The organism is Collinsella aerofaciens (genome assembly GCF_015548375.1).
Lineage (GTDB): Bacteria > Actinomycetota > Coriobacteriia > Coriobacteriales > Coriobacteriaceae > Collinsella > Collinsella aerofaciens_AB.
The window spans coordinates 57,672-115,342 of record NZ_JADMWW010000003.1; the positions used below are offsets into that span (position 1 = coordinate 57,672).

Here is a 57,671-nt window from a genome sequence, read left to right on the forward strand (position 1 = left end):
GTCCAGGAAGAACAGCGGCTCGGCGCCCGAAGCCAAAATGTCGTTGACGCACATGGCGACCAGGTCCTGGCCCACCGTCTCGTGACGGTCCATGATCTGAGCGAGCACGAGCTTGGTGCCCACGCCGTCGGTACCGCTAATCAGAATCGGGTCTTCCATATCCTTAAGCGCGGCGGCCGAGAACAGGCCACCGAAGCCACCGACGCCGCCGATGACCTCGGGACGGTTGGTGTCCTTAACCATTTGCTTAATAGCGTCGACGGCGCGGCCGCCCTCAGCGGTATCGACGCCGGCATCCTCATACGTCACATGCTTGCTGTCGCTCATCTGAGCCTTCCTCTCCCACTACCGTCCGCCGCGCGGGCGCCAAACGGTGCTCATAGTTGCGTTCATTTCGGCGTGTGCCATAACAGCACACGCCGTCATATCAACAAAACAGCAGGTAAAACCTACCAGAATAAACCTGTCCCTACATGGCAGGCTTTAGGCCTCGCCGTGCTCCTCTTCCCAGCTGCGGTCGTCGTATTTCTCGACCACGGCGTCGTCGTCAAAGTGCAGCGGCTTATCCAGGTTGCGGGGCTTAAAGCCCTCCATAAACTTATCGCGGCCAAAGCTCTCGGGAATCGCCACGGGGTAGCGGCCGGTAAAGCACGCATCGCAGTAACCGCCCTTGGGCATGACCTTAAGCAGGCCCTCGACCGAAAGGAAGGCCAGCGAATCGGCGCCGATATACTCGCAAATCTCGTCGACCGTCTTGTTGGCGCTGATAAGCTGCGACTGCACGTCGGTATCGATACCGTAGAAGCACGGCCAGATGACCTCGGGCGAGTTGATGCGGATATGAATCTCCTTGGCGCCGGCGTTGCGCAGCATCTTGACGAGCTGCACCATAGTGGTGCCACGCACGATGGAGTCGTCGATCACGACGAGGCGCTTGCCCTCGATGTTGTCGCGCAGCGGGTTAAGCTTCATGCGCACGCCCATGGCGCGCAACTCCTGCGTAGGCTCGATAAACGTACGGCCCACGTAGCGGTTCTTGATAAGACCCTCGCCAAAGGGAATACCGCTCTCGTGCGAATACCCCTCCGCGGGCGGCAGGCCGGAGTCGGGCACGCCGATGACCAGGTCGGCCTCGACGGGCTCCTCATGTGCCAGCTGACGACCCATGTCGTAACGGCAGGCGTAAACGCTCTTGCCGTTCATGATGGAGTCGGGACGGGCGAAGTAGACCTGCTCAAAGATGCAGTTGGCGGGCTCTTCGGCTGCAGGCACGCCCTGCTCGGATACCAGACCCTCGGCGCTGATGCGCAAGATCTCGCCGGGGCGGACGTCACGGACGTACTCGGCGCCCACGATGTCGAGTGCGCAGGTCTCGGAAGCAACGACCCAGCCGCCGGCGCGCGTGACATGGACGGCGGAGTCGACCGTCGCGGCGCCGTCTTGCGAGGGCAGCTGCGAAACGGATGCGGCATCGGCCTGGTCCAGACCCTCGTCCACCAGCTTGCCCAGCACGAGCGGGCGAATGCCGTGCGGATCGCGGAATGCGTAGAGCGCCTGCTCGTTGATGAGCGTCATGGCGTAGCCGCCGCGCACGAGCTCCATGGTCTTGCGAATGCCCTCACGCAGATGACCCGTACGCTGGGTAAAGTAGCCGATAAGCTTGGTCGCGACCTCGGAATCCGAATTGGAGAGGAACGGCACGCCCAGCTCGATCAGCTGGCGGCGCAGCTCGTCGGTGTTGACCAGAGTGCCGTTGTGAGCAAGCGCGATAATGACGCTGTTGATGGTAGAAAGATGCGGCTGCGAGGCTTCCCAGCTCTTGGCACCGGCAGTGCCATAGCGCACGTGGCCCACGGCCAGCTGGCCGGAGAGCGTCGACAGGTCGGCGTTGGAGAACACGCGGTCGAGCAGGCCCAGGTCCTTGCGAACCATAACCGTGCCGCCGTCACCCACGGCGATTCCCGCCGATTCCTGGCCGCGGTGCTGCAGTGCACGCAGGCCAAAGTACGTCAGTCGAGCCACGTCGCGATCGGGCGCCCACACACCAAAAATGCCGCATTCCTCATGCAGCTGGTCGGAGTCCGGATCATACGTCGACATGGTCTTCACCTGTCCCGCGGCGCGCTCGGCCGCGTGGATGGTTTCTTGAGACATGGCATCCCCTCAGAGCCTCGTTATTTGGCGTTACCTGCCCTATTATACGCACGGCGCGACGCGCTCCCCGGCGCATGAGCAGCGCTTTTTAAAAGCCCACCGAGCTAATAATCAGTTTTGTTGCCAAACATTTTATCGGTCTGTCCAGTGCAAGCGCCCGCGCCCCCAGATGGCCGCCGCGTCCACCGTTGGGGATTACAAAGTTGCAATTGGGACGTTCGTCCTGTCTTTTGGCAGGTCGGCGGCGTATCCTTATAACCTACAACAAAGCGAGAAAGGTTCTGTATGGATCGAAACGAACTCGACCCCAGCGTCCCCAGCGCCACGGAGGTCAAGAAGATCCCCCTCATCATTAAGGTGTACGCCGTCCTGTGCATCCTTTCCGGCGTGGGCACGCTCCCGTCGGTCGCTGCCTTTATGTGGCAGGTCATCACGGCACTTGTTAACGGCAACGCCACCGAAAAGCTCGGCGACAACACGCTCGTCGCAGTCGGCCTTATCGTCGCCGGCATCATGCTCTCTGCGGCAAGTGCCGTCATCCTAATCATCTTTGGCCTGGACCTTATCAAAAACCAGCGCCGCAACGCCGCCCGCCTGTCCTACATCCTTATTGCATTCACCGTCGTCGAGCTTTTGGTCGACGTGATGCTCCAGGGCATCGGGCCCTTCCTGCTGCGTCCCGCGATCCAGCTCGGCATCCTCGTTGCACTTTCGGCAACCGTCGACCCCACGCTGCGCCAGGAGCGCGAACTGCAGCGCCGCCTGCAGGAGATGCTCGACCGCGACGCCGCGGCAGAGGGCATGCTCGGCCGCGATGAAACCGGCGAGGGCTACATCAAGCTCAACTACTTCAACCTGTTCTGGGTGTTCTTTGTCTGCTGCATACTCGGCCTGATCGCCGAGGACATCTGGCACATGACGGTCGACGACCCGGGCGTCTATCAGAACCGCGCCGGCATGCTGTTTGGCCCCTTCAGCCCCATCTACGGATTTGGCGCCGTGCTCATGACCATGGTGCTTAACCGCTTCTACAAAAAGAACCCCATCATCATTTTCCTGGTGAGCGCCCTACTCGGCGCCAGCTTTGAGGTGTTCGTGGGCTGGTTTATGCAGACCGCGTTTGGCGTGGTCTCGTGGAGCTACTCGCACATAACGCTGTTCGGTTTGCCCGATCCGCTCGTGGTCCTCACGGGCGGACGCACCTGCACGGGCTTCGCCTGCCTGTGGGGCCTGGGCGGCCTCATCTGGATCAAGCTGCTGCTGCCGAGGCTGCTTAAGCTTATCAACAAGATCCCCTGGAAGAGCCGCTACTCGGCCACCGTCATCTTTACCGTTATCATGCTGGTCGACGGCGTCATGACACTGCAGTCGCTCGACTACTGGTACCAGCGCGTTAACGGCACGGAGCCGGACATTCCCGTCGCACAGTTCTACGGAGAGCACTTCGATAACGAATACATGGAAAACCGCTTCCAGAGCATGACCATGAGCCCCAAGGATGCGACGCGCGTGTAGCGCCAACCGCGCCAAAAACGCAAAATGCCCGCCGGTATCACACGTACCGGTGGGCATTTTTATAAACGATCCTTCTATCGACGCAAGCCTCTACGCCTCGCGCTCGACCTCACTCACGCATTCGTTCTTGATGGTGCCAACGAGCGCCTGCAGCGCATCGACCACGTGTGGGCGAATGTCCCCGCCGATAAGCACGAGCATGATGTCGTCACCTACGGCAAGCCCGCCGCTTGCCAGCCACACGCGCACATAGCCGATACCCGGCATCGCGCGCGTGGCCTCGATAGCAGACCGTACCTTTTCGGCGTCGTAGTCAAAGACCATGCCGCCCACCCTGTGGCCTGGCGCCACGCCATCGGTCTCGACTCCGCGCACCTCGGCCTTGGGCGTCGCGCGCACCACACCGTTATGCGTCAGATACATCCCACAGCCTGCCGCCGAAGCATCGGCCTTGGCCTCGCGCAGCCAAGCATCAATCGAAGGCATCAATTTGCCACTCTCGAGCATCATTTCTCCCTTACCGTCGTCGAGTAGCCAATTTGGGACGGGGCCTTTTTAGCTACTCTCGAACAACTTATTCCTCGACCGGCGTGAGCACCATGACGGCGCGTGTGTTGCTCAGCGACAGCGAACGACAGGTCACGAGCGTTACAACCTTAGTTGCCGAAGCGGCACGATCGGTGGCATCACTCGCCACGGCAGAAGCGCCGTCGAGCATCTCGGACAGGTAGTTCTTGAGTCCGTCGTCGCCCTCAAAATTGGTCGTGCGCGCCTTGGCATACGTGTCCTCGACCACCTTGGTCGCCAGCGGACGCAGCTTATACGTCGCATCGCGCGTGATGTAGTACACATATTCAATGCTATCGAACGTCGCCTGATCAGTGGTGTCCGAAATCACGTTGAACATCGACCCATCGTTCATATGGTGGCCGTAGATCGTGGTCTGCTGGTCGACCATTCCCGGCGCGGTGTCATCGCTATCCAGGAAAATGGCACCGGACGCGTTAGCCGTTCCGTCGAACAGCGTGTTGAGGTATTTGGAGTTGTTGTTGGTCTGCACCACGGGATAGTTGATGTTGGTTCCCGGCACGTAAATCCAACCCACAATCTCGGGGTTCGTCTGAGCAAGCGCATCAAAGTCGATAATCGGCACGCCGCTGGCGTCCTTATCGCTTACATATTGCTTCTCGATTTTCTGATACGAATCGCTCGCCTGCTTATAGCCAATCTGGGCATTAATAAAAATAGCGGCGGCGGCGACAATCAGGCCGATACCGATGATGATGAGCAGAATGGGAATAATGGAGCGACGCTTTTTGCGCGGCGGCTCGGTGTAATCCGACGGCGCGGCATGCGATGAAGACCGGGGCGGCTTCTTAGCGTTGCTATAAGATGAAGGTCGATATGCGGCTGGCGCGTCCTGTCGACGATGCGTCGCCGGTGTCACGGGGCGCAGCGCGCGCGGCTGCTGAGGAGAGGATGTCCGACCCTGCTGTGCCGCATGGGCAGCACCCGGCTTCGATGGATCGGGGATCTGAGAAGCCTTGAATCGTTTTCCCTGATAGTCGGACATGGCTCTCCTTATACTGCGGCGAAACGGCAGAACGCCTAGGCGTCGGCCATCTCCTGCTTCATCTTCTCGATAACCTTACGGTATTCGGGGTCGCAAGCGCCCAGAATCTGCGTGGCATAGATGGCGGCGTTCTTGGCGCCGTTGATGGCAACGCAGGCCACGGGCACGCCCGAAGGCATCTGCACCATCGACAGCAGCGAATCCATACCGCCCAAGTCACTCGTCTTCATAGGCACACCGATAACCGGCAGCGGCGTAAAGGCAGCCACGACACCGCCCAGGTGAGCAGCCTTGCCGGCGGCGGCGATAATCACTTTGATACCGCGATCGGCGGCAGTCGAGGCCCACTCGTGGACCTTCGCCGGTGTGCGGTGTGCGCTCGCAATGACAAGCTCATAGGGCACACCCAGCGCCTCGAGCTCGGCGGTGCAGCCTTCCATAACACCCAGATCGGACTTGGAGCCCATGATGATCCCGACAACCGGCTTTTGATCTGCCATAAACAAAGACCTCCTGTTGAGAGCGGTGACGCGGCGAATCCGCGACCCTTAACTACTGAGAGTAGTATAGCTGCTCCCGTCCCTGCGGTCTGCGTGGTGCTTTGCGGGCGGGCCAGGCTTTATCTTCACTCCGGTTGCTTTGCAAAGTCGTTCAGATAAAGCCTGTCCCGCCCGCAAAGCACCCCTCGACCTACCGGGGATTGCTATGACGTACGTTGGCTGATTTGGGTTGGAATGAAAGGTTTGCGGAGGGTTGTGGACAGTTAGTTCAGATACGTATTTTTTGGCCGTGCTTCTTGGCGCTAATAGAGTGGTTTGAAGTCACTTTGAGCCCCATGACAACCTTTCTCCCCCTTATATGAGCGTCTCCACCGGTTCAGAAAGTCAAATTCAGCCCAATCGGGCTCAGGTCGGCCTTTACACACCCTCTGAAAAATACGTATCTGAACTAACTGTCCAGCGACATTCTCGATCAACAGCAAAAGGCCTCCTGGCGAATGAAAATTCGCCAGGAGGCCCCTTACAAAACGTGGGCTCCTTCGTTCGAATGAACGAAGGAGCCCATGCTCTTTTTTTAGGACAGGAGGCCGCGAGTCGGGCCACCAGCCGCCAATCAATCGCACTCGCCAAGCGAGCGGCGCAGCGTGCGCACAGCGCCAAGCAAATTGGCATCGTTGCCGTTCTGTGCTGGCTTGATGCAGGGCCTCGGTATGATGGGAAGAACGTGAGCCTGATCCATCATGCGCTCAAATGCCTCAAACAGCTCGGGACGGGCGCTGATTCCGCCGCCGACCACGATGACCTCAGGGTCGATGACCGACTGCAACCCCATCAGCATGTTGTCGAAGACCAACGCGTATGCATCCAGACCGCGACGAGCGTCCTCATCCCCCTCTTCAATCCAAGAGAAAATCCGATATCCGTCGATATCATCGGTCGGATCAATCCCCTTCGCCGCACACACCTGGTCTCGGAGCGCCCGCCAGCTGGTGACATCACCGTACACCGACCCAAAGGTCACGGGCTTGCGCACATCGTTGCTCACAAAGCACACGGTGCCGGCGAGATTGTGCGCGCCTCGCAAGATGTGACCGTCAACAACGATGGCACCGCCGAGACCCGTACCGATCACCACCATCAACCCCAGGGAGACCCCCTTCAGCGCGCCGACGGCATATTCTCCCAGTGCCGCGCACATCGCATCGTTCTCGATGGTTACGGGAAGCCCCGTGCTCTCGCGCAAGATGCGACCGAGCGGATATCCGTCCAAACAGTGAAGGGCGCCGCCTCCCCCAACCACGCCATCGGAATCGCCTTCGGAAAAGACTCCGGGCATACTTATTCCCACACCCCTCACCCGGGCGCGATGGGGCTCGATCACCGAGCGGAACGTTTCGATAACCTGGTCGGCGGGCGAGGTGCATGTTGGGATACTTCCGTGCTCCTCAATGTGGTAGTCGGCGTTCACCACCGCCCATTTCACCTGAGTGCCGCCCGCATCTATACCGAAATAGCAGTCCATAATCTTATCCCCTGTCCCATAGGGTTAGTCCAGGTCCTCGCCGTTGCTCTCGATGACCTTCTTGTACCAATAGAAGCTGTCCTTGCGGCTGCGCGCGAGCGTGCCCTTGCCCTCGTCGTCGCGGTCGACGTAGACGAAGCCGTAGCGCTTGCGCATCTCGCCCGTGCCGGCGCTGACCAGGTCGATGCAGCCCCACATGGTGTAGCCCATGAGGTCCACGCCGTCGAGTTCCACGGCATCCTCCATGCTCTGGATGTTCTTGCGCAGGTAGTCGATGCGGTAGCCGTCATGGATGGAGCCGTCGGCCTTCACCTCGTCGCTCCAGCCGATACCGTTCTCCACGATCCAAAGCGGCTTGTGATAGCGGTCGTAGAGCTCGTTCAAGGCGATGCGCAGGCAGTACGGATCGGTCGCCCAGCCCCAGGCGTTGGTCTCGAGGTAGGGGTTTTTCACCATGCCGAAAGCGAGATTGCCGGACGCGACCTCGAGCTCCTTCTGGCGCAACGATACCGTCGAGCCTCCGTAGCACGAGAACGACAGGAAATCTGCCGGATAGGTTGCGAGAAGCTCGAGGTCGTTCTCGCCCATTTCCAGCTTGATGCCCGCGCGCTCCATCTCCCTCAAGCGATAGGCGGGATAGTGGCCGCCCACCTGCACGTCGGCATACCACAGCGCGTCACGCTCGCGTTCCATGGCGAGCAGATGATCGGCGGGGTCGGCGGAATAGGAGTAGATGGGGTTGTACGCGAGCATCATACCCACCATGATCTTAGGGGAGATTTGGTGCGCCGACCGAACCGTAAGGGCAGACGCCACGAACTGGTTGTGCGCCGCCTGGGCCTTCGCATGGGGGCTCCCATCCGTAAGCCCGCCCGCCATGAAGCTCCCCATGCTCATCATGTTGATCTCGTTGAAGGTGAGCCAGTACTTCACCTTGCCCTGATAGTGCTTCATGACGCAGGTGGCGTAGCGCACGAACAGGTCGATGAGCTCGCGGCTCTTCCAACCGCCGTACTTGTTCACGAGCGCGAGCGGGGTCTCGTAGTGCGAGAGCGTCACGAGCGGTTCGATGCCGTACTTAGCGCACTCGTCAAACACGGCGTCGTAGAACGCTAGACCCTCGGTGTTGGGCTCAGCCTCCTCGCCCGTGGGGAAGATGCGCGCCCAGTTCATGGACAGGCGGAAGCACTTGAAGCCCATCTCGCCCATGAGGGCGATGTCCTCGGCGTAGTGGTGGTAGAAGTCGGTGGCCGTGTGGCTGGGATAGTAGTAGCCATCAACCACCGCCACCTCCAGCCCTTCAGGAAGTCCCTCCTCGCAAACCGCATACACGGGAAGCGCGCCGGTTTCCCCTGTCGCGGTATTACGCCACGTTATCTGCCGTGACACCGTATGGCTACCGCTGGTCATGGCGTCCGAGGTGTTCGGTCCTTTGCCGCCCTCTTCCCAGCCGCCCTCATACTGGTTGGCGGCGGTGGCGCCACCCCACAGGAAACCTTCCGGAAATGCCATTGGGTACCTCCTCGATCGTGAAAACATCTTCATGAAACGGGAAGACGGGCTGCATGGCAGTCCCGGCTTCCCGTCAGATAATCAGTTAGGCGCTTGCACCCATGCGTTGATAGACCGTGATGAAGCGCTCGGCAAGGATACGGAAGCCCTCAGCGCTCATGAGCTGATCCTCCGCATGCAGCAAGATGATGCGAAACGGCAGCTCCTCGCCGCTGGCCTCTTGCTGAAGCAGTTTCATGTGAGCGTCGTGGCCTGCGTTGAACACCACGTTGCCCTCGTCGATAAGTTTCCGGGCGGCCTCAAAATCACCATTCTCGGCACAGGTTATCGCTTCGAGGTAGCAGCTGCGCGCGCTCCCCACCTGAGCGACGATAGAGAAGCACGTCATTTCAAACTGATCGATCGCTTCTTGTTTGATCTCTGACATGGCTATGCCCCCAGCAATTTTCGAGCCTGTTTGAGCACGGCCTCGCCGTTCATTGTCCCATACGCTGTCATATCAATCGGCTCCACCGGACAGTTCACTTGATTCTTAACCTTGTTGAGTTCAAAGCGAACCTGCGGTCCCAGCAGGATAACGTCGCTATCCGCATATTCCGCCGCTTGGTTGACAGGGTGCGCCTCGATGGTGCACACGAAACCGTCTTTTTCAGCCGCCTGTTGCATGCGCTGTACCAGCATGCTCGTCGAAGCGCCCGCAGCGCACATAAGTACGATATGTTTCATCCTACGCTCCCAACCTCATGGAAAATGATGGTGTGAATATGATAATCCCTATGCGGCCGATTCCTCGAGAGCGGCCTGCTCCTCTCGCAACGCCTGGCGATCAGCCATAAGGGTGAAGGGGGTATACATGAGCACCGACACCGCCAAAACCGCAACCGAGATCACCAGGCACCCGATGCCGCCCTGCATGAATGCGATGACCGGCTGGGGAAGCACCCAGGGAAGCTGAATCGTGGGATTGAACGCAGCCCCAAGACCGAGGGCGTAAAGCGCCTGGACCACGATGGCGCAGACCGGGATGTTCAGCGCGAACGGGATGAAGTACGTGGGATTCAGCACGACCGGCAGACCGAACATGAGCGGCTCGGAGATATTGAAAAGCGACGGAACAAGCGCGATGCCGCGAATCGCCTTGAAGCGCTCGGACTTGGTGAAGAGCAGCGAGATGCTGATGCCCAGGGCGTTAGCCTGGCCACCGATGGCGGTGCCGAGCGCGACGACGGCCCAAGCGCCATAGGGCAGTGCCTCGCCCGCGATGATGGCCTCGGTGTTAGCAGCGCTGCAAGCCATGATTACCGGAGCGTAGAAGTTGAGCATCACGTTGGGGTGAACACCGAAGAACCAGAAGATCGACTGCAGCGAGCACACGATGATATAGGCCAAAGGAGAGGCACCGACCATCGTGACCGGCGTGCCGATCAAGGTGTTGATCATATCGAACAGGTTGCCCCACGGGGTGAAAGAAAGACCCCACTTGGCGAACCACACCGCAGTGAATAGCACGATGGCGGCAAACATCGGCGACAGCGAGTCTGCAACCATGGGCGGAACCATATCGGGGAGCTTGATTTCAAGCTTGCTCATCAAAATGGCTGTCACCTTCGGCACGATCAGGCCAAGCAGAATGGCGACGAAGATGCCGTTCGATCCCATGTACGACGTGTTGATGAAACTCGCCATGGGAATATCCTCGAACGATTGCTGCGGCATGAATGCCAAAAACACCGCGCCGCTCACGATGCCACCGGTATAACCGCTAAGGCCGCATACCTTACCCCACCTCAAACCGATGAAGAAGGAGATGTATATACCCATCATGTTCATGGTAACGGTGAGGATGGAGTTGCCGGTCGCCATGAGACCGCTCGAAACCACCCAATCGGAGAACCCCGGAATGGGGAAGTTGATGAGAATCGCGATAACCGAGACGCCAAGGGTCATGGGCAGCGTGCACATCATGCCGCCCATGAGGGCGTCGAGCATCTTGCTGTCAGCAACCTTGCTTGCCACAGGTGCGATTGTCTTGTCCATTATGTTTTGGATCTTGTCGAATACCGCCATGTTTCAGCTCCAATCTTTGCAGTGAACTCTATCGATGCCCGCGTGCGGCATCTTCCCCTCTAGATAGCGCATCCACCTCTCTTCAAAATCACAACGACGTGCTTCAGGCAGTACGCCATTCAGCGTGAATTGGCGAGATTGCCCCAGCGGACGCTTACGTCAGGTCCGCGTACGTCACGAGCCCCACGTCCTGCTCTGCAAGCCATGCGGCGACATCAGGGTCGACAAGCATCGCGGCTTCCCGGATGCGGGCCTCGAGCATGGTCGAGTTATCTCGCAAGTACGCGTCGATATAACCTGGGTGAAACACCATGAGACGGCATATCCCTTCCGGTGTCGTTTCAAGCGCCTCTCGAAGCGCCGCAAAGGGATCCGCTTCATATGACGAGAAATCCTTGGGAACATAGGAAAGCACCGGCGTCGAGCGAAAGGTGACTGGCTCGCCCGGAGCACCCATCGCGAAATAGGGCAGGCCGTGACGCTCGGCAACGATCTCAAGGCCGCGGAAGAACATGGGGCTTGCGACCGCATGTCCCTCGAAGTAATCGGGCTCACGCCCGACGAGCTCAAGGAATCGCCGATACTGCGCCTCGATTTCGATAATGACCTCGTCAAGCACCACGAAGTCCTCCCCAGCCCGCGCGGCGGCGCGATATGCTGAGCTCCGCTTGAAATTGCCATCATCGTCAACGATGCTCGAGATGAGCGAGGAATCGCTGAGGGGCCTACCCGTGCAGATATTGGTGTGCTGACCCAAGCAGAGATCCTTGATTTGCAGGCGCGCCAAACCGCTTTCTGCAAGCGGCATGTTGGTCATGACGCCCACCGAGCGAATGAGCCCCGCTTGGACCGCGGCCGCTATCCCGCAATTAACACCGTCGCTGTAACCTAAATCGTCGGCGCGCAGCAATAACCGCTTCATCCGATCCTCCTCAACCGATATCTCGTCGAGCGGCAAAGCAACGAAGCGATGCCCTGTGTAGAGCCGATGCCGTGTTCCGGCGGGGCGGCAAGCTTCGTCGTCTCTTCTTGCATTAAGTATGACGCCGGCTATATCCAAAATCGGTTACATGCTGTGCCACAAGGTTGCGAGATGGCTACGCGAGTTTCATAACGTGAAACTCCGCAGGAATACCGGCATGTTTGAGCTATAGTTTGGTCAAATGAGGCCCTCTTATTCGGGCCACTGAGCATAAAGGGGACAGCCATCATGGAAAAATCCATCTCGATGGGATCGGTTGCCGAACGGTTGCTTGACTACATCGACACCGCAATGCAGCACGACACCAACTACGAGATAGCGACCACGCTGGTGAAAAACTACAGCAAGCTGCGCGAGCTCTCGATTGGAGAAATCGCCGACATGTGCTTCGTCTCGAAGGCTTCAGTGTCGCGATTCTGCCGGTTTATGGGTTTCGCTGATTTCAAGGACCTGCGCAACCAGCTTGAACATGACGTCCTCAAAACCGGGTTGTTTCCACATGCCTTTGTAGAACAGCTGTCAAACGACACGGAAGGCGCTCTGGCATCCTACCGGGAGGCGATCCTGCTCAATATCGAAACGACCATCTCGGCGGCAAACATCGCGAAACTGCCCGCCATTGTCGATGATTTGCACGACAGCGGGCATGTCGCGTTCTTCTCCCACCACTTCCTCTGGGACGTGGGCCGCTACTTCCAAAGCAGGCTCACCATCATGAACCGCCCCATCGAGCTTTACCTCGATTATTCATCGCAGCTCGCCTGCGCGCAATCGCTCACCAAATCCAGCCTCGCCATCATTTGCAGCATAGGGGGAACATACCCCATTCGTTATCCAGAAATCGTCAACGCACTCGCCGCCTCCGGCTGTCGTCTTCTCGCCATCACACAAAACACCTCAAGCGCCTACTGGAACCATGCCTCCTGCATACTGAGCTGCGGAGTGACCAACAACATCGACACGGGCAAGTTCGGTGCGCTTGCCGCCATCGACTTGATAGTCATGGAATACCTGAGGCGTTATGGAGCCGATTCCGGTACTGGCGAGTAATCTCGTCGGACCACCGACGCTCAGCAGGGCAAGCCGTTTTCTCTAATCACGTCCTGATACCAGAAGAAGCTGTCCTTCCTGAAACGAGCGCATTGCTTCGCATCGGTTTCCGTGCGATCGACATACAGAAGGCCGTAGCGCTTAGTGAACCCCTGATGACTTGAGCATAGATCCATGAGGCTCCAAACGCAGTAGCCGAAGACGGGATAGCCTTCGCGAATGAGCTCCTCGACCTCGCCCAAATGTCGTGAAAGGTATTCGATGCGCACGGCATCATGCACCCTGTTCTCCTCGTCAAGTGACTCGGAAAGCGCCATGCCGTTCTCCGTGACGATCATCGGAAGCTGGTAGCGATCGTAGAGCTTGCGCATGCCCACGCGAAGCCCAAGGGGGTCGATGCCGTTCGACATCCACTCGGTCGGCGCGATCGCAGGGTTATCGCAGAGTTCGAAATCCCCGCCCGACCACGGAGGGAACCGGTCGAAGCGGATGGGCTCCGTGCGCTCATGCGCACAATTGCTGAAATAGTAGTTCACCCCAAGAAAATCGGGCCTCGTCGCGACCAGGATGTCGTGGTCCCCGCACTCAACAACAGGGTAGAAACCTTCGCGCTCCAGGTAATAGCGCGCATAAGGCGAGATGTCGCCGCGCACACTCAGGTCGAGCAGGTAGTTCTGCATCATCTCCTCGGCGTTCATGGCCGCAAGCACATCCGCCGAAGCGCTCGTCCGCGGGTTGACCACCTGCATGGCGACAACGGGGCCGATCTGCGCATCGGGGTCGATCTGTCGCAGGCACGCGATGGCGCGATGCTCGGCAAGAGCGACATGATAGCTCATCTGGTAGGCGTTCTTCTGCCGTTGGCGCGGATCGGTTTCGGTGTCACCCGTGTTGCTGGGCGCGGAGGTCGCAATTAGCTGTTCATTCACGGTAACCCAGCGCTTGACGCGCCCCCTGAAGTGCGTGAAGCAGATTTCGGCATAGCGCACATAGAAGTCGATCATCTTACGGCTCTTCCAGCCGCCGAAGGCCTCGACCAACGCACTCGGACATTCGAAGTGATACAGGGTGACCAAGGGCTCGATCCCTCGCTCCAGCAGGTAGTCAATCAGCTGGTCATAAAACGCCAAGCCCTCAGGATTGGGATCCCCCGAGGCATCGGGCATGATGCGGCTCCAAGCGAAACCCATCCGGTAGACCTTGATGCCGAGCTCGGCCATGAGGTCGACATCCTCACGCCAGTGATGATAGTGGTCCGAGGCGATCTTGTTATCGGCGATGCCGGGACGCCCCGGGCCGCGATCGGTGGTTGCCGGACCTTTGCCTCCTTCATCATACCCACCCTCAACCTGAAAAGCGCTGGTGGAAGCACCCCAGAGGAAACCTTCGGGAAACCGGTGCTGAGTCATGAGTTCAACCTCTCGTCACGGATGTCACTTCTTGCAACTCCCGTTATAACGGATGTACGAACCAAAGCCTGTTACTCATTCCCGGGCAATGTTTCACGATTTGAAAACGGCCGTGCCATCATGCACCGCAAACTCTAAAGAACATGCCGTCGCGAAGGCCAAGCCTCATGCCCGCCACCGTCACGTGCCGGCGCCGCACACCGCCAAGCCGCTACTCCCCGTCGCGGAAGGTCAGGAGGTCGCGGTAGTCCGTGTCGCGCGTGCTGCCCGTCTTCGAGAACGGGTTCACCGAAGCAGGACACCTCATCCTCAAGATCTACCTCCTCGACGAAACCAAGGTCGATTTAGGAGACGCAACGTTACTACAGCGCAGGGAAAACGGCCCGCCGAATAAAATCGGATCGATCCCCCGTCTTTCGGTCGATTGCCACCACCATGGATGCCGGAAAGCGCACGGTAACTGCAACAAGCGGCTCATCAGCAACAACGCCAGGCCTGACATGGATGCGCTCAAGACGACCCGTCCAAGTCTCTTGCTCAAACTCTACGCTCTCGCGCTCGATATCTTCGTCTGTCAGGACCGATCCATCAGCTAGTTTGTACTCAGTCATTATCTAGAACCTCCCTCTCAGACAAACCATGCTTGAGAGCATTGCGGTGGACAATTGCCATGGAAGTATCCTCTCCTCCAGGCAGAGTTTGTCATACTCATTGCATGACAAACTCTGCCTTGATACGTTCCCCACCCCATGCTCATCGGCAAAGCTCAAGGCCATAAGCGAAATAAGCTTCTAACACCGAACAATTCCTACCGCTACCCATCAGACCTCTCCAGCAACATCCGTAAGTCATCGATGGGCGGCAGAGCATCGAGCAACTCTCGTGGCATATCCTTCGACGTCTTATAGGTGGCCACACCCATGGGTTTTGTGAAGTCTTGGATCACATAGTCAACAAATCCCTTGTCCATGTCTTTGCAAAGCACAAGGCCTATGGAGGGATTCTCGTGCTCGCGACGCTCAAAGTCGTCCAGGATGCGTAGATAGCCAGAGAGCTGGCCGAGATAGGCCGGCTTGAAGGGGCCGCTCTTGAGCTCGACTGCAACTAAACAGTTGAGGTCGCGGTTGAAGAACAGGAGGTCGATGTACTGATCGATGCCAAAGGCGTCGAGATGGTACTGGTTTCCCACAAACGCGAAGGCTCGACCGAACGTCATGATGAACTGCTTGATATTCTGCACGATGCCTTGCTCTAACACGCGCTCGTCGACATCCTCCGCATCGCGCACCCCGAGTTCCTCAACATTGATAAAGTCGAGCAGATACTCGTCCTTGAACGTGGCGATAGCGCGCAGCGCCTGCTGACCCTTTGGCAGCGTTGAGAGGAAGTTGTTGGAGACCTCTCCTTGATGATGAAAGTCGTCCGCCTTCAGCGAGCGTTTGAGCGCCTCCACACTTAAGTGCTCAAATGCGCACTTGTGAATGTAGAAGAGCCGCTCGTCAAGGGTCTTAGCACCTGCAAGGATATACCGATAATGGGTAAACCCAATCGCTAAAAAATCATCGAGAGAACATGTGTTTGAATTCGGCACTTGCAAGTGGCGAATTTGCAGAAGGCCACCGTCTGAAGATTCGTCACTCACGAGTGACGAATCGAGAAACGCCTGTTCATCGCCCGGAGCAGACCAAGCTTCAAAGAAGATTCGCATATATTTGAGACTTGTTGTGGAGAAGCCCCTGAGTCCTGGCAGCTCCTTCCGCAATTGTTCGCTGATGGTTTTGAGCGCGTTGGTTCCCCACGTGCCATTGCGCGTGTTGGCGGAGACGTAGCCTCCCACGGCGAAATAGAGCTGCAGCTGCTGAGCGTTGGCGCTCTTCGCCGCAGCATACTGCGCACGCAATATCGCCGTCTTGATGGTCTGAACTTCCTCACGATAGCCCGTAATCTCTGACATCATGGCGTTCTCCTCTTCTTACGAACTTGTGTTCCATGACGCGTTCTATGCTATCAACGCGTGCGGACACAAAATTGCGCGTACCATAGAGGCGTTTTCTGCTTCGCCTCGTTTGGGAGATGTATGTCCAAACCCTCATCCGCACTCGACGCCAGCTCTTGCGATGTTTACGCCGACTCCGCGCGCCACCCTCTCACGCGCACATGGTGCGTAGCTGCGCTCGCCCTCATCTGCTGCGCGCTCTGGGGCAGTGCGATCCCCTGCATCAAGATCGGCTACGAGCTTCTCGGCATCCAAAACGGCGACGTACCATCGGAGTTTCTCTTCGCTGGCGTGCGCTTTATGCTTGCCGGCGCTATCGCACTTGCCGCTGCAGTCATAACAAGACGTCGCTTGCCTCGCGTCTCACGCACGGGATGGCCACTCGTTATCAGACTCTCGCTTGCCCAAACTATCGTGCAGTACGCCTTCTTTTATATCGGCGTTTCAAACGCTTCGGGTGTGCGCGGCTCAATCGTCAACGCTATGAACACGTTTCTCTGCGTGTTGATGGCAGCGCTCGTGTTCCGGCAAGAACGGCTCACTGCGCGCAAAGTCCTCGGCTGCGCTATAGGTTTTGTCGGAGTCGTTATCGTCAACCTCACCGGTGGCGATAGCGGCGGCGCCGTCACGCTCACAGGCGAGGGCTTCATCCTTATTGCCGCTGTCTCCTACGCTGTCTCGTCTGCCCTCATCCACACCTACTCCCAGCGCGAGGACCCCGTGGCGCTCAGCGGCTACCAGTTTATCAGCCCTAGTCATCGCGCAAAGCCCCTTCGGCAGTACACGGTGCAACCGAGTCACCGCAGGCCGGGGCGGGAGGCGGTCCTTTCTCTCGGAAAACTTCGCGAAGCCCAGTTTCCGAGAGAAAGTGTCCGGCTCCCACCCCGGCCGACCAGGTCAACTACACCGTGTACTGCGGCAGGTCCTGCAGGGCGATGACGTCCATGCCCATGTCGTTGGCGCTGCCGTGACCCTGCTCGTCCTCGCGCACGGCCTCGATGGCACTCACGTACGTGTTGGCCGCAGACATCGCCGTCACGCAGGTCACGCCACGACGGACGGCCTCGGTGCGTAGCAGGTAGCCATCGCCACGCGAGCCCGGGCCGTACGGCGTATTGATGATTACCGCAATCTTGCCATCGGCGATGAGGTCACCGATGTTGGGCCGCTCGCCGTCGTGCGGGCCGCTAATCTTTTCCACGACCTCGCACGTCACGTTGCCTCCACGCAGCACGCGCGCCGTGCCCTCGGTGGAGCAGATATCAAAGCCCAGGTAGCGCAGGATACGGGCGACCGAAAGGATATGACGCTTGTCACGGTCGCACACGCTGATGAACACCTTGCCGGCGCTCGGGTCGGGCAGCTTGTAGTCAATCGCCAGTTGCGTCTTGGCGTATGCCTCGGGATAGCTCTTGGCGATACCCATGACCTCGCCCGTCGACTTCATCTCGGGCCCCAGGATAACGTCGGCTCCCGGGAAACGGCCCCAGGGCATAACGGCTTCCTTCATGCAGAACCAGTCCAGCTGACGCTCGTCGCTCGGCAGGCCCAGGCTTGCGATGGAATCGCCCGCCATGATACGCGCCGCGCACTTGGCCAGCGGCACGCCGGTGGCCTTGGAGATAAACGGCACGGTGCGGCTGGCACGCGGGTTGGCCTCGATCACGTAAACGGTCTCGCCCTTGATGGCGTACTGCACGTTGACCAGGCCGCGTACGCCCAGCGCCATCGCGATGCGGCGCGTGGTCTCGCGAAGCTTTGCCTGCAGGCTCTCGCTAAAGCTGAACGGCGGGATGCAGGTCGCAGAGTCGCCGGAGTGAATACCGGCCTCCTCGATATGCTCCAGAATGCCGCCGATGTAGACCTCTTCGCCATCGCACAGGGCGTCGACATCGGACTCGATCGCGCCCTCCAAGAAGCGGTCCAGATACACCGGGTAGTCGGGGCTAATGCGCGCAGCCTCGGCCATGTAATCGCGCAGATGCTCGGCATCGTAGGCGATCATCATGCCGCGGCCGCCCAGCACGTAGCTCGGACGCACCAGCAGCGGGTAGCCGATGTGCGCGGCAACGGCCTCGGCCTCCTCAAACGAGGTGGCCTGGCCCGCCGGCGGGTACATGATGCCCAGCTTGTCGAGCAGAGCGGCGAAGCGCTCGCGGTCCTCGGCAAAGTCGATGGCATCGGGCTTGGTGCCCATGATGTTCACGCCGCTCTCCTCGAGCATGCGCGCCAGCTTAAGCGGGGTCTGGCCGCCAAGCGTCACCACGACGCCATCGGGGCGCTCAACGTCGATAACGTCCATGACGTCCTCGTAGGTGAGCGGCTCAAAGTACAGGCGGTCGGACGTGTCGTAGTCGGTCGAAACGGTCTCGGGGTTGCAGTTGACCATGATGGTCTCGAAGCCGCGGGCCGCCAGCGCATAGCTCGCATGCACGCAGCAGTAATCGAACTCGATGCCCTGGCCAATACGGTTGGGGCCGGCGCCCAGGATCATCGCCTTGGGCTTGTCCGCCGGCGTGGTCTCGTCGGGAGCCACGCACTTCTTGGCATCCGGACTCGTGCGGTAGATGTTCTCGTACGTCTTGTAGTGGTACTCCGTGGCGCTCGAGAACTCCGCAGCGCAGGTATCGACCGTCTTCATGCTGGGAACCACGCCCAGACCCTTGCGATAGGCGCGCACAAAGCGCTCGTCCGAGCCGGTCAGCGCGGCGATCTCGGCGTCGCTCGTGCCGTACTGCTTGAGCAGGCGCATCGCGTCGGCGTCGATATCCTCCACACGCAGGCCGCGGATGCTCTCCTGGACCTGCACCATGTCGTTGATGCGGTTGAGGTACCACGGGTCGATGCCGCAGGTGGCATGGATGCGAGCGATGTCCCAGCCACGGCGCAGGGCCTCGACCACAAAGAAGATGCGGTGCTCGGTCGGCGTGGCCACGGCTTGAGCGAGCTCGTCGTCGCTCAGCTTATCGGCACCCTCCTTGCCACCGGCGCAGATACCCTGGTGACCGTCCTCCAGCGAGCGCATGGCCTTGCCAAAGGCCTCCTCAAAGGTGCGGCCGATCGCCATGATCTCGCCCACGGCCTTCATGCGCGTGGTGAGCGTGGGGTCGGTTCCCTTGAACTTCTCGAAGGCAAAGCGCGGCACCTTGACCACACAGTAGTCGATTGTGGGCTCAAAGCAGGCGGGCGTAGCCTTGGTGATGTCGTTGACGATCTCGTCGAGCGTGTAGCCCACAGCCAGACGCGCGGCGGCCTTGGCGATGGGAAAACCCGTGGCCTTGGAAGCGAGGGCGGACGAGCGGCTCACGCGCGGGTTCATCTCGATGACGATCAGGCGGCCGGTCTGGGGGTTCACGGCAAACTGCACGTTGGAGCCACCGGTCTCGACGCCGATCTTCTCCAAGATGGCGAGCGAGGCCACACGCATGCGCTGATACTCAAGGTCGGAGAGGGTTTGCGCCGGCGCCACGGTGATGGAGTCGCCGGTATGCACACCCATGGGGTCGAGGTTCTCGATGGAGCACACGATGATGCCGTTGCCGGCGTGGTCACGCATGACCTCCATCTCATACTCTTTCCAGCCCTCGATGGACTCCTCGACCAGCACCTCGTGGGCAGGCGAGAGCTCCAGGCCCTGGCTCACGATGGAGACGAGCTCCTCGTGAGTATGCGCGATGCCACCACCGGCGCCGCCGAGGGTAAAGCTCGGACGCAGCACGCAGGGATATCCCACGCGCTCGGCGATGGCCTCGGCGTCGGCCACGCTGTAGGCATAGCCCGAGCGCGCGACCTCCAGGCCGATCTCGGCCATGGCCTCGTTAAAGAGCTTGCGGTCCTCGCCGCGCTCGATGGCGGCCAGGTCGCAGCCGATCATCTCGACGCCGTACTTGTCGAGCGTGCCGTCCTTTGCCAGTTCGACGGCGGCGTTCAGACCGGTCTGGCCGCCCAGCGTGGGCAGCAGCGCGTCCGGGCGCTCTTTCTTGATTACGCGCTCGATAAACTCGGCAGTGATGGGCTCGACATAGGTGCGGTCGGCCAAGCCCGGGTCGGTCATGATGGTCGCCGGGTTGGAGTTGACCAGGATGACCTCAAAGCCATCCTCCTTGAGCACCTTGCAGGCCTGGGCGCCGGAGTAGTCAAACTCACAGGCCTGGCCAATGACAATGGGGCCCGAGCCAATGACGAGGATACGCTTGATGTCAGTACGTTTCGGCATGTTAGTTCTCCTCGGTCTCGGTCGCAGCGGAACCATTGTCGGCAAAGTTCCAGCCCTGCAGGCGGTCCTTCGCGGTGTCGATGTCCAGGTAGTTCTCCTCGCCGTCCATGAGTCGCGTAAAGGCAGTAAAGAGATAGTGGGCATCGGTGGGTCCGGGCGAGGCCTCGGGGTGGTACTGCACCGAGAAGCACGGCGCGTCGAGCAGCTGGATGCCCTCGGCGGTGCCGTCGTTGAGGTTCACATGCGTCAGGCGAATGCGGCCGAAGCGCTCGTTCATCACGACTGGCGCGATGCCGCGGCGCACCCAGACGCGCAGATCCCCATCGGCCGCATGCTCGGTCTCGCCGCCGGAAAGCTCGGGGACAAGCTTGCCCAAGCTGGGGAACAGCAGACCAAAGCCATGGTTTTGCGCGGTAATCTCCACGCGACGGCTTACCAGGTTCATGACCGGCTGGTTGCCACCGCGGTGACCGAACTTAAGCTTTTCCATCTGAGCGCCGCAGGCCAGGTTGATCATCTGGTGACCAAGACAAATACCAAAGACCGGCACCTTGCCGATCAGCTGCTGCACCTGCTCGTAGGTCTCCACCACGGCGTCGGGGTCGCCGGGACCATTGGACAAAAAGACACCGTCGGGATTCATGTCGAGCACCTGCTGGGCGGGCGTATCCCACGGCACGACGGTAAGGTCGCAGCCGGCGCGGACCAGACCCTCCAGAATGCCGCGCTTCACACCGCAGTCGTAGGCGACCACTTTGTGACGGGCAGGAGCGGCAGCCGTAAGCGCAAAGTCATGCGTGGCAGGCAGGTCGGCGGCCACAAACTCGTGAGGTACGGGGCAACTTACGGTCTTGACCAGGTTCTCGCCTACCAGCGTGGGCGCTGCGGCCAGACGCTCGGCAAGCTCGTCGACGTCGAAGATCTCGGTCGAGATAATGCCCATCTTGGAACCATTGTCGCGCAGGTGGCGTACCAGAGCGCGGGTGTCGACGCCCTCGATAGCGACGATGCCGTGGGCGCGCAGATACTCCGGCACGCTGACGGCCGAGCGCCAGTTAGAAGGCGTGGTGCACATGTCGCGAACGATCATGCCGCGCATAGCCGGAGCGCTCGCAGGGCGCACGGCGTCGCCGGGGAAGGCCGACTGGACGTCGGTCTCGTCGATACCGTAGTTGCCGATCTGCGGATAGGTCATGGTTACGATTTGGCCGGCATAACTCGGGTCGGTCATGACCTCAAAGTAACCCTCGAGCGAGGTGTTGAAGCAGACTTCGCCGGTCGCGGTGCCCTCGGCACCGCATGCACGTCCATAAAAAATGGTCCCATCCTCAAGATACAGGATGCAGGGACCACAGGTGCCCTTGCTGGTTTTGGCCAGCATACGCTGGCAAAGCTCGCTGGGCGCGAAGGTGCGGGCGGCAGCGCCCGCGGTATGGTTGTTCGCCATAATTCTCCTTCCCGGTCTCACAGGACCGGCTTAAAGGTGTGTAGTTAGGCCTCGCGGTATTGTAACCGCAAGCATGCCTCATGGCGTTAATTTCATCGAAATGTTTACGAAATGATAATTATGACTTTCTATGCATAATGATTTTTCTGGGACGGGGATTAAAAAAATCATCCCGCGAGGCTTGTGGCTCACGCGGGATGATGACGTCTTACTTTCTCTTGTCCTGCTCCAGCAAATCGGACGGTGAGCGATCGGGCTTGCCGCCGCGGAAAATCTCGCGGCCATGCAGACGATGCTCCAGGTCACGTTCGACCTTTTCCTCGTCAATCTTGGTCTGGCTCACCACCGGGTCCTCAATCAACGACGACACCGAGTTCACCTGCTTCTGAATGCGCTCGGCGATGGTGTCATCCATACTCACGATGCGCATCTTCCAGTCGATACTCGTGGCGTTGGATGAGCTCTTGGTCCACACGAACGTCAAAATGGCGCTCTGGTGGCCGCGCGCGGGGAACATGCCAAAGAAGGAATCGTGCTGAATGTTGCTATCCTCGTCGATATAGGCGTGAACGTTATACACCACGCGGTCGATCTTATCGTTGAGCAGCGCGTTGGTCGCGAGCGCCGCGGCCTGAATCTGCCCGTTGGACAGCAGCTCGAGCTCGTTGGCAGACGATGTGTCCAACACCGTCACCTCGACCGTGCCCGTACGCTCATCGGCTTCATCGACGGTAAAGTCGAGCGGGAACTGCGTAAAGCCGTTGCCCCACTCGAGTCCACCCTTGAGTGCTGTAGAAACGGTATCGACCGAAACGCTCTCGGACAGGTTGGCGGTGTTCAGACGACGCATCACGCCGTAGCCAATCTGCATGCCCACGATCAGCACCAAAATACCGATGACCACGGCCATCGCGGTCTTCGTAATGGTATGGCTCACCTGCGAGCCCGAAGGATCGTCCTCGGACAGCGGGTCGATATGTTTTGCCTGGCTCGCGCGGTCCTCGCTGCGCAGCTGCGCTAGCGCCGCTTTGTCACCGCGCTTGGCCGCAGCCTCCTTCTCACGCATGCGCTCGGTTCGCTTTTTGGCAAGCGTGGGATCCAAGACACCGGATGCATCGATTTCGGAGAATAACTCCGTCACTTCTTCCGGAGTCAAAGGGTTCTTGTCAGCCATAAACTTCCTGTCATATCAATCAGTCGAGCTCGTGCGCACGCGCACCTTCGAACTGCATTCGATAGTAACGGGCATAGGTGCCGCCACGGGCGAGAAGCTCCTCGTGCGTGCCACGCTCCACAACGCGACCATGCTCAACGGTCGCAATCTCATCGGCATGCTTAATGGTCGAAAGACGATGGGCGATGATAATCGTGGTACGGCCGCGTGCCAGCTCTTCGAGCGACTCCTGCACCGCCTCCTCGCTCTCGTTATCCAAAGCACTCGTCGCCTCATCCAAAATAAGGATCTTGGGATTCTTGAGAAACACGCGCGCGATGGCAACGCGCTGCTTCTGTCCGCCCGAAAGACGGCTGCCGCGCTCGCCTACCACGGTGTCGTAGCCCTGCGGAAGCGATTCGATAAAGGTATCGATATTGGCGCGGCGGGCCGCCTCGGCGATCTCTTCTGCCGTAGCACCCGGCTTGCCGTAGGCGATGTTCTCGCCGATTGTTCCGTCAAACAGGTAGACATCCTGCTGCACCAGGCCGATGGCACGACGCAGGCTCTGCTGCGTCACATCGCGCACATCCTGGCCGTCGATGCTAATGGAGCCGGCAGCCACGTCATAAAAGCGCGGCAGCAGCGAACAGGTCGTGGACTTGCCGCCGCCCGAAGGGCCAACCAAAGCGATGGTCTGCCCGGGCTTGATGGACAGATCCATATGGTCGATAACGGGACGCTCGTCGGCATCGCCCTCGCCCAGCTCGACATCCTCGTAGTTAAAGCACACGTCGTGATACTCCACGGCGCCGGCGGTCACCTGCAGATCCGTGGCGCCCGGCTTGTCCTGGATATCCGGCACGGTCGAGAGCACCTCGTCCATACGCTTAAAGCCGGCGATAGCCTTCTGATACGTTTCGGCCGAATTGACGAGTGTCTCGAGCGGCGTGCAGAACAGCGAAATATAGAGTGCAAAGGTCGCCATATCGACCGCCTGCAGCTGTCCCTGGGCGACCAGCCAGCCGCCCAGCAGCACCACGATCACATAGAGCACACCCGAGAGCAGGCCATACGTCGCGGTATAGACGCCCATGGCGTGATACATGTTCTCCTTGGACGAAAGATAGCGATTGTTGGAGGCGCGGAACTTGGCGCGCTCGGTCTCCTCGTTGGCAAAGCTCTTGACCACGCGCATGCCCGCCAGCGAATCCTGCAGCTGCGCATTGATGCCGCTGATCTTTTTGCGGTTGTCGCTAAAGACCTCGCGCATGCGCATGTTCTGCCAAAACATGATGACCGCAAACGCCGCCGTCACCACGGCCATGGCAAGCGCCAGCACCGGGGCGATGGTAAAGAGGATCACAAACGAGCCGATGATCTCGATGCCGCAGATGATGATCCACTCGGGCACGTGGTGCGCCGCCTCGCAGATATCGAACAGGTCGTTGACCACGCGGCTCATCATGTCGCCCGAGCTGTTGCGGTCGAAGTACGCAAAGCTAAAGCGCTCATACTGGTCGAACAGGTCCTCGCGCATTTTGGACTCCATACGCGCGCCCATCACGTGACCCCAATAGCTCACAAAATAACGGCAGGCGCAGCGGGCGGCATACATCAGCACCAAGCCCACCGCGATCATGCCGAGCGCCTGCATAATGGCAGCCTGACCCTGAGTAAACAGCCCACCGGTCAAATTGCGCAGGATAATGGGGAACGCCAGGTCAATGGCGGCAAGCACCAGAGCACAAACAGTATCAGCAACAAAAAGCCCCATCTGGGGCTCGTAATACGAAAGAAACCTCTTCAGCATAATCACCTTACGCGGTTTTACCAAACCGCGTTTCGTCTCGACGCTGCAAGTGCTCCATTTGGACAATCTGGCCTTCAATCGTCGGTCGCGTATATCCATACGCTTCCCTCCTCTTTTAGGCCACCTTGTCTCAAATGGAGCACTTTCGCTGACTTACACAAACCTGCGGGATCATCCCCGCTCGTTAAAGCTCCGCTCCGCCTAGTCGGTGCGCGATGCTGTCACAGGCCAAGGCGCCTACGACGGTCTTGGCGTCTTCGATCTTGCCGTCGAGTACGGCGTCGATCAGCTCGTGCAGCGGCACCAGGTCCACGTTGACAAACTCGTCATCATCGGGGTTGGGCGCATCAAACTCGAGCTTGGTAGCCAAGTAGATATGGATGATCTCATCGCAAAAACCGCAGGACGTGACAATCGACGTCAAAAAGCGAATACGACCAGCCCTAAAGCCCGTCTCCTCATGCAGTTCGCGCTTGGCGCAATCGAGCGGGTCCTCGCCCGGGTCGAGCTTGCCGGCAGGAATCTCGACCGTCACGCGGTCGATGGCGGTGCGGTACTGACGCACCAGTACGATCTTGCCGCTCTCGGTCAGTGCCACAACGGCCGCCGCACCCGGATGGCGAACGATATCGCGGGCGCTGCGGTGACCGTTAGGCAGCTCAACCTCAAGCCGGTGGACGTCGAGAATCTTGCCCTTCCAGGCGCACTCCTCCGAAAGAATCTTCTCGTGCAGCTCGGCATCGTGCGGGTCGTCATCGCCCAACACCAGCGCCGGCTCGTCAGCGACCTCGCCACCAGGCTCGCCCTCGGCGTGCCCATACATGCGGCTGTCCTCTTCGACGATCTGCGCGTCCACGAGCTCTTCGTTCTTCTCGTCCATCCGTCTCATTCCTCTCGGATTTTAGGCATCCCAGGCGTCGCGACCGCGCAGCGCGCGCAGGCCGATGTCGTGACGCAGGGTCTTGCCCTCAAAATCAATCTTCTCGCAGGCCTCGTAGGCAAGGTTGCGAGCGTTCTCGAACGTGTCGCCCAGAGCGGTCACGGCAAGCACGCGGCCACCATTGGTCACGAGCTGACCGTCCACCACGGCAGTGCCCGCGTGGTATACGGTCACGTTCTCCATGGCCTCGGCATCGGCGATACCGGTGATGACCTTGCCCTTCTCGTAGCTGCCGGGGTAGCCCGCGCTCGTCAGGACAACGGCCACGGCCCACTCGTCACGCCAGTCGAGCTCAATCTGATCGAGCTCGCAGTTGGCACAAGCCAGCATGACCTCGACCAGGTCGTTCTTAAGGCGCGGCAGCACGACCTGCGTCTCGGGATCACCAAAGCGGGCGTTGAACTCCAGCACCTTGGGGCCGGCGGGAGTGAGCATAAAGCCGCCATACAGGCAGCCGCGGTAGTCAATGCCCTCGGCAGCGAGCTCGGCCACGGTCTGCTCCATGACCTTCACCATGGTGGCGTGCTCCTCGTCAGTCACGATGGGCACCGGGCTGTAGACGCCCATGCCACCGGTGTTGGGACCCTTGTCGCCCTCGAGCGCGCGCTTGTGGTCCTGCGAGGTGGCCATGGGGCGCACGGTCTTGCCGTCGGTAAAGGCCAGCAGCGAGCACTCGGGGCCGGTCAGCATCTCCTCGATAACCACGGTGTTGCCGGCATCGCCAAAGGTGCCGCCAAAGCACTCGCGTACGGCTTCCTCGGCCTGCTCAAGTTCGGTCGCCACGATAACGCCCTTGCCCGCGGCAAGGCCGTCGGCCTTGACGACCAGCGGGGCGCCCTGCTCGCGCACGTAGGCGAGAGCCGAAGCCTCGTCGGTAAACGAGCCGTAGGCTGCCGTCGGAATGCCCGCACGCTCCATGAGCTGCTTGGAGAACAGCTTAGAGCCCTCCATCTGGGCGCCCTCGGCACCCGGGCCAAAGCAGGGAATACCCGCCGCGCGCACGGCGTCGGCCACGCCCGCCACGAGCGGAGCCTCGGGGCCAATTACCACGAGTCCGCATCCGTGGCTCTGAGCAAACGCCGCCACGGCCGCAGGATCGCAGTCGTCGAGAACCACGTTCTCGCCGCAGCTCGCGGTGCCGCCGTTACCCGGCGCGATGTAGAGCTTGCCGGCGCGCGGTGATGCTGCGAGCTTGGCTGCCAGAGCATGCTCGCGGCCGCCGCTGCCCAACAACAGGATGTCGATGGTTTGAGTGTCCGCCTTCAAGGGTGCCTCCTCTATGGATGAATGGCCCGCTCCGCGCGAGCCCTTTGCAAGCAAATATACCCCTCGGCCGCCCGTCTGGGCTGCAAAGGGGTATATCGCAATAACCGTATAAACCGATTACTTCCAGAATCGGTTGATGATCTGCTCGCGACCGGCGCCAACGCCAATGAACGTCACGCGGGTGTGTGCCAGATCCTCGATAAACGCCACGTAGTCCTGAGCCTCTTGCGGCAGCTCCTCAAAGCTGCGGCAACCGGTGATGTCGCACTTCCAGCCAGGGAGCTCCTCGTAGATGGGCTCGGCATGCTCAAAGCGCACCTGGTGCTCGGGCACGCTGGTGTAGCGCTCGCCATCGACGTCGTAGGCCACGCACACCTTGATGGTGTCGAAGGCCGAAAGCACGTCGAGCTTGGTCACGGCGATGTCGGTGAGGCCGTTGACGCGCGAGGCATAGTTGGCGATAGGGCCGTCAAACCAGCCGCAACGACGACGGCGACCGGTGGTCACGCCGTACTCATAGCCCTCCTCGGTCAGCGTGTGGCCAGCCTCGGACTCATAGGAAAGCTCGGTGGGCATGGGGCCCGAACCGACGCGGGTGATATAGGCCTTCATGACGCCCAGCACGCGGTCGACATTCTTCATACCGACGCCGGAGCCGGTAATGGCGCCGCCGGCGGTGCAGTTGGAAGACGTCACGTACGGATAGGTGCCGTGGTCGATGTCGAGCAGCGTCGCCTGGGCGCCCTCAAACAGCAGGTCCTTGCCCTCGTCGATCATGTTGTTGAGCAGCAGACTCGTCTCAGTGATGTAGGGACGCAGGCGCTCGGCCATCGGCAGGTACTCGTCGCAAATCTGGTCCACGGTGTAGGTGGGCAGGTTGTAGATGAGCTCGAGCTCGGGGTTCACGCGGGCGAGAGCGGTCTCCAGCTTGTCGCGGAACAGTGCCTCGTCCAGCATGTCCTGCATGCGCAGGCCAATGCGGGCCATCTTGTCCTGATAGCACGGACCGATGCCGCGCTTGGTGGTACCGATGTTCTTCTTGCCGAGCTTCTGCTCAAAGGCGCCATCCAGATCGATGTGGTACGGCATGATGACATGCGCGTTGCCACTAATCTTGAGGTTCTTGGTGGTGATGCCGTCGGCCTCGAACATGTCGATCTCCTCAAGAACAACCTTGGGGTTGACGACGCAGCCGTTACCGATCACCGACACGTGGTCGGAATACATGATGCCGGAGGGCACCTGGTGCAGGCCGTACTTCTTGCCATTGACGACGATGGTGTGACCGGCGTTGTTGCCGCCCGAGTAGCGCACGACGGCATCGAAGTCGCCGGCGACCAGGTCGCAAATCTTACCCTTGCCCTCATCGCCCCACTGGGCACCGACCAAAACGGTTGACGGCATGTTTACTCCTTACATTCATGGACTGTCTACGCGCCACGCCGGCACGCAGAAGCACAAAACATTCCCAGTATACCCGTGCAACGGGCGCCTGTCCTACTCCTCGGCATGTGCCCCATCAAGCTCATAGAACTTGGTGGATGCCGGCAGGAACATCAGATCGACGTCGCCGATCGGGCCCGAACGGTTCTTGGCCACGACGATACGCGTAACGCCCTCGTCGGGTCGATCGTCGCGCGAGGCTTCGGCCTCGTCGGCGGAGCGGTCCAAGAACATAACGATATCGGCGTCCTGCTCGATGGAGCCCGATTCACGAAGGTCGGAAAGCTGCGGGCGCTTGCCGGTACGGGATTCGACCTGACGCGAAAGCTGCGACAGCGCGATGAGCGGGATCTTGAGCTCCTTAGCCATGATCTTCAGACCACGCGACATCTCCGAAACCTCGACGGTGCGACTCTCGGAGCGACGCCCCGGCGGAGGGCTCACCAGCTGCAGGTAGTCCAGGATGATGATGGCCTTCTCCTTGTTATGGAGCATGCGGCGGCTCTTGGCGCGAATCTCGGTCACCGTGGTGCCAGGCGTATCGTCAATCAAAATATCGAGCTTAGACAAGGTCTGCGTGGCCTCGTTGATGTTGGCCCACTGCTCGGGGCTAATTCGACCCATGCGGAAGTCACTGATCGAGATCATGGCGTAGGCGCAAATCAGACGCTGGGCAATTTCCTTGCCCGACATCTCCAGCGAGAAGAAGCCGACGGTATAGCCCGCAGCGGCGGCGTTGAGCGCCAAATTCAGGGCGAACGACGTCTTACCCACAGCAGGACGGGCGCCGATGATGATGAGCTGGCCCTCGCGGAAGCCCATGAGCATGCGGTCGAGCGACGGGAAGCCCGTGGGAACGCCCGCCGCCTGACCACCGGCCTGGCACACTTCCTCGGCCTCGTTATAGGCCTCGACCATAAACTCGGTCAGCGTCTTGTAGCTCGACTTGACCTCGCGTGCCGTGACCTTGAGCAGCTTGCTCTCGGCCAGCTCGACAACCTCCTTGGTGTCGGTGGGGGCGTTATATGCCAGCGCGTTGATCTCGTTGGTGGCGCCGATCAGCTCGCGCAGCATCGAGTCGCGGCGAACGATGGCGGCATGGTGCTGCCAGTTGACGAGCGACAGGGTCTGACCCATCAACTCCAAAATGTACGCCTCGCCGCCCACGGCGTCGAGCTTGTTGATGCTTCGCAGATAATCGATCAGCGAGATGGAGTCGATGGGAATGCGGCTGTTGTACATATCGACCATCGCGGTATAGATGGTCTTATGAATGGGCCGGTAGAAGTCATCGGGCTGCAGCTCGACCTGGGCTTCTTCGACCACCTCGGGCGATAGCAGCATAGCGGCCAGTACATTGGCCTCTGCATCTTGGTTTTGGGGAAGACCCAACTTTGAGCCGCGGTCCTCAACCGTCAGCCCGGTCTCCCTATCGTCATATGCCATGAGCATCCTCATTCATATCGCTTGCGAGCATCCATAGTATCAGCCACGGTCCAAAAACGGACCGCGCGCCGCCAATCATCACCGAACCAAACGGATGAACGGTCCTGTATATAGGACTTCGACGCAACGTTCACCATGACACTCACTCAGCGCAAAAAGCAAAAGGGCGCCCTGGTTTCCCAGAGCGCCCTTCTTAGAACAAGATTGTTGCGTTGCAGCAAATGCTACTCGGCAGCAGCCTCAGTCTCGACCTCGGCGGTCTCGGCCTCGGCGACCTCAGCGGCCTCCTCGACCTCAGCCTCGGCAGCGAGCTCATCGGCGGTAACGCCGACGAGAACGACAACCTCGGCCTTGATCTCGCGGTACAGCGAGATGGCAACGGTGTGGGCACCGGCAACCTTGATGGGCTTACCGAGCTCGACGCGCTTGCGGTCGATGTCCATACCGAGCTGAGCCTTGATGGCGTCAGCGATCATAGCGGCGGTAACGGAGCCAAAGAGGATGCCCTCGTCGCCGACCTTGACGTCAACGGTGACCGTCTTGCCCTCGAAGGCAGCCTTGGTCTCGTTGGCGGTAGCCAGACGGACGGCCTCGCGCTTGGCGATGTTGTTGCGACGCTCGTCAAGCTGCTTGAGGTTGCCCTTGGTGGCGGCAACAGCGAGCTTCTTGGGGAACAGGAAGTTCTCAGCGTAACCCTGAGCGACCTCTACGACGTCACCCTCGCCGCCCTTGCCCTTGATCTCATCGAGAAGAATAACCTTCATGATGCGTCTCCCTTCTTAGCCGCGGTCGCGGTTGCCACGAGAGGAAACCACGGGGACGGTGTACGGCAGGAGAGCCATCTCGCGGGCGCGCTTGATGGCGTTGGCGATGTCATGCTGATGCTGCGTGCAAGCGCCAGTGACGCGACGGGGCTTGATCTTGCCACGGTCGGTCATGTACTTACGGAGAAGCTGAGTGTCCTTATAGTCGATGAACTCAGTGTTCTCCTTGCAGAACTGGCAGTACTTACGACGCGGCTGACGTGCAGAAAAATCATTAGCCATGTCAAAATACCTTTCATTTGGCAACTTCGGCGAACCGAAGCCGCCTCTCACTCAAAAATAGGTGAACAACCCTTAGAACGGGATGTCCTCATCGTAGACGTCGACCGCAGGCGGCGTAGCCACCGGTGCGGCAGGACGTGCTGCGGGCGCGGGGGCTGCGGGGGCGTAACCGCCCTGATCGTAGCCACCCTGGCCACCACGGGAGCTCATAAACTCGATCTCATCGACGATGACCTCAAGCTTGCTCCGGCGCTGGCCGTCGCGCTCCCAAGAGCTGTAGCGCAGCTTGCCCTCGATCGCGACCTTGTTTCCCTTTGCCAGGAAACGGCTCACGGCCTCGGCGCGGGTGCCGAACATGGTGCAGTCGACAAAGTTGGGATAGTCCTCCCACTCGCCAGTCTGCGCGTTGCGGCGACGATCGTTCACGGCGACGCCAAAGGACAGAACCTGGGTTCCGCCGGCGGTGGCGCGCAGCTCGGGATCGCGGGTGAGGTTACCGGTGATGTTCACTCGATTGATGCTCATAACTCACTACTTCCTCTTGGGGCACAAGCCCAGTCCAAAACGACAGTCTTACTCCTGGTCGTCGCGGCGGACGATCATGTGGCGGACCACAGCGTCGGTGATGCGCAGGACGCGATCAAGCTCGGCGATCTGGGTAGGATCTGCGTGGAAGTTGATGAGGGTGTAGTCACCATCGGTGAGGTCGTTGATCTCGTAGGCGAGCTTGCGCTTGCCCCACTCGTCAACGGAGTCGACCTTGCCAGCGCCCTCAGCGATCGTGGTATCGATACGCTTCATAACAGCGAGACGAGTCTCGGGGTCGAGCGACGGGTCAACAAAGAACAGCAGTTCATAAGCCTTCATATTGTCACCTCCTCTGGGCAAATGTGGCTTCAGGTCGTGAAGGTGCGCCTGAAGCAGGAAAAGACTTGGTAATAATATCTTTCAACCTCCCAGGCCGCAAGAATATGCAGCTACAACCTCATGACCTCCACATATGCCCATGCTCGCACCACGTTTCATGCGCATTCCAACCAAATGCCGACCAAGAGCTTGACGGATTTGTGGACAAGATACGATGCCGCGGGGACAAGCTGAGCCAAGCCGCAGGTCAACGGGCATAAGGCTGTGGTCGCAAAATGCATGCCAGTGGTCCACAGCACCACCCAAAGATTTTTAAATTCATTGCCAAGTCGCTTATGAATACCCCTTTTGAACAATTGAGTTGATCAACCACGCTGGTCGGAAGCCGTTTTTTGTCACCTCAAACCCCACTGCAACGCCAAGCGCGGCCGAACGTTTTAAAAAATGCCAACTTTTCTGTTTGCACTTTGCGATTCCTCGTGTATACTGACTTTCGCATTTAACGGAGAGTTGTCCGAGTGGCCGAAGGAGCACGATTGGAAATCGTGTAGGCGTCAAAAGCGTCTCCAGGGTTCAAATCCCTGACTCTCCGCCAGTTAATTCCAAAGCAGGCCTTCGAGCCTGCTTTGTTTTTACCCCACGCGGAGGGGTGGCAGAGTGGTTGAATGCGGCGGTCTCGAAAACCGTTTGGCCTGTATAAGGTCACGAGGGTTCGAATCCCTCCTCCTCCGCCATTTTGGTTGAGAAAGCTCCCAAGAATGGGAGCTTTTTTGTTATCGAAATACGTCTCGATCCCACGCTTCCCCAAACATGTACGTCACCCTCCAAAACCGACATTTTTCGACATCTTTGGAGGCTGACGTACACGTTTGGATTGAGCTCACGGGAGCGGCACTATTCGGAAGGTGCCTCCTCGTCTCGTATGCTTTTCCAGTTGCGGATAAGTGCCTTGCGTAGTTCGTTTTGTTTTCTCTGGTACCCGGTGTCGGTACAGCGAGGCATGCCGAGTGCTTCGCGAATGTTGTTCATGGCGCGGTGAAAGGCGAGCTGACTACTGAACTGAGCCGAAGTGAGCGTAACGATTCGATATCCCATTTGGGAGAGAACGGCCTCTCGCTCCGCATCTGCTCCCTTGCGCTCGAGCTCATCGTGAAAACCGCCCTTATATTCGATACCGAGCGCCCTGCGCTTATAGGTCACGAGCGCATCGATTTTGAGTGTTCGAGCTTTGGCGCAATGCCAGAGACGTTGAGGGATCTCGAGCGGTTTGTTGAGTTCGATACCTCGGATGCCAACGCCGCCTTCGCTTGTTGGGAGCGAGAGGGCGATTGCCGAAGCGGTCTCCATAGGCGAGGCCGAGTGATCGTAGATGTGCCTGAGCGCAAGCCGTGCACGTGTGGCACCGGGTTTGCCGGGGTGCCGATCGAGCAGTTCGGTTATTTCATCCTTGGAGGTGGTGGCTGGTTGCTCGGTATAAGGGTCGGCGGGATTGAGCCTCATGCGATAATCGCCGCAAACTTCATAGCCATATTCGAGATATTCGATCCTATCCATCCACTCGGCAGCGAGCGCGAAGGTGAAGGCTTCGTCGGTGATGAAGATTCCGGGCGTCAACTCGTTAATATGCTCGTAGGGAAGATTTTGTCCAAGAATGTGGCAAACGACGCCTTTGGTACGAATTCGCTCAAATTCGAATACAACCGCGATATCGATAGTCTTAAGCATATCGGACGGAATGCCGCAGTCGGTAAGGGCCTGTCGTATGCGCGCAACACGTTGCTGGGTGGAGATGCCTTGTGCGCCTATCTGGTAGTCGTGCCGCGCAAGAGACTGAACCAAATTCTGGGGTGCATGATGGACAAGCCATGCGGTTTTATGCGAAATGAGAACAGGGGTATCCATTGAGGGCCTCTCGCTCTGAGCCGGTATCCAACTCTTATGTCCGTTGAAGTGGGGAAATATACCGGATGTGAGTAAATCAACTCACTCATGCTGTGAGCTCAATCCAAACATGTACGTCAGCCTCCAAAGATGTCGGAAAATGTCGTTTTTGGAGGGTGACGTACATGTTCTGGACCCCTGGCATTCCAGCAACGCCATGCCCCCACCCAGTCCCGACCGTTTGCCGAGCAATAGGGTCGCAATCGGCGCCGAACATGTACTATGTACGGGCATTGTCCAAATCCGTAATCCAAAGGACCCCATCTTGCCCGTCGTCGCCGCTATGACCATTACCTCACATGCATCGGATGCCATGGTCGCCATTCCGTTTTGGCTCGAGATGTTCGCTGTTGTCGCTGCATCGATCTCGGGTGTGCTGGTTGCGCGCGAGCACAAGCTCGACCTGGTGGGCGCGGTCGCGCTCGCGGTGGTCTGCGGTCTGGGCGGCGGTCTCTTGCGCGACATGACGCTGCAGGTGGGCAACGTCTACATCCTCAACCAGCCGATGGCGCTGCCACTTTCCATTGCCACAGCAGCCATCATCTATATTTTCCCGGCAATCGTCGACAAACCCGAAAAACTCATTCCCCTGCTCGACATCATCTCGGTCGGCATCTACGCCGCCACTGGAGCAGACAAGGCGCTGGTCTACGGCTTTGCGCCGGCGGTGTGCATCATGATGGGCTTTTTCACCGCGGTGGGCGGCGGCATGTTGCGCGACGGCTTTATGGGCGTGGTTCCGGGCATTTTCCAACGTACTAACTTTTATGCCATCGCCGCCATCGCCGGATCGACAAGCTATGTGTGTCTCGTTACGAGCGGCATCATGAGCAATGTCGCCGCGCTGGTCGTATGCGTTGTCGTGACCATGGGTCTGCGCTGGCTCTCGCTGCGCTTTGATATCAAAAGCCCCACCGAAGAAGATATCGCGCGCTTCTTGCACCGTAAAAAGTAGACAGCACGGCACGACCCTTCGAAATGCAACCGAGAGGTTCTTTTAGAGCGCCCACGCGTTGGGTACCCTGTTAGATATATGCCGAGTATCTAACGAAGGATTCACTATGCCCTGCAATCAATTCCCGTTGACCCAGCGCCGTAAAGCATGGGGCCGCATCACCATCCTATTCGCGCTCATCGCGCTGGCGATCACCGTGCTTCCCACGGCGTCGTTCGCCGGCACGGACACCGCAGGCAACGTACTTGCGACCGACAATGACGCCAATCCGTCCGGCGTTGAGGGTGACCTGTACTGGGCCGGTCAGGCCCTCAACTTGGATGATGTGTCCATCGACCGCGATATCATCGCCGCGGGCGATACCCTCTCTATCCGCGACTGCACGGTGGGTGGCGCCGTCCGCTTGGCGGCACGCACTATCGATATCGCCAAGACCACGGTTGACGGCAGCGTTACGGTTGCCGGCCAGCACATCGTCCTCAACACCGATAGCACTGCCAGTTGCTTCTACGCAGTGGGCGAGACGGTCGCCCTGCGCGGCTCCGTCAAGTCGGCAGCGCTCGCGGGCGACACGGTGACTATCGACGGCACGGTCAATGGCGATGTCGAGGTTTGGGCCGACAAGCTCATCCTGGGCAAGAACGCCCACATCACCGGCACCGTGAACGCGCACGTCTCCGAGGACCCCGAGCGTGCCGCAGGCGCCGAGGTAGGCGCGCTCAAGATCGAGCGCACCGAGAACGAGGATACTTCCACCGTTAACGATGTCATCGGCGGTATCGTCGCCGCGGCACTCTCGACCTGCTTTGTCGCTCTGCTGCTCGAGCTCGTCTTTCCGCGCGCGACCGCCAGCGCCGCCGGCATGCTCCACCAGCGCCCCATGCCCCTGTGGGTGAGCGGTCTTCTGAGCACGATTGCTATCGTCCCCGCCGTCCTACTGCTGATTATCTCTATCGCTGGTCTGTCGCTTGCCGGAGCCCTCTTGTGCGGCGTTATCGGCATCGCGTTGGTGTCGAGTGCCTTTGCGGGGTGTGCGATCGCCCGCATGGTCGGACACAGCCAGAACCGTTACGCCATGGCGGCCGTAGGTGGCATCGCCGCGGGCGCGCTTACGGCAATCCCCCTCGTAGGTGATTTCATCAGCGGCGTGACCTTCGTCTTTACACTCGGCTACATCATCCAGATCATCTGGCGCAACGCCCACCTCAAACCGCAGCAGCCGGCTAACACGCCAGGACTCCCCACCGCTTAGCCGCCAACCACCATAAAGGGGCCAGGCACCTTTGTGGTGGTGCAGACCAGCTCAGTCCCTGTGCACAAAAAGGGCGCCGACCATTGCGGTCGACGCCCTTTCTTATTGGCGGTTATAAGCCCCAGTGCTTATTTGTTGACCTGACCGGCGCGGACAGCAGCCTTCTTACGGTCGGTGGCGTTGAGCAGACGCTTGCGCAGGCGGATGTTCTTGGGAGTGATCTCCACCAGCTCGTCGTCGGCAATGTACTCCAGCGCCTCCTCCAGCGAGAAGGTGCGAGGCGGCACCAGCTGGACGGAGATATCGGAGGTAGAGGAACGCTGGTTGCCCAGGTTCTTGGTACGGGCGATGTTGACGACCATGTCGCCAGCCTTGCTGCGCTCGCCCACGATCATGCCCTCGTAGCACTCGGTGCCCGGCTCAACAAACAGCTGGCCGCGCTCCTGCAGCGTACCCAGAGCGTAGGCAACGGCCTTCTCGGTGGTCATGGAGATCATGGCGCCGTTCTGACGGTTGCCGATCTCGCCGGCGTAGGGGCCGTACTCCAGGAAGGTGTGGTAGAACACGCCCTCGCCGTGAGTGACGTTCATGATGCGGTTCTTAAGACCCATGATGCCGCGGGTCGGGATCTTAAACTCGAGGTGCGTCACGATGCCCGAGGTATCCATGCTCGTCATGATGCCGCCGGAGGTACCGAAGACCTCAACGACCTTGCCCGAGTACTCGTCCGGGCACTCGACGACGGCCTGCTCGACGGGCTCCATCTTGTTGCCGTTCTCGTCCTTCTTAAACAGAACGCGGGGACGGCCGACCTGGAACTCAAAGCCCTCGCGGCGCATGGACTCCATCAGGACGGACAGGTGCAGAATGCCGCGACCCGAGACCTCGACGCCGCTCTTGTCCTCGAGCTCCTCGATCTTCATGGTCACGTTGTTCTCGGCCTCGTTGAACAGGCGCTCCTTGAGCTGACGGGCGCCCACGATGTCGCCGTCGCGACCGACGAGCGGGGAGGTCGAAGCCTCAAAGACGATGGACAGGGTCGGCGGGTCAATCTCGATGGGCTCGAGCTCGACGGGGTTCTCGGGATCGGTGTAGACATCGCCGATATCGGTGCGGTCGATGCCCACGACGGCGGCGATGTCACCGGCGCCGACTTCCTGGCACTCGGTGCGGCCCAGGTAGTCGAAGGTAAAGAGCTGCTTGACGGTAGAGGTGGCGCTGGAGCCGTCGTTCTTGACAACCAGGATCTGGTCGCCCTGGTGGATGGTGCCGGAGTACACGCGACCGATGCCGATACGGCCAACGAAGTTGGAGTGGTCGATGGTCACGCACTGCATGGCCAGCGGGGCGTTCTCGTCAACCTCGGGCGCGGGCATATCGTCGATGATCATGTCGAGCAGCGGGTACATGTCCATGTTGCCGTCGTTGGGGTCAAGGCGGGCAAAGCCATTCATGGCGCTGGCGTAGACCACGTGCTCCATGGCGAACTCAAGCTGGTCGTCGGTGGCACCCAGGTCGGCCATGAGGTCCAGGCAGTCGTTGTAGGCCTTCTCGGGGTTTGCGCCCGGACGATCGATCTTGTTGATGACGATCATGATCTTAAGGCCGGTGTCGATAGCGTGACGCAGCACGAAGCGGGTCTGGGGCATGGGGCCCTCAAAAGCGTCGACCAGCAGCAGGGCGCCGTCGGCCATACGCAGCACGCGCTCGACCTCGCCGCCAAAGTCGGCGTGGCCCGGGGTGTCGATGACGTTGATCTTAACGTCCTTGTACTCGATAGAGATGTTCTTGGCGAGAATCGTAATGCCGCGCTCGCGCTCCTGGTCGTTAGAGTCCAGGACGCGGTCCTCGACCTGCTGGTTGGCACGGAAGGCGTCCGTGGCACGCAGGAGCTTGTCGACCATCGTCGTCTTGCCGTGATCGACGTGGGCGATGATGGCGATGTTCCTCAGATTGTCTACGCGCATGTAGTTCCCCTATCTTCTATCCATATACAAACGGCACGCGTATGCGACCCGCCCAGCAATGCAACGCTCAGCGGGAATATTGAGCCTTTTACCGAAAACTCGTTTATTTTAGCGATTTTAGATAAGAGGGGTTTCCTCACCTGCAGGTTCAGGGTCGCTCCACATAAAACCATCGCCGGCACCCATGCCCTCATACAGCACATATGCCGAAAAACCGCTCTCGAGCGTGGTTTCGAAGAAGCTCACGAGCAGGGCGTCATGGTAGCCGCCATCGATCTCGACACAACCGGTGTAGCCGATGGCGTAACGGGCGATGCGGCCCAGACCCTCGTCCTTAAGGCCCATCTTGTGCTCGGAGATAAAGTTGGTGGCCGCCTCCAGGCACGCCTCTTCGCCGTCCTCGTCGAGCGCCGCCAGATATCGGTTGGAAGCAGCGTCCTCGATTGCCACGACCACGCCCGGGTTCTCGCCCGCGGCCAGGTCGTCCAAGAAGGCGCCGATCAGATCGCACACCATGGCGTCGAGCTCGGCGGAGACGTTACCGGCGTCCTGCATATCCTGTGCCATCTTTAGACCTTCCCATCGAGTCCGGCGTCGTTACAGTTCCTGTGCCTCGGCGGCGATCTTAGCGGCAGCGTCACGGGCGCGCATCATATCCATCGCGCGCTTGTCGAGCACCTTGATCTGACTAGTCAGCATTACCGCGTCGACCACACCCCAGATCACCAGGCCCGTAGAGATCGAAAACCCAAGCGCACCAACTGTACCACGAAGGCGCGAGCAGATTGCCGCGACAAGGACGGAGATGACAACCATCTTGATAAACGAGCCGCGGCGTTCACGAAGCGTGCGGGCCTGCGTCACATAGGCAATGCGAGCCGCCTCGGATGCCTCCGAGCGCATCTGGGCTTCACGCGCGATAGCCGCTGCCTCGGCAGACATGCCGCCGGCCATCAGCGAACGCTCCGCAACCTGGCCGCCCCGCATTTAGAAATCATCGGGGGAAAGCGTATGGACGAACTCGTCGAACTTCTCGAACTCTTGCTCGTCGTCGACTTCCTCGGCATGGGTAGAAACAGTGCCCAGGCGATTCATGATGTCGTCTTCCACAAACATGGGGGCATTGCTGCGCACGGCAAGGGCAATGGCATCACTGGGACGGGCGTCGATCTTGCGCTCGTCACCATCGGCCAGTACGACGATCGTCGCGTAGAACACCGGCGGCTCGGCGCGAACGATCTCGATGCGCTCGAGCTTGGCGCCCAGGGCGCTAACAGTATCGAGCAGCAGGTCATGGGTAATCGGGCGCTCGGCGCGGCCGCTATCGATGCCACGGCTAATGGCAGCAGCCTCAAACGAACCAGTCTGAATGGAAAGGGAACGCAACGGCGCGGGCGAGTCCGATTTGCTGCAGCGCTCGCGAAGCACGATAAGCGATGGCACGGGACCGGCGGCCATGACGATGGTCTCTATGTCGACACGAACCATGGAACACCTCCGGTACGTAGCGGTTAACACGCGGCAGGGTTGCCGCATTGAATAGCTATACTACCCAATCTTTCGCACAGCACACAAAACCAAAATGAGATTTATCGCAAACAAGAAAAAAGCCCCGAGGCAACGCCTCAGGGCTCTTCACAGTTTTGATGGTGGACCTGACAAGATTCGAACTTGTGACCTCCCGGTTATCAGCCGGACGCTCTAACCAACTGAGCTACAGGTCCATCATGGTGGAGGTTAGGGGGATCGAACCCCTGACCTCAGGCTTGCAAAGCCCGCGCTCTCCCAGCTGAGCTAAACCCCCACGGAGACAGTAATAAACACCCCAGCGGCGACTCGGCTCTCGCTGGGGTGTTTATTGCGAAAGAAAGTGGTGGACCTGACAAGATTCGAACTTGTGACCTCCCGGTTATCAGCCGGACGCTCTAACCAACTGAGCTACAGGTCCATCGCGCAAGGGATATATTAGACGAGTCGTTACGCGCGCGTCAACAACTTTTTTGAAAATCTTTGGAGGGGTTCGCCCCGGCCGCCCGGCGGCATATGAAGTCGCCTGCTCAGACAGCCCTGACTCGCACGGAGAGCACATTAAGTGCTCTCCGGCTCGTGCGGAACTCGCGATCGACTTCATATGCCGCCGGGCGGCCGGGGCGAACGCGGGTCCCTAGGTTTTCAAAAAAGCGGTCGGCGCGCAGGTGCGCCGACCGCCGATATATGGGGTCTGATGTTTTTGACCGGAGAGGACTACTTACTCGTCGAGGAGATCCTCTGACATGTCGTTGCCGTCGCCTAGGTCGACTGGGGCCTCTTCGGTGTCGGCTGCGGCCTCGGTACCTTCGCCCTCGGGCTTCTCTTTGGCGGCCGTCATGCGGGCTACGGCGCAGATGCGGTCGTTGTCGTCGACGGTCATCATCTTGACGCCCTGGGTGGCGCGGCCGGTCTGGCTGATCTCGTCGGTCTTGACGCGAATGACCGTCGCGCCCTCCGTCACGATGAACAGCTCGTGCTGTGGGCCCACCGTCTTCATGGCCGCAAGGTTACCCTTACGCTCGGTCATTTGGATGGTGTAGACGCCCTGGCCGCCGCGATTCTGCTCCGGGTAGTCCGCGACCGGCGTGCGCTTGCCGTAGCCGCGCTCGGTGATGACGAACAGATCGCCGTTGCCGTTAGTGACTTCCATGCCCAGAACGCTCACGCCGTCCTTCATACCAATACCGCGAACGCCGCTGGTATCGCGGCCGGTGGCGCGCACCTGCTCCTCGGAGAACATGATCGCCTTGCCCGCGGTGGTGGCCAGGATAATCTTGTCGCCCTCGCGCACGCGGCGCACGTTCAGCAGCGCGTCGTCGTCACGCAGGTTGATAGCGATCAGGCCGTCGCGACGGCTGCGGTCATATGCGCTCATCACGGTCTTCTTGACCATGCCGCTCTTGGTGGCAAACATCAGGTACTCGTCGGCTGGGAACTCGCGGCAGCTGATGACGCTCGCGATCTTCTCGCCCTCCTCGAAGGGCAGCAGGTTGACGATCGCGGTACCGCGCGCCTGGCGCGTACCCACCGGCAGCTCGTGCACCTTCAGGCGATAGACCTTGCCCTTGCTCGAGAAGAACAACACGTACTCGTGCGTGGACGCGATGAACATCTCGTCGATGACGTCGTCCTCTTTGAGGTTGACGCCCGACACGCCCTTGCCACCGCGCTTTTGGGCACGGTAGGCGGCCACCGGGATACGCTTAACGTAGCCGGTGTGGGTGATGGTCACGACCATATCCTCGTCGGCGATGAGGTCCTCGACATCCAGGTCCTTCTCAACCTGGCTGATCTCGGTGCGGCGCTTGTCGCCGAACTTCTTGGAGATCTCGCGCATCTCTTCCTTGATGACGCCCAGGATCTTCTCCTCATGCGCCAGCAGGTCCTCGTAGTAGGCGATGGCGCGGCGCAGGCCGTCCAACTCTTCCTGAATCTTGTCGCGCTCCAGGCCGGTCAGGCGGCGCAACTTCATCTCGAGGATGGCCGTGGTCTGCTCGGGCGTAAAGCCAAAGCGCTCGATCAAGCGGCTGCTGGCCTCGGAGTCGGTCTGCGAGGAGCGGATGATGCTAATGACCTCGTCGATATGGTCGAGAGCCATAAGATAACCCTCGAGGATATGCGCGCGGGCTTGGGCCTTCTTAAGGTCGAAGCGGGTGCGGCGAGTGACGACGTCGACCTGGTGGTCGATGTAGTGCTGCAGCATCTCACGCAGGCTCAGGCATTTGGGAACGCCGTTGACGAGCGCCAGGTTGTTGGCGCCAAAGGTCGTCTGCAGCGAGGTGTACTTATACAGGTTGTTGAGCACGACCTGCGGAATGACGCCCTTCTTGAGCTCGATGACCAGACGGATACCCTTCTGGTTGGACTCATCGCGCATATCCGAGATGCCCTCGATGCGCTTGTCGTTGACGAGCTGGGCGATCTTCTCCTGCAGGGTGCCTTTGTTGACCATATAGGGAATCTCGGTAAAGACCAGGCGGCTGCGACCGGTCTTGGTGGACTCCACGTGCGCCTTGGCACGCACGGTAATGGAGCCGCGGCCGGTCTCGTAGCTCTGCTTAATGCCGGCGCTGCCCATGATGATGGCGCCGGTGGGGAAGTCCGGACCGGGCATGATCTGCATGAGCTCGTCGACGGTGGCGTCGGGGTTGTCGATCAGGTAGCAGGTGGCCTCGATCGCCTCGGCGAGGTTATGCGGGGCGATGTTGGTGGCCATGCCGACGGCGATGCCCTGGCTGCCGTTGACCAGCAGGTTGGGGAAGCGCGCAGGCAGTGCCACGGGCTCGGCGAGCGATTCGTCGTAGTTGGGCTGCCAGTCGACGGTATCCTTCTGCAGGTCGCGCAGCAGTTCCATGGCGGGCTTTGCCAGGCGGCTCTCGGTGTAACGCATGGCTGCCGCGCCGTCGCCGTCGATGTTACCGAAGTTGCCATGACCGTCGATGAGCGGCGTGCGCATGGAGAACCACTGTGCCAGGCGGACCATGGCCTCGTAGACCGCAAAGTCACCGTGCGGGTGGTACTTACCGATAACTTCGCCGACCGTCCAGGCTGACTTCTTGTGCGGGCGGTTGGGGTAGATGCCGCTCTCGTTCATCGCGTACAGGATGCGGCGGTGCACCGGCTTTAAGCCGTCGCGCACGTCCGGCAGGGCGCGCGCCGTGATGACCGACATCGAATACTCGATGAACGACTGCTTCATCTCGCGACCGAACTCCGAAATCTGGAGCTGACCGCCGTTGATATCCTCGCCGGCCGAGGCACCACGGTCGACTTCGCCAAAGCTCTCCTCGAGCTCGGCGTCGTCGTCCTCTTCCTCATCATCATCGGCATCGGGGTTATAGGCGTCCGGGTCGCCGTCCTCGCCCTGCTCAGCACGGGCAAGCAGGCGCTTCAGATCATCGGGCATACCGGCATCGCCGGCCTCATCCATACCCTCATTGTTGTTGATATCGTCTGCCACGTTACCTCCTCTTAAGCGTCAAGGAATCGTGCATCATGTGCATGCTTCTCGATGTACTCGCGGCGATAGCCGACCTCGGAACCCATCAGCTCGCGCACGGCGCGGTCCGCCACCACGGCGTCCTCGATCGACACGCGCTGCAGAATGCGGGTCTTGGGGTCCATCGTCGTCGAGGCAAGCTGCTTGGGGTCCATCTCGCCCAGGCCCTTGTAGCGCTGGACGGTATAGCCCTTGCGCTTTTTGGTAATCTTGCCGTCCTCGTCGTTATCGTCGGGGTTCAGGCCCAGACTCTGGATGGTGTCGCGCAGGATCTCGTCTTCGGGCTGGCGGCCGTTGGGATACACGTAGTGGATCTTGTTGCGCACCTTAATGCCAAAGATGGGCGGGCAGGCAACATAGACGTAGCCGGCATCGATCAGCGGACGCATGTACTTGTAGAAGAACGTCAGCAGCAGGATGCGGATATGCGCACCGTCGACGTCTGCATCGGTCATGATGATGATCTTATGGTAGCGCGCCTTGGTGATATCGAAGTCGCCGCCGTCGCCGGCACTCGTCGTGACGCCGCAGCCGATCGCGGTAATCAGCGACTGAATGGTGTCACTCGAGAACGCGCGATGGTCACCAACGCGTTCGACGTTCAAAATCTTGCCGCGCAGGGGCAGAATCGCCTGGATGTCTCGGCGACGGCCGTCCTTGGCCGAACCGCCTGCCGAGTCGCCCTCTACGATGAAGAGCTCGGTCAGCTCGGCATCGCGCACCGAGCAGTCGGCGAGCTTACCGGGCAGGGACGCCGTCTCGAGCAGGCTCTTGCGACGGGTCGCTTCGCGCGCTTTGCGGGCGGCATTGCGCGCCTTGCAGGCCTGTTGCGCCTTCTTGACGATCTCGCGAGCGGGCTTGGGATGCTCCTCGAGGTAATCGGCAAGGCCGTCGGTCACGATCTTGAGCGTGAGCGCGCGCATATAGGAGCTGCCGAGCTTGGCCTTGGTCTGACCCTCAAACTGCGGGTCGGGCAGCTTGACCGAGATAACGGCCGAAAGGCCCTCGCGCACATCGTCGCCGGTCAGGTTGGCGTCTTTTTCCTTGAGCAGATTCTGCTTGCGTGCGTAGTCGTTGATTACGCGGGTGAGCGCGGTGCGGAAGCCCTCAAGGTGCATGCCGCCCTCGGGAGTGTAGATGTCGTTGGCAAACGACATGACGTTCTCGCCGTAACCGCTATTCCACTGCAGGGAAACCTCGACCTCGCCCATCTTGGTCACAGGCGCGTCCGGGTCCGATTTGCCCTCGATGTAGATGGGCTCCTTAAAGGCTTCGGGGACGTCCTTGCCCTCGTTGAGGAACTTGACGAAGTCAATGATGCCGCCCTCGTAGCAAAACTCCTCCACATGGGGAGTCGCCTCGCGCTCGTCGGTCAGCACGATTTTGAGGTTCTTATTGAGGAACGCCGTCTCCTGCAGACGGTTGTGCAGCGTATCGAAATCGTAGATGCATGTCTCGAAGATCTCGTCGTCGGGCCAGAAGGTGACGGTGGTGCCCGTCGAATCCGAGGTGCCCACGACCTCCATCTTCTTAACGGTCTTGCCGCGCGAGAACTCCATCTCGTAGGTGTTGCCGTCGCGACGAACCTGAACGACCACGCGCTTGGACAGTGCGTTGACGACGGAGATACCAACGCCGTGCAGGCCGCCCGAAACCTTATAGGCCGAGTTATCGAACTTACCGCCGGCGTGCAAGATCGTCATGACGACCTCGAGCGTCGGGATCTTTTTAACAGGGTGCTCGTCGACGGGGATGCCGCGCCCGTTGTCGACGACCGTGATGGAGTTGTCGGCGTGGACCGTCACCTGGATCTCGGTGCAGAAACCGGCCATGGCCTCGTCGACGGAGTTGTCAACGATCTCCCACACCAGGTGATGCAGACCGCTGGCGCTCGTCGAGCCGATATACATGCCCGGGCGCTTACGAACGGCCTCGAGACCTTCGAGAATCTTAATCTCGCCGCCATCGTAATCGTTTTCGTTTGCCACACGTCCTCCTTCAGTCAAGAAAATGTGTACAGCCTTACTAGTTTATCGTAAAAAAATACCCTCGGGAACGAGGGTATTTGGCTCTACAAGGCCACCAGATGCGATTTAAGGCTCTTTTTTGCTTTCTACGCCCTTGGCCCACTCGGCACTGGCTCTCATGGCATTCTCGAGGGCCTCGCGCAGTTTTTGGTCTTCGATGGGCGCCACTTGGCGCTCAATCTCGGTGCGCTCGGCCTCACTTAGGTCGGCGTGCGGGGCCGGCGGGCGCTCGGTCGTCGCCGGGCGCAGGCGCTGCTTGGCGGCGGGCGGCGTGTGACCCGGCGCGGTGGTTTTGAACACCAGGCCGTCCACATGCGCACCGGCGCGCTCCATGCGCGCGCGGATGATCTCGCGCAACAGCGTCATTTCCTGCGTCCACGAGGGCGAATCGAGATATACCAGCAGCTCATTGGACTCGGGCAGGTAGCGCAAGCCCGTCACATGCCGCCCCTCGCGCGTGCCCGAGCACACCGCGTTCCACGCGCGATAGACCGCGCGCGACTCCTCGGCAGCCTCCATCTGCGCGCGGCGCTCAGGTGTCGCGGCCGCCAGGATGCGCTGACGCTCTGCGTTCAAAAATCCACTGAAGGCAACCGTTTCGCTCTCGCGCTCGTAATTAGCACGTCTCACCCATGCTCACCACCTTGGCTCGATCAAGCAGGTCATCGGTAAAATACCCCAGGTTGGTCGTGGTTATGACCGTCTGGATATCATCGCCGATCAGCCGCAGAAAAGCACCGCGGCGTTCGCCGTCGAGTTCGCTCATCACGTCGTCCAAAAGCAGCAACGGGGCGGTGCCCAGGACATCGCGAGCCACGGCCACCTCCGCCACCTTCCAGGCCAGAACCAACGTTCGCTGCTGACCTTGGCTGGCAAATGAACGGGCGGAGCGACCCGCCACGGTAAACTCAATCTCATCGCGATGCGGTCCCACCAACGTCACGCCGCGGCGAATTTCCTCGTCGGCGTGCTCATCAAGGGCAGCCAGCATGCGCTCGTACGCCCAGCCCTTCAGCTCTTCGCGATCCTCGACCTGGGGCAAATCCCCCAGTGTGGACGTATAGGTCACGTTGGCAGCCTCGCCGGACGCCACTTGCCCGTAGGCAGTGTGTACATGGCCCGCCAGCCGGTCGAGCAGGGCCAACCGGTGCACGAGCAGAGCCGCGCCCGCGCGGGCAATCGAATCGTTCCACGCGCCGAGCATCTCACGGCAGCACCAGGTCTCCTTGAGCAAGGCGTTACGCTGGGTCACGCAGCGCCCATAGGTGCTCGCAAGATCGGCATAGCGTGCGCTCAGTTGCATGCCAAAGTCATCGAGGGCGGCGCGGCGCACACTGGCGCCTCGCTTAACCATGTCCAGATGGTCAGGGCAAAACAGCACGCTCGGCAGAACCCCGCGTACACCGGCGGCAGAGCACCTCTTGCCGTTGCGGCTAAACGAGCGCTTACCGTCCTCCGCGCTCAATCCCATATCAAGCACGCGGCCGTCGCCCTCGAGCCTCAGCTCGACCTTGCACGAGCCCACGCCGTCATGGACGAGCTCGGCTGCGGTCGGATGCCTAAACGAGGCGCCGCTCGTCAGCAGCTGCAGCGCCTCTATGAGATTGGTCTTTCCCGCCGCGTTTGGTCCCGCAAGTATCGTCACGCCCTCGTCCAGGGCAAGACGATAGCTCTCGAAGCTGCGGTAGTGCGCGACGGAAAGATCGCGGGCGAACATGGTCATGGCGCAGCGCTAGATGCGGACCGGCATGACCAGGTACAGGTAGTTGATCTTGTCGTAGGACTTGAAGATGCCCGCCTGCGAGTAGCTCTTGAGCTCCAGCGTGATCTCCTTCTCCTTGGACAGGGCATTGAGGCAGCCGAAGATGTAGTGGTAGTTGAAGGCGATGGTGCCCGACTCGCCCTCGGCCTCGACATCGATCGTCTCCTGCGCAAGGTCCTGGTCATTGGAAATGGAGGACAGGCCCATCTGCCCGTTCTCGACATCGATCTCGAACTTGACGGCGGGGTTGGCGCTCGCGATAACGGCCACGCGCTTGAGGGCGGCGTTAAAGGCGGCGACGTCGATCTTGACGCTCGTCACGCACGAATCGGGGATGAGCTGCTTGTAGTTGGGGTACACGCCCTCGATGCGGCGCGACACGTAGGTGGTGTTGCCGGCCTCGAAGACGACCTGGGTGTCGGTAGCCCCGATCATGATGGTCGCCTGGCTGGCCATGATGTTCAGCGCGTCGTTAAAGGCGTCGGCCGGAACGTTGAGTTCAAAGGAGCCCTCGAGGGTTGAGGTCTCGACCTGCGTATCGCACACGGCCAAGCGGAAGGAATCGGTCGCCACCAGGCGCACGGTGTTGTTCTCGACCTTCATGTGCACGCCGCCCAGGATGGGGCGGGCCTTGTCGGTCGAGGTGACGCGCCACACGCGGCCGACCATCTCGGACAAGATATCGGTCGGCAGCTCCACGGCACTCTCGATGGCATAGGCCGGAAACTCGGGGAAGTCATTGGCATCGAGCGTGTTCAGGCGGAAAGAGCTCTTCTCGCAACCAATCAGCACCTGGCGCTCGGACAGCTCAAAGGTGACCGGGGCATCGGGGAGAGTCTTGGTGATATTGGAGAGCATCTTACAGGGGATAACCATCTCGCCCTCTTCTTCGACATGCGCCGCGATGCGATGACGGATCGAGATGGTGTAGTTAGAGGTCTGGAATTCCAAGATGCCGTCTTGCGCCTTGACGAGCACGCCCGACAGGATGGGAAGGGTGGATGCCGAAGCGACACCCTTCATAACGACGCCGATGGCTTGTGTAAGCGAGCTCTGGCTGACGGTGAACTTCATCTTTTAATACCTTTCTATAGATATAAATATCTTAATAATAGTAATAGCACTGACGAAACTGTTGATTACTCCCAAAGACGCAGGTCAGACCCAGAAAGAGAATCGACAGCAACCTGTGTGCAAAAGGGGTGGTTTTCCACGTTCAAAACCTGCGCAAAACTTTTCATCACCGCGGATTGGGTTTTAGACACCTTATGCCCGTGGTTTCGACAAGTTTTCAACAGGTGTCTCTATTTCCCTACGAGTGCAGTGTAATTTTATCGCGCAGCGACTTGAGGTCTTCGGTGACGGTGCGGTCTTCCTGGATCATCTTCTGGACCTTTTTATAACTCGTGCTGACAGTCGAGTGGTTGCGGTTGCCAAATTCGGCGCCTACCGCCGTGGTCGTCATCTCGCACATTTCGATGGCCAGGTAGATAGCGATATGGCGTGCTTTGGCGATATTGGCGTTGCGACGCGGGCCGATGAGCTCCTCGTGCGTCACGCCGTACTGCTCTTCGATGACGGACTGAACCGTCTGGACGTTGATCTTTTTGGCCGATGTGTCGAAGTACTGGCTGGCGATGGCGTCGATATCGTCAAAGGTGAGTTCCCCACCCTCGCGCTCGCGGTCGCCCGCCTCGCCGGCGCAGCGCTCGCAGAAGCTCTCGAGTTCGCGGATGTTGGTGCCCGACACCTCTGCCATGTGCTTAAAGTGCTCATCGGTCAGGTGCCCGCCGTCGCCCCCGTAGGCCGCCAGCAGTGAGTCGTCGCCTGCCTCGGGAGCGGCGACGATGGTGTTCTCGTAATAGCGCTGCAAGATCTTGTATTTCATCTCGTAGCTGGGCTCTGCGACCAGGCAGAGCATGCCGGCGTTGAAGCGACTGGTCAGACGTTCGTCCATGCTCAGGTCCTTGGGGGCACGGTCTGCCGCGATGACGACCTTCTTGTTATTGCGGATGAACTCGTCCATGAGCTGGAAAAAGTAGTCCACGCTCGCACGCTTACCGATGATGTTTTGGATGTCATCGATGATGAGCACGTCCACGCCGTGGTACGCCTGCATGATGGGGGCGTTGCTCTTCTTTTGGCGGTCGAACTCGGTCATCAGGTCGTCCAGATATGCCTGGGAGTTGGCGTACTTGACCTTGATCTCGGGCGACTTCTCGGCGAGCTCGTTTTTGATGGCAAGCAGCAGGTGCGTCTTGCCCAGGCCCGATTTGCCGTAGATGAACAGTGATGTGCACGTGCCGCGCTCGTCCGCGAGGGCGGCAAACTTGAGTGCCGAGCGATAGGCATGGCTGTTCTCGGGGCCGTAGACAAAGTTCTCAAAGGTAAATTTTGAGTTCGCGGCGAGTGGGGCTCCATCCGTATTCTGCTCGGCCGGCACGGTCGGTGCTGGCATGGGTGAGGTGGGGGTCGCGGCTTGCGTGGATTTAGTCGGCGCCCCGCCCTTCATCTGGTTCATCATGCGACGAAAATCGTCGGCCGAGAGCGTGTTTTTGATTGCAATGCCCGAATCCGCGCCCGCCGCTGCGTCGTGAGCGATGGGCATGTGCGTGACGGGCGCGTTCGTTGGCGTCGCCGCCGCGGTCGGCAACGGTGCCATGGTTTCACGGGAAACATCGCTGTGCTGGTGCTCGATTGTCGGCACGTCGCCTGCGGAGGCCGGTGCCGCCGGGGAAGCGGCGGGAGCCGTGGCGGGCGCCGTCGCGGCAGCGGATTCCGTTGCGGCGCCTTGCGGTGCCACGATGTCGAGCGCGATCGGTGCAAAGGCGATTTCTTCCAGATAGGCCTCAATAGTCGGCTGATGCTTTTTGAGCTGCGCGATGGCAAAGCGCGAGGGGGCCTCGATCGTGAGCGTATCTTCGGTCAGGCTTATGGCGCGCGATTGCCTCAGCATGTTGATGAGGCGTGCATCTTGGCCGTCGCGCTGGCAAAAGGCGATGGCGTCCCCCAGGATGATGCTTGCTTCCTCGTCCACTGTCTCTCCCGTTCTTTAGCTCTGAGCTCGCACGCGAGCGGCGCCGAGTTCGGTCAGATGGTATTTCTGGCCATGCTTGATGACCAAGCCAGCCTGCGCCAAGTCATTGAGCGTGCGTGACCAAGTGGGGGCCGAGTTTCCAAACGCCCTCGCCAGATCGGTTGCACCGCACGCTTGATTTTGCGCCAAATAGCCCAGTGCGGCGTTGCCGCGATCGCTTACGAACACGTCCGGTTGTGGCTGCGCATACTGATTTGCTGCATTAGGATACATCATTTGAGCTGCTGGTTGTTGAGAACTCTGCATCGGCGGCATTTGCTGTTGAAAACTTTGAGGCCACTGTTGGTAAGGCTGCGGAGGCATCTGCTGGGCCCAGGGGTTGTACTGCTGCTGCGGCATCTGCTGGGCCCAGGGGTTGTACTGCTGCTGCGGCATCTGCTGGTACGGCTGCTGATATCCCTGCTGGTACTGCTGCGGGAACTGCTGGCCATACCCCAGTGGCGGCATCTGCTGATATGGATATCCCTGTTGGTACGGCTGATAGCCCATTTGCTGGCCACCCGGTGCCCCTGTCGCCTGCTGCATTGCTGCTGTATCCTGATCCGCCAGCGACATGGCCTCTGGCATGCTTGGCGGCATCGACATCGATGCCGCTTGGGGTTCTTGTGTAGGAGGCATTCCGGGCTGCTGCATCTGTCCCACGGGGGGCTGCATCTGCTGCGTTGCCATGGGCTGCTGCGCAAAAGCTCCCGGCAGGGGATATGTGGGCTGCTCCGTCTCGGGCCGCACGGCAGCGTCGCGTCCGCCGGCACGCTCGATTTCCTGCACGCGTTTAGGGTTCAGGCTTACCGTAACCACGGTGCCTTTGCCCATGTTGTCCTCGATGGATACGGCACCGCCGGCGTTTTCCAAATACTCCTGCACCATGGGAAACCCTGCTCCGGTTCCACGGATATAGCGCTTCATCTTGCTGTTTGCGCTGGTAACGCCAAAGTCGAAAGCACGTTCCTTGTCGTCGATGCCGGGTCCTTGGTCAGCAAAGCGGATGGTGTCTCCGCCGTCCAGAATCGAGATGATGGGCTCGGCAAAGTGTGCGTGGATAAAGTTTTCGACAATCTCGCGGATGACCATGAGCGAGATATGGCCACCTTGTTCTTTCATGCACTGGTAGACGGTGTTGGTCGTCTCTTCCAAATACGTGCGGACATCTTGCGGATCAATGACGATCACCCGCGGTGTCGACAGCATGTCGTCATAGACGGCGATGCGCGCGGCGTACATGGCTTTTGGCGCCTGCGTGGTCGTCTGCTCGCCTTCCGCACGCTCTTCGCGCACGCCGGTGATGTGCTCGTTGTCGGGTGCCGGGTCTCCGGAATCGACCATGGTGTAAAAGTCGTCAGACATGCCGCTCGCAATCTTTCAAAAGGTTTCGAACAAATAGTAGCTCACCGTGCAACGTTTCTCATCTTTCGGCAACTTTTCAAAACTTGTTGAAAACTTTGGAAAACGGACGAAAAGTTCTCAACATTGCCAACATGACCTGTTGAAAACTCGATGAAATATCGTGAAAAGTTGCCATGCACCGCTAAATCGAGCTTGGCTTATGGGGGAACCGTGTGAACTGCGCAACCTTTTACCTTTGATTTCTTGACATTTGAACATTGATTTCCCTACAATCTTCAAGCTCACGTGTCTATATCTGCGTCCGCGTCCCCGCGGACACTCGAAATGCAGCAGGAGGAACTTAAGATGAAGCGTACGTATCAGCCTAATAAGCGTAAGCGTGCCAAGACCCATGGCTTCCGTGCCCGTATGGCCACTAAGGGTGGTCGTGCCGTGCTCGCCCGTCGTCGTGCCAAGGGCCGCAAGCGTCTCACTGTCTAGCAGCGATACACACATCTCGCATGAAGACTATTAAGTCTCGGCAAGATTTCGAGCATGTGTTCAGTCAGGGGCGTCGTTTCAATCACCCTCTGATTCGAATGACCATATGTGAATCGGTTGGCGAAGGCGACTCCGGAAGGGTCGCCTTCGTTGGTGCTAAGCGACTCGGTTGTGCCGTCGTGCGCAACCGATCTAAGCGTGTGATGCGCGAGGCCGCCCGCAGCTGCGGATTTCCCGTTGCGGGTTATGACATCATCTTGTTTGCAACTCCCAAGACGAGGGTTTCCTCGCCGCAGGAGATGGACAAGGCGTTGCGTTCGCTTATGAAGCGCGCCGGCGTTGCCGGGGAGGAGCGATGAGCAATCACGTTTTGCGACGTGTTGCCATCGCTCCTATTCGCATATATCAACAGGTTATTTCGCCCTTATTGCCTGACGCCTGCATTTATTACCCAACGTGCTCGCAATACGCCGTCCAGGCGATTGAGAAGCACGGTGTTTTGAGAGGCTGCTGGCTTGCCGTGAGGCGCATCGCTCGCTGCAATCCCCTGCACGTCGGCGGTTATGACCCTGTGCCCTAGCGGGCACTCGCTATCGGAGGAAAACTTACATGTGGGATTGGATCGTTAACATCCTTTTCGAGCTGCTCAAGCTCATCCAGACCTTTGCGGTCGACTGGGGCCTGTCCATCATCATTCTGGTGGTCATCATCCGTCTGCTGCTGACGCCGCTTATGCTCAAGTCGACCAAGTCGACGGCTCGCATGCAGGTGCTGCAGCCCAAGATGCTCGAGATCCAGGAGCGCTATGCCGACGACCCCCAGCGTCAGGCCGAGGAGATGCAGAAGTTCTACAGCGAGAACAAGTTCAACCCCATGGCTGGCTGTCTGCCGCTGCTGATTCAGATGCCTATCCTGTTCGCCCTGTTTACATTGCTGCGCAACCTGCCGCAGTACTTTAACGACGGCACGTTCTCGTTCTTCAACATCCTGCCCGACCTGACCACCACGCCGAGCGCTTCCTTTGCCGATGGCTTTATGGTTGCACTGCCTGCGCTGGTTTGCCTGATCCTGTTCGCCGTCCTGACCCTGATTCCGCAGCTCTATATGTCGCGCAACCAGACCGGCCAGCAGGCTCAGAGCATGCGTATGATGGCCGTTGTCATGACGGTCATGATGCTTTGGATGGGCTGGAGCCTTCCCGTTGGTGTTCTGCTGTACTATGACGTCTCGTCTGCTTGGCAGGTTATCCAGCAGATTTTTGTGACGCAGAAGGTCATCGACAAGGCGAAGGCCGATGAGGAGGAGCGTCTTAAGAACGCTCCGCTGCAGGTTGAGGTCACTCGTCGAGAGAAGAAGCCGCGCCCGCACAAGAAGAAGTAACGGGATATCAATCTTATTTAGGTACCTAACCTTTGGAGTACGTTATGTCTGAAGAGATCATCGAGGATATGCTTGAGGAGGTTGCCCCGCAGGTCGCGGGCGATTATCCCGAGATTGCACAGCGCTACAAGGCTGGTGAAGAGCTGACCGATGAGGAGCTCGACACCATTGCCGATGTTGCGATTTCCATCCTGCGTTCCATCCTTTCGCACTTCGATGCCGCCAACACTCCTATCGATGAGTATGAGGGCGACGAGGGTGAGCTGATTTTGGATGTAACGGCTCCCGACCTTGCTGTTCTCATTGGCCGTCATGGTCGCACCCTTGATGCCCTTCAGGTTATGTTCTCTTTGCTGGTGAGCCGCAAACTTGGCTTTAGGTATCCGGTTGTAGTGGACGTAGAGGGATACAAGAGTCGCCGTCAGGACAAGGTTGCTTCCATGGCTCAGTCTGCTGCCGAGCGTGCCATCCGCACTCATAAGAGTGTTTCGCTTCCGCCCATGAATGCCTACGAGCGTCGACTGGTTCACATTGCACTTCGTGGCAATGATGCCGTCGATACTCATTCTGAGGGTTCTGACCCTGATCGCCATGTGGTGATTGTTGCTCGATAATCTTCTCGAGCTTATGCTAAGGGGACGTGGTTTCCACGTCCCCTTTTTTTGTCAAAAGTTCTCGATACACTGATTTTTGTCAGAAAGGAGCTTTCGTTGTTAGTACTTACTGATCAGCAGGCTGACGAGATGTTGAGTCGTCTAACTTCCTATTGCAAAGAGTATTCCTTGAGCGTAACTGATGTTGAGCTGAGGAAATGTATTCAGCATTTGGATTTGGTTCTAGAAACAAATAAGACAACCAATCTCACCCGTATTCTTAACGTAGAAGATGCTGCAGTACTTCATATCCTCGACTCACTTGTTTTGCTCCCCTATATCAACAAGGCTCCTGAGGGAGCTTTGCTCGATATGGGAACAGGTGCGGGCTTCCCTGGTATTCCATTAACCATAACCACGCATCGTAAAGCTACTTATATTGACTCTGTTGGCAAGAAGGTTGATGCGGTTAATTCCTTTGTCCATGCTCTTGGATTGAAACATGCTCATGCGGTTCATGATCGTCTTGAAGAATATGCTCGAAGCCATAAGAAGCAGTTCTCTGTTGTAACCGCCCGCGCACTGGCCCCTCTACCGATTCTTGTTGAGTATGCGGCTCCGTATCTGAAGGATGGAGGGCTATTTGTTATAACCAAGGGCAATCCTTCGGATGAGGAGCTTGCTTCCGGCATGTCAGCAGCTAAGATTTGCGGCTTCACTTTGCTTCTGAATGACGCAATTGATTTGCCTGAAGGCTTGGGTCACAGGGAGTTCATTGTTCTTAAGAAGAGTCATCCAGCATCTGTCTCATTGCCTCGTGCAAATGGCGTGGCAAAGAAGAATCCGCTTGCCTTGATGTTTCACGTGAAACATAATGGATACTAACAACTTGCAGTGTTTCACGTGAAACATGGCGGTTGATATCGATTCGGAATGTTTCACGTGAAACATCCTCCGTTTGACAGCTTTAATACACACCAGGAGGGACCGTGGGATTTCGCGACGTTAAGCGTTCTAAGAGCGCAAAAGACACGCGTATCATTGCAATCATCAATCAAAAAGGCGGCGTCGGTAAGTCAACGACGGCTGTAAACCTTGCAGCAGCACTGGGTGAGCAGGGTCGTAAGACACTGATTGTCGATTTTGATCCGCAGGGAAACAGCACCAGTGGATTCGGAATTGAAAAAGAAGACCTTGATCACTGCATCTATGATGCATTGTTGAATGATGTGCCGGCAGAATCGCTTGTTCTTGATACAAATTGTAAAAAGGTATTCGTTATTCCGGCTACAATTCAACTTGCAGGCGCGGAAATTGAGCTCGTAAGCGCAATTGCTCGTGAAACCCGCCTCAAAGATTTGCTTGAGCCGATTCAGGACGAGTTTGACTTTATTTTCATTGACTGTCCTCCTTCGCTCGGCCTGCTTACTATCAACGCTTTGACCGCAGCAGACAGCGTTTTGATTCCGATCCAGTGCGAATATTACGCACTCGAGGGCGTTACGAAGCTGCTTGAGTCAATGAAGATGGTCAAATCACGGCTGAACAAGGGCTTAGACACCTATGGTGTGCTTATGACCATGTATGACTCGCGTACTTCACTATCGAATCAGGTTGTTGAGGAGGTTCAATCGTACTTTGGTGATAAGGCGTTTAAGACTCTAATCCCCCGTACGGTTAAAATCTCCGAAGCTCCGTCTTTTGGAGAACCGGTAATTACCTATGCACCTCAAAATAAGGGTGCAAAAGCATATATGAACCTTGCAAAAGAGGTGATCAAGCGTGCCTAGTGTAAAGAAACGTGGCGGATTGGGACGTGGACTCAATGCTTTGGTCTCAGAGGCCGAGTATGAGACCGGCGGTTCGGCTGCATCGGCTTCAAATGCCGCATCTGAAACAAAACTACCTATTGAGGATATCGTTCCCAACCCTAATCAGCCGCGAATTCACTTTAACGAAACTGAACTTCGCGAGTTGAGCGAGTCAATCCAAGAACATGGCGTTTTGCAGCCGCTTTTGGTTCGCAAGCATGGAAACGGCTATGAGATCATCGCTGGTGAGCGTCGTTACCAGGCGTCAAAGCTTGCTGGCCTTGAAGAATTGCCAGTCATCATTAAAGAGGTAAATGATGAAGAGATGCTGGCTCTTGCTCTTATCGAAAACCTTCAGCGTTCTGATCTGAATCCCGTCGAAGAGGCTAAGGGCTATCGCCAACTCATTGATGCCAGCGGGATGACCCAGGAGGCATTGTCGAAGGCAGTAAGCAAGTCACGCTCTGCAATTACAAACTCGCTGCGTCTTCTCGATCTCCCCGAAGTAGTTCAGCAGATGATTTTTGAGGGCAAACTTACTGCTGGTCATGCACGTGCGATTCTTGCAGTTCCCTATGAGGACGCGCGTATTCGACTTGCAGAGAAAGTTGTTACAGAGGGCCTTTCCGTAAGAGCGACAGAAAATCTTGCTCCGTTGTTTTCTGCCGGAGAGACACCTAAGACGCCGAGGCCTGCAACGCCTCAGTCTTTTAAAAAGGCTGCCCGCGTGCTTCGTCAGGTTTTTAATACCAACGTGCGTGTGAAGAGCTCGCGTGGAAAGAATAAGATTGAGATTGAGTTTAAAGACGAGGAAGAGCTCTCTCGTATTCTTGGCGAAATGATTCAGTTTGATCAAGGAGGCCAAGATGAGGAATAAGATTTTAACAGCGATTGCATTGGTGACGACTGTCGCGGCTGGTGCCTTTGCTGGCTATAGGATCGCGACAGACGATGAACTTCGAGGTCGTTTGCTTCGTAGCGCGCAAGATATCGTCGATACTTCCAAAAAGAAAATGGATGTTATGACAGAAGATGTTGCCATGCGTACTGCTCAGGTAACGAAGAATCCCAAGATTAATCAAGGTTGGGTCAGCAACCAATGGGAAAATGTAGGCTATTAGGTACCTAACAATTACTCAGCATATTTTGAGGGGTCCTTGTCTGATTCATGAGACAAGGACCCCTTATTTTGGCCGTAAAAATGGGACAGGTAGCAGCTGATTCAAAATTAAGGTCAATAAATGAAACGACCCCGGTTGCATATTCTGTAACCGGGGTCGTTCGATGTTTCACATGAAACGTTTTGGGATGCGACTCCCCTATGCGTTCTTCTGAACTTTGAAGCGCTGCTTCAGCTGTCCGCAAGCGGCGTCAATATCGTTACCACGGGAGTTACGAATCGTGGTCTCGATGCCACGGGACTCAAGACGACGCTGAAGATCCTCAACCTTATGAATCGGCGACGGCTTGAGCGGGCTACCCTCGATGTCGTTAAGCTGAATGAGGTTAACGTGGCACAGCGTTCCCTCGCAGAAGTCGCAGAGCGCCTGCATTTCGGGATTCGTATCGTTGACGCCTTCGATCATGGCATACTCATAGGTCGGGCGGCGGCCGGTTTTCTCGGTGTAGAGCTGAAGCGCTTCGTGAAGGCGAAGCAGCGTGTACTTCTTAACACCGGGCATGAGCTTATTGCGCGTCGACTGGATGGCGGAATGCAGGGAAACGGCAAGCGTGAACTGCTCGGGGATGTCGGCAAATTTGCGAATACCGGGAATAACGCCGCTGGTAGAGACGGTGAGGTGACGAGCGCCGATACCGATGCCATCGGGGTCGTTGAGGATTCGCAGCGCCTTGAGAACCTCGTCGTAGTTGGCAAACGGCTCGCCCTGGCCCATGAAGACGACGCTCGTGGCGCGCTCGCCAAAGTCGTTGGATACATGAAGTACCTGGTCGACGATCTCTTGAGCGGTCAGAGAGCGCTTGAGGCCGTTGAGACCGGTAGCGCAAAAGGCACAGCCCATGCCACAGCCTGCCTGGGTGGAAACGCAGACGGAAAGTTTGTTACGACGGGGCATGCCGACGGTCTCGACGGAAACGCCGTCGTGGTACTCGAGCA

53 protein-coding genes and 5 tRNA genes (2 of these 58 cut by a window edge) are annotated in these 57,671 nt (G+C 58.9%); 17 read left to right on the forward strand and 41 right to left on the reverse strand.

Translation table 11 applies throughout. The features are described from left to right. Both purM and purF read right to left on the reverse strand, forming a co-directional pair. A protein-coding gene (gene purM / locus I1969_RS02370; RefSeq protein WP_195232555.1) for a phosphoribosylformylglycinamidine cyclo-ligase crosses the window boundary here: on the reverse strand, positions 1-327 show its 5' portion. 777 nt of this gene lie to the left of the window's left edge; only the first 327 of its 1,104 coding nucleotides appear in the window; its start codon is at positions 325-327; its stop codon lies off the left edge, out of view. Between the two features lie 156 nt (positions 328-483). Further along, complete coding sequence (gene purF, locus I1969_RS02375; protein WP_022094211.1) at positions 484-2,154, reverse strand: amidophosphoribosyltransferase; 1,671 nt, start codon at positions 2,152-2,154, stop codon at positions 484-486. 285 nt (positions 2,155-2,439) lie between these two features. On the opposite strand from purF, the gene I1969_RS02380 reads away from it, so the two are divergent. Beyond that, entirely contained in the window at positions 2,440-3,669 is a 1,230-nt protein-coding gene (locus I1969_RS02380; RefSeq protein ID WP_117564037.1) for a putative ABC transporter permease, read from the forward strand. A 90-nt stretch (positions 3,670-3,759) separates the two neighbouring features. Here I1969_RS02380 and I1969_RS02385 read toward each other — a convergent pair whose 3' ends face one another. The 9 genes from I1969_RS02385 to I1969_RS02425 all read right to left on the reverse strand — a co-directional run bounded on the left by I1969_RS02385 (position 3,760) and on the right by I1969_RS02425 (position 11,765). Continuing rightward, positions 3,760-4,179: a molybdenum cofactor biosynthesis protein MoaE gene (locus I1969_RS02385; RefSeq protein WP_229028210.1), complete on the reverse strand. Its 420-nt coding sequence runs from the start codon at positions 4,177-4,179 to the stop codon at positions 3,760-3,762. A gap of 64 nt (positions 4,180-4,243) precedes the next feature. After that, positions 4,244-5,242, reverse strand: coding sequence for a class B sortase (locus tag I1969_RS02390; protein ID WP_195232556.1), 999 nt, complete (start codon positions 5,240-5,242; stop codon positions 4,244-4,246). 35 nt (positions 5,243-5,277) lie between these two features. Continuing rightward, on the reverse strand, positions 5,278-5,742 hold the full coding sequence (gene purE / locus I1969_RS02395; RefSeq protein ID WP_006235810.1) for a 5-(carboxyamino)imidazole ribonucleotide mutase: 465 nt from the start codon (positions 5,740-5,742) through the stop codon (positions 5,278-5,280). A gap of 613 nt (positions 5,743-6,355) precedes the next feature. Next, complete coding sequence (locus tag I1969_RS02400; protein WP_089572591.1) at positions 6,356-7,264, reverse strand: ROK family protein; 909 nt, start codon at positions 7,262-7,264, stop codon at positions 6,356-6,358. A 24-nt stretch (positions 7,265-7,288) separates the two neighbouring features. Beyond that, positions 7,289-8,776: a glycoside hydrolase family 1 protein gene (locus tag I1969_RS02405; protein ID WP_195232557.1), complete on the reverse strand. Its 1,488-nt coding sequence runs from the start codon at positions 8,774-8,776 to the stop codon at positions 7,289-7,291. Between the two features lie 85 nt (positions 8,777-8,861). Then, on the reverse strand, positions 8,862-9,203 hold the full coding sequence (locus I1969_RS02410; protein ID WP_089572593.1) for a PTS lactose/cellobiose transporter subunit IIA: 342 nt from the start codon (positions 9,201-9,203) through the stop codon (positions 8,862-8,864). 2 nt (positions 9,204-9,205) lie between these two features. Continuing rightward, a complete protein-coding gene (locus I1969_RS02415) occupies positions 9,206-9,502 on the reverse strand; it encodes a PTS sugar transporter subunit IIB (protein WP_089572594.1) in 297 nt (98 codons plus the stop codon). A 48-nt stretch (positions 9,503-9,550) separates the two neighbouring features. After that, complete coding sequence (locus I1969_RS02420; protein ID WP_195232559.1) at positions 9,551-10,843, reverse strand: PTS sugar transporter subunit IIC; 1,293 nt, start codon at positions 10,841-10,843, stop codon at positions 9,551-9,553. Between the two features lie 154 nt (positions 10,844-10,997). After that, the gene (locus tag I1969_RS02425; protein WP_099432427.1) at positions 10,998-11,765 is read right to left on the reverse strand and encodes a ChbG/HpnK family deacetylase; all 768 of its coding nucleotides are present in this window, start codon (positions 11,763-11,765) and stop codon (positions 10,998-11,000) included. A gap of 288 nt (positions 11,766-12,053) precedes the next feature. On the opposite strand from I1969_RS02425, the gene I1969_RS02430 reads away from it, so the two are divergent. Continuing rightward, positions 12,054-12,875 carry a MurR/RpiR family transcriptional regulator gene (locus I1969_RS02430; RefSeq protein ID WP_195232561.1) on the forward strand — a complete coding sequence of 274 codons (822 nt, stop codon included), beginning with the start codon at positions 12,054-12,056 and terminating at the stop codon, positions 12,873-12,875. A gap of 20 nt (positions 12,876-12,895) precedes the next feature. Here I1969_RS02430 and I1969_RS02435 read toward each other — a convergent pair whose 3' ends face one another. Beyond that, positions 12,896-14,284, reverse strand: coding sequence for a glycoside hydrolase family 1 protein (locus I1969_RS02435; protein WP_195232563.1), 1,389 nt, complete (start codon positions 14,282-14,284; stop codon positions 12,896-12,898). A gap of 251 nt (positions 14,285-14,535) precedes the next feature. Here I1969_RS02435 and I1969_RS02440 point away from each other — a divergent pair, with 251 nt between their 5' ends. Further along, entirely contained in the window at positions 14,536-14,880 is a 345-nt protein-coding gene (locus I1969_RS02440) for a hypothetical protein (RefSeq protein ID WP_157758013.1), read from the forward strand. A 218-nt stretch (positions 14,881-15,098) separates the two neighbouring features. Here the strand turns inward: I1969_RS02440 and I1969_RS02445 are convergent, their stop codons facing one another. Beyond that, positions 15,099-16,241 (reverse strand): PDDEXK nuclease domain-containing protein, encoded by a 1,143-nt coding sequence (locus I1969_RS02445; protein WP_195232571.1) that lies wholly within the window; start codon positions 16,239-16,241, stop codon positions 15,099-15,101. 120 nt (positions 16,242-16,361) lie between these two features. Between I1969_RS02445 and I1969_RS11290 the strand changes: the two genes are divergently transcribed. Next, positions 16,362-17,219, forward strand: a complete 858-nt coding sequence (locus I1969_RS11290; RefSeq protein WP_195232572.1) for a DMT family transporter — start codon at positions 16,362-16,364, stop codon at positions 17,217-17,219. Here the strand turns inward: I1969_RS11290 and carB are convergent. The 12 genes from carB to rpsF all read right to left on the reverse strand — a co-directional run bounded on the left by carB (position 17,182) and on the right by rpsF (position 31,917). Continuing rightward, positions 17,182-20,496: a carbamoyl-phosphate synthase large subunit gene (carB, locus tag I1969_RS02455; RefSeq protein ID WP_195232580.1), complete on the reverse strand. Its 3,315-nt coding sequence runs from the start codon at positions 20,494-20,496 to the stop codon at positions 17,182-17,184. The genes I1969_RS11290 and carB overlap by 38 nt on opposite strands. 1 nt (position 20,497) lies before the next feature. Then, complete coding sequence (gene carA / locus I1969_RS02460) at positions 20,498-21,943, reverse strand: glutamine-hydrolyzing carbamoyl-phosphate synthase small subunit (RefSeq protein ID WP_195232589.1); 1,446 nt, start codon at positions 21,941-21,943, stop codon at positions 20,498-20,500. A 208-nt stretch (positions 21,944-22,151) separates the two neighbouring features. Further along, positions 22,152-23,117 carry a hypothetical protein gene (locus I1969_RS02465; protein WP_195232592.1) on the reverse strand — a complete coding sequence of 322 codons (966 nt, stop codon included), beginning with the start codon at positions 23,115-23,117 and terminating at the stop codon, positions 22,152-22,154. A gap of 19 nt (positions 23,118-23,136) precedes the next feature. Next, the gene (locus I1969_RS02470; protein WP_195232594.1) at positions 23,137-24,909 is read right to left on the reverse strand and encodes an ABC transporter ATP-binding protein; all 1,773 of its coding nucleotides are present in this window, start codon (positions 24,907-24,909) and stop codon (positions 23,137-23,139) included. Between the two features lie 184 nt (positions 24,910-25,093). Further along, positions 25,094-25,789, reverse strand: coding sequence for an NUDIX domain-containing protein (locus I1969_RS02475; protein ID WP_195232596.1), 696 nt, complete (start codon positions 25,787-25,789; stop codon positions 25,094-25,096). Positions 25,790-25,810: 21 nt separating this feature from the next. After that, positions 25,811-27,115, reverse strand: coding sequence for a phosphoribosylamine--glycine ligase (gene purD / locus I1969_RS02480; protein WP_035136518.1), 1,305 nt, complete (start codon positions 27,113-27,115; stop codon positions 25,811-25,813). 117 nt (positions 27,116-27,232) lie between these two features. Then, complete coding sequence (locus I1969_RS02485) at positions 27,233-28,519, reverse strand: adenylosuccinate synthase (RefSeq protein ID WP_195232598.1); 1,287 nt, start codon at positions 28,517-28,519, stop codon at positions 27,233-27,235. A gap of 93 nt (positions 28,520-28,612) precedes the next feature. Further along, a complete protein-coding gene (gene dnaB, locus I1969_RS02490) occupies positions 28,613-30,010 on the reverse strand; it encodes a replicative DNA helicase (RefSeq protein ID WP_006235827.1) in 1,398 nt (465 codons plus the stop codon). A 218-nt stretch (positions 30,011-30,228) separates the two neighbouring features. Further along, entirely contained in the window at positions 30,229-30,768 is a 540-nt protein-coding gene (gene rplI / locus I1969_RS02495) for a 50S ribosomal protein L9 (protein ID WP_195232601.1), read from the reverse strand. Positions 30,769-30,783: 15 nt separating this feature from the next. Continuing rightward, positions 30,784-31,050, reverse strand: coding sequence for a 30S ribosomal protein S18 (gene rpsR, locus I1969_RS02500; RefSeq protein ID WP_006235829.1), 267 nt, complete (start codon positions 31,048-31,050; stop codon positions 30,784-30,786). A 72-nt stretch (positions 31,051-31,122) separates the two neighbouring features. Further along, positions 31,123-31,575: a single-stranded DNA-binding protein gene (locus I1969_RS02505; RefSeq protein ID WP_006235830.1), complete on the reverse strand. Its 453-nt coding sequence runs from the start codon at positions 31,573-31,575 to the stop codon at positions 31,123-31,125. Positions 31,576-31,623: 48 nt separating this feature from the next. Then, positions 31,624-31,917 carry a 30S ribosomal protein S6 gene (rpsF, locus tag I1969_RS02510; RefSeq protein WP_006235831.1) on the reverse strand — a complete coding sequence of 98 codons (294 nt, stop codon included), beginning with the start codon at positions 31,915-31,917 and terminating at the stop codon, positions 31,624-31,626. A 504-nt stretch (positions 31,918-32,421) separates the two neighbouring features. Between rpsF and I1969_RS02515 the strand changes: the two genes are divergently transcribed. Both I1969_RS02515 and I1969_RS02520 read left to right on the forward strand, forming a co-directional pair. Beyond that, positions 32,422-32,512: transfer RNA gene (locus tag I1969_RS02515), tRNA-Ser, on the forward strand. Positions 32,513-32,560: 48 nt separating this feature from the next. Beyond that, positions 32,561-32,651 (forward strand) — tRNA-Ser (locus tag I1969_RS02520). 160 nt (positions 32,652-32,811) lie between these two features. On the opposite strand, the gene I1969_RS02525 is transcribed toward I1969_RS02520, so the two are convergent. Continuing rightward, on the reverse strand, positions 32,812-33,819 hold the full coding sequence (locus I1969_RS02525; RefSeq protein ID WP_195232602.1) for a PDDEXK family nuclease: 1,008 nt from the start codon (positions 33,817-33,819) through the stop codon (positions 32,812-32,814). 304 nt (positions 33,820-34,123) lie between these two features. Here I1969_RS02525 and I1969_RS02530 point away from each other — a divergent pair, with 304 nt between their 5' ends. Further along, positions 34,124-34,813 carry a trimeric intracellular cation channel family protein gene (locus tag I1969_RS02530; RefSeq protein ID WP_229028212.1) on the forward strand — a complete coding sequence of 230 codons (690 nt, stop codon included), beginning with the start codon at positions 34,124-34,126 and terminating at the stop codon, positions 34,811-34,813. A 106-nt stretch (positions 34,814-34,919) separates the two neighbouring features. Beyond that, positions 34,920-36,065: a bactofilin family protein gene (locus I1969_RS02535; RefSeq protein ID WP_195232606.1), complete on the forward strand. Its 1,146-nt coding sequence runs from the start codon at positions 34,920-34,922 to the stop codon at positions 36,063-36,065. 128 nt (positions 36,066-36,193) lie between these two features. Here the strand turns inward: I1969_RS02535 and typA are convergent, their stop codons facing one another. The 14 genes from typA to I1969_RS02605 all read right to left on the reverse strand — a co-directional run bounded on the left by typA (position 36,194) and on the right by I1969_RS02605 (position 51,270). Continuing rightward, positions 36,194-38,032: a translational GTPase TypA gene (typA, locus tag I1969_RS02540; protein ID WP_022094345.1), complete on the reverse strand. Its 1,839-nt coding sequence runs from the start codon at positions 38,030-38,032 to the stop codon at positions 36,194-36,196. Positions 38,033-38,149: 117 nt separating this feature from the next. Then, positions 38,150-38,599, reverse strand: a complete 450-nt coding sequence (locus I1969_RS02545; RefSeq protein WP_089572580.1) for a hypothetical protein — start codon at positions 38,597-38,599, stop codon at positions 38,150-38,152. A 30-nt stretch (positions 38,600-38,629) separates the two neighbouring features. Beyond that, complete coding sequence (locus I1969_RS02550) at positions 38,630-38,986, reverse strand: hypothetical protein (protein WP_195232608.1); 357 nt, start codon at positions 38,984-38,986, stop codon at positions 38,630-38,632. 33 nt (positions 38,987-39,019) lie between these two features. Beyond that, positions 39,020-39,520: a bifunctional nuclease family protein gene (locus I1969_RS02555; RefSeq protein WP_195232610.1), complete on the reverse strand. Its 501-nt coding sequence runs from the start codon at positions 39,518-39,520 to the stop codon at positions 39,020-39,022. 159 nt (positions 39,521-39,679) lie between these two features. Continuing rightward, positions 39,680-39,756 (reverse strand) — tRNA-Ile (locus tag I1969_RS02560). Positions 39,757-39,760: 4 nt separating this feature from the next. After that, positions 39,761-39,836, reverse strand: a tRNA-Ala gene (locus I1969_RS02565). A 67-nt stretch (positions 39,837-39,903) separates the two neighbouring features. Further along, positions 39,904-39,980 (reverse strand) — tRNA-Ile (locus tag I1969_RS02570). A 300-nt stretch (positions 39,981-40,280) separates the two neighbouring features. Further along, positions 40,281-42,992, reverse strand: coding sequence for a DNA gyrase subunit A (gyrA, locus tag I1969_RS02575; protein WP_195232656.1), 2,712 nt, complete (start codon positions 42,990-42,992; stop codon positions 40,281-40,283). Positions 42,993-43,033: 41 nt separating this feature from the next. Further along, a complete protein-coding gene (gyrB, locus tag I1969_RS02580; RefSeq protein ID WP_195232612.1) occupies positions 43,034-45,049 on the reverse strand; it encodes a DNA topoisomerase (ATP-hydrolyzing) subunit B in 2,016 nt (671 codons plus the stop codon). A 105-nt stretch (positions 45,050-45,154) separates the two neighbouring features. Continuing rightward, complete coding sequence (locus I1969_RS02585; protein WP_117746866.1) at positions 45,155-45,718, reverse strand: DciA family protein; 564 nt, start codon at positions 45,716-45,718, stop codon at positions 45,155-45,157. Next, complete coding sequence (gene recF, locus I1969_RS02590) at positions 45,705-46,811, reverse strand: DNA replication/repair protein RecF (protein WP_195232614.1); 1,107 nt, start codon at positions 46,809-46,811, stop codon at positions 45,705-45,707. Before recF ends, I1969_RS02585 begins: the two co-directional genes overlap by 14 nt. Before the next feature lie 9 nt (positions 46,812-46,820). Further along, a complete protein-coding gene (dnaN, locus tag I1969_RS02595; RefSeq protein WP_022094338.1) occupies positions 46,821-47,924 on the reverse strand; it encodes a DNA polymerase III subunit beta in 1,104 nt (367 codons plus the stop codon). A 238-nt stretch (positions 47,925-48,162) separates the two neighbouring features. After that, complete coding sequence (locus tag I1969_RS02600; RefSeq protein ID WP_195232616.1) at positions 48,163-49,887, reverse strand: DnaA ATPase domain-containing protein; 1,725 nt, start codon at positions 49,885-49,887, stop codon at positions 48,163-48,165. A gap of 15 nt (positions 49,888-49,902) precedes the next feature. Beyond that, positions 49,903-51,270: an ATP-binding protein gene (locus I1969_RS02605; RefSeq protein ID WP_229028213.1), complete on the reverse strand. Its 1,368-nt coding sequence runs from the start codon at positions 51,268-51,270 to the stop codon at positions 49,903-49,905. 366 nt (positions 51,271-51,636) lie between these two features. Here I1969_RS02605 and rpmH point away from each other — a divergent pair, with 366 nt between their 5' ends. From rpmH to I1969_RS02650, 9 genes are all read left to right on the forward strand, one after another. After that, the gene (rpmH, locus tag I1969_RS02610; protein ID WP_019127408.1) at positions 51,637-51,771 is read left to right on the forward strand and encodes a 50S ribosomal protein L34; all 135 of its coding nucleotides are present in this window, start codon (positions 51,637-51,639) and stop codon (positions 51,769-51,771) included. 20 nt (positions 51,772-51,791) lie between these two features. Continuing rightward, positions 51,792-52,130, forward strand: coding sequence for a ribonuclease P protein component (gene rnpA / locus I1969_RS02615; protein ID WP_006236191.1), 339 nt, complete (start codon positions 51,792-51,794; stop codon positions 52,128-52,130). Continuing rightward, positions 52,127-52,351, forward strand: a complete 225-nt coding sequence (gene yidD / locus I1969_RS02620) for a membrane protein insertion efficiency factor YidD (protein ID WP_082421942.1) — start codon at positions 52,127-52,129, stop codon at positions 52,349-52,351. The genes rnpA and yidD overlap by 4 nt, the downstream gene beginning before the upstream one ends. A gap of 29 nt (positions 52,352-52,380) precedes the next feature. Next, positions 52,381-53,151, forward strand: coding sequence for a YidC/Oxa1 family membrane protein insertase (locus I1969_RS02625; protein WP_006236192.1), 771 nt, complete (start codon positions 52,381-52,383; stop codon positions 53,149-53,151). Between the two features lie 44 nt (positions 53,152-53,195). Next, entirely contained in the window at positions 53,196-53,765 is a 570-nt protein-coding gene (locus I1969_RS02630; protein WP_195232620.1) for a Jag family protein, read from the forward strand. 96 nt (positions 53,766-53,861) lie between these two features. Continuing rightward, on the forward strand, positions 53,862-54,629 hold the full coding sequence (gene rsmG, locus I1969_RS02635; protein WP_229028214.1) for a 16S rRNA (guanine(527)-N(7))-methyltransferase RsmG: 768 nt from the start codon (positions 53,862-53,864) through the stop codon (positions 54,627-54,629). 104 nt (positions 54,630-54,733) lie between these two features. Continuing rightward, entirely contained in the window at positions 54,734-55,534 is an 801-nt protein-coding gene (locus I1969_RS02640) for a ParA family protein (protein WP_022093800.1), read from the forward strand. Then, positions 55,527-56,432: a ParB/RepB/Spo0J family partition protein gene (locus tag I1969_RS02645; protein WP_172676351.1), complete on the forward strand. Its 906-nt coding sequence runs from the start codon at positions 55,527-55,529 to the stop codon at positions 56,430-56,432. The genes I1969_RS02640 and I1969_RS02645 overlap by 8 nt, the downstream gene beginning before the upstream one ends. Then, on the forward strand, positions 56,422-56,676 hold the full coding sequence (locus tag I1969_RS02650; protein ID WP_006236197.1) for a hypothetical protein: 255 nt from the start codon (positions 56,422-56,424) through the stop codon (positions 56,674-56,676). Before I1969_RS02645 ends, I1969_RS02650 begins: the two co-directional genes overlap by 11 nt. Before the next feature lie 198 nt (positions 56,677-56,874). On the opposite strand, the gene rlmN is transcribed toward I1969_RS02650, so the two are convergent. Then, positions 56,875-57,671, reverse strand: partial view of a 23S rRNA (adenine(2503)-C(2))-methyltransferase RlmN gene (gene rlmN / locus I1969_RS02655; RefSeq protein ID WP_055287295.1) — the 3' portion only. 256 nt of this gene lie beyond the right edge of the window; the window shows 797 of its 1,053 coding nt (coding positions 257-1,053); the start codon falls outside the window, past its right edge — the gene reads right to left on this strand; its stop codon occupies positions 56,875-56,877.

Bases quoted from the DNA above. Each gene is read 5' to 3' on its own strand.
- purF (WP_022094211.1), bottom strand. From the start codon at position 2,154: ATGTCTCAAGAAACCATCCACGCGGCCGAGCGCGCCGCGGGACAGGTG.
- I1969_RS02380 (WP_117564037.1), top strand. From the start codon at position 2,440: ATGGATCGAAACGAACTCGACCCCAGCGTCCCCAGCGCCACGGAGGTC.
- I1969_RS02385 (WP_229028210.1), bottom strand. From the start codon at position 4,179: ATGATGCTCGAGAGTGGCAAATTGATGCCTTCGATTGATGCTTGGCTG.
- I1969_RS02390 (WP_195232556.1), bottom strand. From the start codon at position 5,242: ATGTCCGACTATCAGGGAAAACGATTCAAGGCTTCTCAGATCCCCGAT.
- purE (WP_006235810.1), bottom strand. From the start codon at position 5,742: ATGGCAGATCAAAAGCCGGTTGTCGGGATCATCATGGGCTCCAAGTCC.
- I1969_RS02400 (WP_089572591.1), bottom strand. From the start codon at position 7,264: ATGGACTGCTATTTCGGTATAGATGCGGGCGGCACTCAGGTGAAATGG.
- I1969_RS02405 (WP_195232557.1), bottom strand. From the start codon at position 8,776: ATGGCATTTCCGGAAGGTTTCCTGTGGGGTGGCGCCACCGCCGCCAAC.
- I1969_RS02410 (WP_089572593.1), bottom strand. From the start codon at position 9,203: ATGTCAGAGATCAAACAAGAAGCGATCGATCAGTTTGAAATGACGTGC.
- I1969_RS02415 (WP_089572594.1), bottom strand. From the start codon at position 9,502: ATGAAACATATCGTACTTATGTGCGCTGCGGGCGCTTCGACGAGCATG.
- I1969_RS02420 (WP_195232559.1), bottom strand. From the start codon at position 10,843: ATGGCGGTATTCGACAAGATCCAAAACATAATGGACAAGACAATCGCA.
- I1969_RS02425 (WP_099432427.1), bottom strand. From the start codon at position 11,765: ATGAAGCGGTTATTGCTGCGCGCCGACGATTTAGGTTACAGCGACGGT.
- I1969_RS02430 (WP_195232561.1), top strand. From the start codon at position 12,054: ATGGAAAAATCCATCTCGATGGGATCGGTTGCCGAACGGTTGCTTGAC.
- I1969_RS02435 (WP_195232563.1), bottom strand. From the start codon at position 14,284: ATGACTCAGCACCGGTTTCCCGAAGGTTTCCTCTGGGGTGCTTCCACC.
- I1969_RS02445 (WP_195232571.1), bottom strand. From the start codon at position 16,241: ATGATGTCAGAGATTACGGGCTATCGTGAGGAAGTTCAGACCATCAAG.
- I1969_RS11290 (WP_195232572.1), top strand. From the start codon at position 16,362: ATGTCCAAACCCTCATCCGCACTCGACGCCAGCTCTTGCGATGTTTAC.
- carB (WP_195232580.1), bottom strand. From the start codon at position 20,496: ATGCCGAAACGTACTGACATCAAGCGTATCCTCGTCATTGGCTCGGGC.
- carA (WP_195232589.1), bottom strand. From the start codon at position 21,943: ATGGCGAACAACCATACCGCGGGCGCTGCCGCCCGCACCTTCGCGCCC.
- I1969_RS02465 (WP_195232592.1), bottom strand. From the start codon at position 23,117: ATGGCTGACAAGAACCCTTTGACTCCGGAAGAAGTGACGGAGTTATTC.
- I1969_RS02470 (WP_195232594.1), bottom strand. From the start codon at position 24,909: ATGCTGAAGAGGTTTCTTTCGTATTACGAGCCCCAGATGGGGCTTTTT.
- I1969_RS02475 (WP_195232596.1), bottom strand. From the start codon at position 25,789: ATGGACGAGAAGAACGAAGAGCTCGTGGACGCGCAGATCGTCGAAGAG.
- I1969_RS02485 (WP_195232598.1), bottom strand. From the start codon at position 28,519: ATGCCGTCAACCGTTTTGGTCGGTGCCCAGTGGGGCGATGAGGGCAAG.
- dnaB (WP_006235827.1), bottom strand. From the start codon at position 30,010: ATGCTCATGGCATATGACGATAGGGAGACCGGGCTGACGGTTGAGGAC.
- rplI (WP_195232601.1), bottom strand. From the start codon at position 30,768: ATGAAGGTTATTCTTCTCGATGAGATCAAGGGCAAGGGCGGCGAGGGT.
- rpsR (WP_006235829.1), bottom strand. From the start codon at position 31,050: ATGGCTAATGATTTTTCTGCACGTCAGCCGCGTCGTAAGTACTGCCAG.
- I1969_RS02505 (WP_006235830.1), bottom strand. From the start codon at position 31,575: ATGAGCATCAATCGAGTGAACATCACCGGTAACCTCACCCGCGATCCC.
- rpsF (WP_006235831.1), bottom strand. From the start codon at position 31,917: ATGAAGGCTTATGAACTGCTGTTCTTTGTTGACCCGTCGCTCGACCCC.
- I1969_RS02525 (WP_195232602.1), bottom strand. From the start codon at position 33,819: ATGGATACCCCTGTTCTCATTTCGCATAAAACCGCATGGCTTGTCCAT.
- I1969_RS02535 (WP_195232606.1), top strand. From the start codon at position 34,920: ATGCCCTGCAATCAATTCCCGTTGACCCAGCGCCGTAAAGCATGGGGC.
- typA (WP_022094345.1), bottom strand. From the start codon at position 38,032: ATGCGCGTAGACAATCTGAGGAACATCGCCATCATCGCCCACGTCGAT.
- I1969_RS02545 (WP_089572580.1), bottom strand. From the start codon at position 38,599: ATGGCACAGGATATGCAGGACGCCGGTAACGTCTCCGCCGAGCTCGAC.
- I1969_RS02550 (WP_195232608.1), bottom strand. From the start codon at position 38,986: ATGGCCGGCGGCATGTCTGCCGAGGCAGCGGCTATCGCGCGTGAAGCC.
- I1969_RS02555 (WP_195232610.1), bottom strand. From the start codon at position 39,520: ATGGTTCGTGTCGACATAGAGACCATCGTCATGGCCGCCGGTCCCGTG.
- gyrA (WP_195232656.1), bottom strand. From the start codon at position 42,992: ATGGATGAGGCCGGCGATGCCGGTATGCCCGATGATCTGAAGCGCCTG.
- recF (WP_195232614.1), bottom strand. From the start codon at position 46,811: ATGACCATGTTCGCCCGCGATCTTTCCGTCGCGCACTACCGCAGCTTC.
- dnaN (WP_022094338.1), bottom strand. From the start codon at position 47,924: ATGAAGTTCACCGTCAGCCAGAGCTCGCTTACACAAGCCATCGGCGTC.
- I1969_RS02605 (WP_229028213.1), bottom strand. From the start codon at position 51,270: ATGGTCGATTCCGGAGACCCGGCACCCGACAACGAGCACATCACCGGC.
- rpmH (WP_019127408.1), top strand. From the start codon at position 51,637: ATGAAGCGTACGTATCAGCCTAATAAGCGTAAGCGTGCCAAGACCCAT.
- rnpA (WP_006236191.1), top strand. From the start codon at position 51,792: ATGAAGACTATTAAGTCTCGGCAAGATTTCGAGCATGTGTTCAGTCAG.
- yidD (WP_082421942.1), top strand. From the start codon at position 52,127: ATGAGCAATCACGTTTTGCGACGTGTTGCCATCGCTCCTATTCGCATA.
- I1969_RS02625 (WP_006236192.1), top strand. From the start codon at position 52,381: ATGTGGGATTGGATCGTTAACATCCTTTTCGAGCTGCTCAAGCTCATC.
- I1969_RS02630 (WP_195232620.1), top strand. From the start codon at position 53,196: ATGTCTGAAGAGATCATCGAGGATATGCTTGAGGAGGTTGCCCCGCAG.
- I1969_RS02650 (WP_006236197.1), top strand. From the start codon at position 56,422: ATGAGGAATAAGATTTTAACAGCGATTGCATTGGTGACGACTGTCGCG.